The following is a 57671-nucleotide window of genomic DNA, read 5'->3' as shown; positions in this document are numbered from 1 at the left end:
CCCGTTCCAGATGCCGGGCCAGCTGCTGCAGGCCGGCACGGCGGTTGGGCAGCCCGGTCAGGCCATCGGTTTCGGCCAGCTGGCGCAGTTCATCGCGCTGCTGGCGCAGGCGGCCCAGCCGCTGGTTCAGCGCATAGGCGGCCATCATCAGCAGCCAGGTCACCGACAGCTGCAGTGCTTCCACGCGGTATTCCAGCAACCACGCAGCGCGGCAGGCGTCGGCCAGGATCAACACCAGCATCGGTGCCAGCGCCGCCAATCCCGCCTGCGCCCAGCGGTCACCGCGCAGCCGCGCCCACACCCCGACCATCAAGGCCAGGCCACAGCCCAGCAGGTAGGACACCTGCAGGCCCTGCGCCACCCAGGCCAGGCTGTTCCACTGCAGCCAGGGCACCCATGCGGCCAGCGCCAGCAATCCCCACAGCGCCAGCAGCTGCACCGGGCGCGATCCCGGCAGCAGGCGGTCGCCGCCGTTCAGACGCCACAGTGCCGGCAGCACCAGTGCCTGCGACGCCGCGGTCAACGACAGCAGCCACCAGGCGCCGCGCTCGCCCACCGGCAGCCACGGCTCCGGGTAGCCGCTGAGGCCACCGAGGATGGCCTGCCACAGCACCAGCACGGTGGTACCGGCGATGTAGACCAGGAAGCTGCGGTCGCGGGTGGTGAGGAAGGCCATCAGGGCCGACAAGGCCAGCGCGATCGCCACGGCGATGCAGGCCGCGCGCACCAGCAGGCGGGCGGTATCGTTCTGCTGCACGGGGCTGGGCGCCCCCAGCCGCAGGGTCGGCACCCAGCGCGCCTTCAGCGGCGTCTGCCATGACACCAGGAACGGTTCATTGCTGCCGGCCGGCGGCACCGCGACCAGGCCGATGCCTGCGCGGAACCGGGAATCACGGGTACGGGCATCGTGCATGTTGCCGCAGATTTCGCGATCACCGTGCTGCACGCGGACTTCGCCGGCAAACACATTGAACACGTCCAGTGCCTGCGGCTGGCCCGACCAGCCGCCCGCTGGCGCGGACACCTGCACCTGCTGTCGTGGCCCCGCCAGCATCTCCGGCGTGCAAGCGCGATGCGGGGTGGGTTCATCGGTGGCTGCACCGACCAGCAGGTAATCACGCCCGGCTTCGGCTACTGCAGCCGACAGCGGCCATGGCGTTGCCAACCACACCAGCAGCATGACCAGCACCACCCCTGTTCCGTACTGCCACTGCCTGCCGCCCACGCCACGCCCTGTTCCTGCTTACGCCCGCGCCCACTGCGCGTCGCCCCTGCCGGGCATTATCGCAGCCGCGGCTGCAGCGCACGTGTAGACCAAAGTCGCCGACGCACGTTCAGCCTGCGGCGGGAGGCCCCTTCACCGCCACCAGGCGCACCGGCCTCAGGTCACTCAGGGTCATCCGCTCCAGCGGCTGCGGCCGCTCGACCGCATAGCCCTGCAGGCCCTGCACCCCGAGCCGGGTCAGCGCGGCGGCGACGTCGGCGGTCTCCACCCATTCGGCCACCACCTCCATCTGCAGCTCGCGCCCCAGTTCACTGATCGCGCGCACGGTGGCGTGGCTGACCGGATCGGTATCCATGTCACGCACGAAGGCCCCGTCGATCTTCAGGATGTCGGCCGGCAGCTGGCGCAGGTAGCCGAACGAGGACAGCCCGGAGCCGAAATCGTCCAACGCCATCCGGCAGCCACGCGCCTTCACCGCATCGATGAAGGCGCGCGCCTGGCTGAGGTTGCTGATCGCAGCGGTCTCGGTGATTTCGAAGCACAGCTTGGAGGCCACTGCGCGGTTGCGCTCCAGCAGATCGCAGACGAAGGCGAGGAAGCCCGGCTCGGCGATCGACTGCGCCGAGACGTTGACGTTGCACAGGCCCAGCTGCCGGACGTGTGCCGGGCACACCTGCAGATGCCGGAACAGCAGGCCGAGCACGTGCCGGTCCAGCGCCACGGCCATGCCATAGCGCTCCACCGCCGGCATGAACTGGCCCGGCAGGTGCAGGCTGCCATCGCTGCCACGCATGCGCACCAGCACCTCATAGTGCAGGTACGCGGGATCGCCGACGCGGGCGATGCGCTGCGCATACAGCACCATGCGGTTCTCGGCCATGGCCAGGCTGACGCCCTGCAGGCGTTCGGCTTCCAGGCGCCGTTCCTCCAGCGCCATGCGGTTCTCGTTGAAGCAGTGCACGCGGTTGCGGCCGGCCTGCTTGGCCGCATAGCACGCGCTGTCAGCGGCGCTCATCAGCCAGTTCACATCCGGTGCCTCGGCGCTGACCTCGACCACGCCGATGCTGCAGCTCAGCTGCGGGCTGCCCTCGCTGACCGGGAACGTCGCCTGGCCCAGGTTGCGGATCACCCGCTGCAGCACGCGCTTGGCCTCGTCCTGCCCGGCATGGGCAAGGAACACCGCGAACTCGTCCGCGCCCAGCCGTCCCACCCAGTCGCCATCGCGCACCGCCGCCACCAGATAGTCGGCGAAGCTGCGCAGCATCTGGTCGCCGGCGGCGTGGCCGAAGCTGTCGTTGACCAGCTTGAAATGGTCCAGGTTGATGTAGCACAGCGCGTGCGTGCCGCCCTCGCTGCGCACCTGCAGCAGCGCGCGCTCCAGCAGCCGCTCGATCTCGCGGCGGTTGATCAGGCCGGTCAGCGGATCATGGCTGGCGTGGTGTTCGATCTCGCGCGCCAGTGCATGGTTCTGGCTGACGTCCTCGATGATCGCGAACACCGACAGGCCACCGCCGGTGCTGCGCACGCCGGTGCCGCTCCAGCGGCCCCAGACCAGGCTGCCATCGCGACGGCGGAAGCGCAGTTCGCTCGGCCGCAGCTGGCGGTCCCAATCGATGCGCCCCACCCCATCGATGACCAGTTCACCGTCCATCAGCAGGTCGCCCAGTGACAGCTGCAGCAGCATGTCACGACGGTGATCGAGGATATCGGCCATCGCCTGGTTGGCCTCGACCACCTTGCCTTCGGTATCGAGCTTGAGCATGCCGACGTTGGCCTGGTAGAACGCAGCGCGGAAACGGCTCTCGTGTTCGGTCAGGTCCTTGCCGACGCGACGCGCCAGCGCGACCGCCATCAGGCTGATCGCCAGCACCGACAGGCCCGCAACCATCAACGTGGTCAGCCTCACCAGCGTCGCCATCCGCAGCAGCGCCTGCGAGAACGCCTGGCTCTGCACCTGCATCCGCCGATCAAGGTCACCCAGTTGCTGCAGGTAGCGGTCACGCGCGGCGGTCGGCACCGGGCCACTGTCGTGCCGCAGCTGCAACTCATCGATCAGGCGCTGCACCGCCATCAGGTCGCCGTCGGTCTTCCGCCACAGCGCGGTTGCTTCGCGGAAGGCACCGATATCGCGCGCATAGCGGAACGAGAACACCAGGCGCGGGATATCGGCGCGCGCGTTGCCGCCCTGCAGGAAGCCCTGCCTGGCCTTGGCTTCGTCCGGCTCGGCCTGTTCCAGCGCCAACCGCGCCTGCAGATCGCCCAATGGCACCTGCAGGGCCTGGCGTGCGTCGTCCAGGTCCTGGGCATCCCCCCGCGCCAGATAGCGGCTGAGTGCGGCGGTCGCATCCTGCTGACCACGCGACCAGTAGCCCTGGCCGGCGATCCAGGCGGTGGAGGCCGCCTGCAGTTCCTGGATCAATGCGGACAGTGCGACCAATCCAATCGCCATGCCCGTCAACAACGCAAATCGCAGTCCCAGGCCGCGGGTCATCGGTACCCGCCGGCTCTGTTGGTCCGTGCCACTCCTACCCATCCCGGATCCCCCCGAATGTGCTGCGGTGACAACCTCCCTTGGAACCGGCTCAGCCTAGGACCGGCAATGTGTTGACCATGCGAAAAAGGGGACGGAGGGGATTAAGTCGTTTTCGGCATAAGCACGTGGCCTGCCATATACGACTTAATCCCCTCCGTCCCCTTTTCCGGCCCTGGAACGGACAACGCCAGCCCGAAGGCTGGCGTTGTCATGGCTACGTTGCCGCTCAGTAGCTGCGCGGGCCGCGCGGCTTGAAGCCGTCACGACGCGGCGGGCGGCTGTCGCGGTCTCCGCCGCGGTCGCCACCGTGGCCACCCGGACCGCCCGGGCCACCGCGACGCGGGCCACCCGGGCCGCCCGGACCACGCTTGTCGAAGCGCGGCTTGAACGGACGCGGGGCCGGGTTGGTGTCTTCACCCGGAGCCAGCGCACGCATCTGCAGCTGCTGGCCCGACACCCAGACCTTCTGCAGGTGCGACAGCACGTCCGGCGGCATCTGTGCCGGCAGGTCCAGCAGCGAGAAGTCATCGTGGATGTCGATGCGGCCGATGAAGCGGCTTTCCAGGCCGGCTTCGTTGGCGATGGCGCCGACGATGTTGGCCGGCTTCACGCCGTGCTGGTGGCCGACCGAAATGCGGTAGGTCTCCATGCCCTGCTCCGGCGCACCACGCGGCGGAACCTCGCGGCGCGGACGCTGCTCGAAACCACCTTCAGCGTCATCACGGCGCGGGCCACGCTCGAAGCGCGGACCACGCTCGTTGCGGTCGAAGCGATCGCCACGTTCCGGGCGGTCGCCACGGTCGAAGCGTTCACGCGGCGCACGCTCTTCACGCGGGGCACGCACCGGCGGCTGCAGCAGGAACGGGGTGTCACCCTGCAGCATCTTGGCCAGCGCAGCGGCCACTTCGATGGCCGGCACGTTCTGCTCGTTCTCGAAGCGCTCCAGCAGCTGGCGGTAGAAGTCCAGGCCGCCGGCGCCGAGGGTTTCGCTGATGCGCGAGGTGAACTTGTTGATGCGGGTGTCGTTGACCGCTTCCACGCTCGGCAGCTGCATCTCTTCGATCGGCTGGCGGGTGGCGCGCTCGATCTGGCGCAGCATGCCCTTCTCGCGCGGGGTGGCGAACAGGATCGCCTCGCCGCTGCGGCCGGCACGGCCGGTACGGCCGATGCGGTGCACGTAGCTTTCGGTGTCGTACGGGATGTCGTAGTTCAGCACGTGGCTGATGCGCTCCACGTCCAGGCCGCGGGCAGCCACATCGGTGGCGACCAGGATGTCCAGCTTGCCTTCCTTCAGCATGGCGATGGTGCGCTCACGCTGGGCCTGCTGCATGTCACCGTTGATGGCGGCAGCGGCCAGGCCACGGGCCTGCAGCTTGCTGGCCAGTTCTTCGGTGCCGGCCTTGGTACGCGCGAAGATGATCATCGCGTCGAACGGCTCGACTTCCAGGATGCGGGTCAGCGCGTCCAGCTTGTGCATGCCGCTCACCCACCAGTAGCGCTGGCGGATGTTGGCCGAGGTGGTGGTCTTGGCCGCGATGGTCACTTCCACCGGGTCCTGCAGGTAGGTCTGCGCGATGCGGCGGATCTGCGGCGGCATGGTGGCCGAGAACAGGGCCACCTGGCGCTGCTCCGGCAGCTTCTTCAGCACGGCTTCGACGTCGTCGATGAAGCCCATGCGCAGCATTTCATCGGCTTCGTCCAGCACCAGGGTCTTCAGCTCGGACAGGTCCAGGGTGCTGCGGTCCAGGTGGTCGATCACGCGGCCGGGGGTACCGACCACGATATGCACGCCACGACGCAGCGCCGACAGCTGCTGGCCGTACGGCTGGCCGCCGTACACCGGCAGCACGCGGAAGCCCGGGATCTTCGACGAATAGGACTGGAACGCCTCGGCGACCTGGATGGCCAGTTCGCGGGTCGGCGCCAGGATCAGGGCCTGGGGCTTGATCTGCTGCAGGTCGATGTTGGACAGTACCGGCAGTGCAAAGGCAGCGGTCTTGCCGGTACCGGTCTGGGCCTGGCCCAGCACGTCGCGGCCTTCCAGCATCGCCGGGATGGTGGCGGCCTGGATCGGCGACGGGGTTTCGTAGCCGATGGCGGTGACCGCCTGCATCACGGGCTCGGACAGGCCGAGCTGCGCAAACTGCAGCGGCGCTTGGGAATCTTGGGACATGGGGAACTCCGAAGGCACTGCCGTCTTCCTGGCAGTGCGATAAAAAGGGGATGGTCCGCGCTTTGGGCGCCCTTCTTATCGCGTGCCCTGGCGCTGCTCGGTCGGAGGAGATTTCACTCGCTCAGAGCGGAATGATACCGCATTGATCCTGAACAACGCATACAGCTTTGCGTGCGCGTGCCGTCCTGCCCCGTGCTGGCGCACAATACGCGCCCTCTTTCCGGCCCGGCCGCTGGCCTGCGCCCTCTTCCCAGGAACCCCGCTCCATGCAGATTCTCGAATTCGACCTCGACGGTGACTACGTCGAACTCAAGCAGCTGCTCAAGCTGGCCGACCTGGTCACCAGTGGCGGCGAGGCCAAGATGGTCATCAGCGAGGGCCAGGTACGGGTCGACGGCGAAGTCGAACTGCGCAAGGCCTGCAAGATCCGCGCAGGCCAGGTGGTCGAATTCGCCGACAGCCAGATCCGGGTGCTGGCTGCCGGCTGATCTGAAGCTGTTCAGGCCACGCGCTGGGTCAGGTGCGAGGCGATCAGCTGCCTGAACGGTGCCACGCCCTGCGCCAGGCGCAGGCCCGCCGCACGCAGCAGGCGCGCCGGGCGACGGTCGTCGGTGTACAGGCTGGCGATCGCATTGGTGGCTTCGTACAACGGACGCGATGCCAGCCGATGACCGCGCTGGTAGCTGGCCAGCATGCCAGCGGCGGCAATGTCGGCACCACGGCGCTGCTGCGCGACGATGCCCTGCGCCAGCCGCTGTGCGCTGGCCAGGCCCAGGTTGAAGCCATGCGCGGTGACCGGATGCATGCCCACTGCGGCATCACCGATCAGCGCCGAACGCTCGCCGACAAAACGGTGCGCGTACACACCCACCAGCGGATACGCCTGCGGCGTGGCCACCGGCTGCATCCGGCCCAGGCGGTGTTCGAAGCAGGCACTGATGGCCTCACCGAACGCCACCTCGTCCATCGCCAGCAGCTCTTCGATCTGCCGCGGTGGCAGCGTGATCACCGCCGACGCCTGGCCCTCGTTGAGCGGCAGCAGCGCCATGGTGCGGCCGTAGCCGAACCACTCCCACGCGGTGTGGTGATGGTCGCGCTCGACCTGCATGCGGCACACCAGCATCGACTTGCCGAAATCGCGCATCTGCGCACCGATGCCAAGCATGCGGCGGGTGGCGGAGAAGCGGCTGTCGGCGGCCACCAGCAGCCGCGCGTGCAGTTGGCTGCCGTCATCGAGTTTGACCACGTGGCCCTGCGCATCGGCCTGCACGCCCTGCACCTTGCGCCCGTCGAACAGTTCCAGGCCGTCCTGGCCCTGTACGGCATCCCACGCGGCGCGACGGATCAGATGGTTGGGCACCAGCCAGCCCAGCGGCTGGCCATCGACCTGGCTGCTGGCGAAGGTCAGCGCGAATGGCGAGCCGCCGTTCATCACCTTGGCATCGCGCAGTTCAGCGACTTCGGCGTGCGGCAGGCGCTGCCACAACCCCAGCTGTTCCATGCTCTGTCGTGAGGCATGGGTCAACGCGATCTCGCGGCCGTCGAAGGCGGCCTCGGCCAGGGCCTGGCGCGGCTGCACTTCAACCAGCCCGACCTGCAGACCGCTGCCGGCCAGCGCGCGCGCGAAGCACAGACCTGCCGGTCCGGCGCCGACCACCACCACGTCCATCCTGCGCATGCGCGCCTCCTGCCGTTGATTCAGTCCGGGCCAGCATAGCGCCGCGCACCTGACCGGCCTTGATCTGGATCAGGCCGGGATCACAACAACGCGAACACCAGCGCCAGGATCGACAGCAGCGACACCGCCCACACCAGGCTGCGCACGTAGGGCACGCCCGCGGCATACAGCGGCAGGTAGACCACGCGCGCCCAGAAGTAGGCCTGCGCGGCCAGCGCCGTGGTGTAGTTGCCGCGCCCGGCCAGCACCACCGCGATCGCAGCCGCAGCGAAGAACGGGAAGGTTTCCAGGAAGTTGGCCTGGGCACGCTGCAGGCGACCGGCCAGCGGGCTGACCGGCTTTGCGTCGCCATCCCGTGCCGAGGCATTCCACTTCATCCCGCGCTCGCGGGTGACCACGGTGGAGGTGGCGAAGATGTAGACGAAGCCCAGCAGCACCGACCAGGCCAGCATCGTCAGTTCAGTTGCCATCGTTCATCTCCTCAGGGTGCCGACGCACGCAGGCTGTAACCGGCCAGGCGCCACACCTGGTCCTCGTCGAAACGGAACGAGACCAGCTCGCGCACCGGCTGCGCGCTGTTGGCGAAACGGGTCGGGAAGCTGACGTTGATGTACAGCCCTTCCGGCACCGCGGCACCGGCGCCGTACTTGACCCGGGTGATGGTCGGTTGGCCACGCCCAGCCAGCGCTCCCAGGCGCGTGCGTTCGGTGGTCAGCTGGCTGACGAAGGCGGCCTTCGGTACCGCGCGGCGTGCGACGGCCGAAGCGCCATCCCACAATTCGCCGGCGCGGTTGGCATCGACCAGCTGCGCTGCCTTCACTGCGGCGGCGCCCATTTCCGCGTCCTGTTTCTGCACCTGCGCCTGCTGCGCGGCGGTCAACGCGGGGGTACCGGCGGTAGCGGGCTTCGCGGCCGCTGGCGAGGCAGGGGCCGGGCGTGCCGGAGCCGGTGCAGGCGTGGCCGGCGCAGGCGTCTGCGCCAACACGGTCAGGGGCAGCAGGGACAGCAGCAGGAGCACGCGCTTCATGGACACCGCCGGTTCTCGGGAAAGAACCGCAGTCTACGCCAGCGCGGTGAGCCGTTCGTCAGCGCGCGTGGGCGCTGCCTTCCACCACTGCGGCGTCGGCCTGCGCGGCCGGCGCGGCCTGCGTGCCGGTTGCGGCCGGGGCCTGTTCGGCCACCGGCGGCGGCTCGGACGGCGCCGGTGGCAGCGTCGCCACATCGATTTCCGACAGCGGGCTCTCTTCCGGGCATACCGCATCCGGGAAGCCGAAGCGCTGCTTCAGGGCCTGGCCGCAGCTGTTGATCGATTCCATGTCGGCGCCTTCGCGCTTGCACTGCTGGTCGAAGGCGATCAGGAACGCATCCTTGCGCTGCACGAAGTCATCGCCGCAGGCGCGCATCTGCTTGATCCGTTCCAGATCGTCCTGCACCGCGTTGGTGCCATCCAGGCCGTACTGGCGCAGCTCATCCGGCGTCAGCAGGCGCAGGCTGCGGTTGGGCACGGTCATCATCAGATCGGCCACGCCCACCGCCACGCCATTGCGCTGCAGGTAATCCTTCACGTTGTCGTAGACCTCGTGCAGCTCGCGGTTGAGTTCCGCGCGCGAGGTGGCCTTGGAGCTGATGCGCATCATGCGGTGGATGCCGACCTTGCCCGACAGCAGGCGGTTGTCACCAGCGGCCAGCACGAACACGCAGGCGCTGTGGCAGATCGAGCCTTCGCGCACCCAGATGGTCCAGCCCGATTCACCGATGCTGTCACCGGCAACGATCGCCGACTCCACCTGGCCGCCGCTGGAGTCCAGATCGAGGATGCGCTTGTGGATCTTCTGCTCGTCAGCGACCACCGCCAGCCGCCACATCATTTCGGCGAAGCCCGGATTGATCTTGCCGGCGTAACGCACGCGCATCAGGCCACGCTCGGCACACGGCGCCAGGGCCTGGGTGATCTGCTCGCGCTGCAGGCCTTCCAGCTCGGCACCGTCGCCGGCATCGCCCGCATATTCCGTGCTGCAACTGACCCAGGCACGCCCATTTTCCAGCTGCGCCTGCGGCCACGGCCGATCCGCCTGGCTGCGCGGTGGTGCCGGCGGTGGCGGCGCGTCGGCGGCGTTGATCGAGACCATGTTCTCGCCATCGCTGGCCGGTGCCCTCGCCGCCTTGTCGGCAGCAGTCACATTGCCCGGATTCTCCAGCTGACTGCAGCCCGCCAGGGCCAGGCACAACAGGGGCAACCAGCGGAGTTTGGCGGACATCGGGCAACCGGGATTGATGGGAGCAAGAGCCACAGTCTACCCGTCCAGGCCGCGCATTCAGCGCGTGGCACTGAACCCCTTCTGACCCTGGGCGAAAAGCGTGTCGACCAAGATCGACACCTACCAACAGCAAAGCATGCCGACCAACGGTCGGCACCCACCAACTGCAGCGACCAACTGTCAGAGGTGGGGCGATGTGGGCTGGCAGGACCGTTGGCGCCATGGATGGCGCCATCGAGCCCCCATGGACGGGTTTACGGCGTGTCCTGCCAGCCCACACCGCCCCGCCATCTCACGGACTGCCAGCTTTTGATTGAGACGTTGACGGTGACGTTGACGTTGCGGGTGCAGGGCTGCAAGCCCTGCCAGTACCCTCTCCAGCATCCATGTCCGAATGTGGCGAGTATTGCCCCCCTTACCCGCCTAGACTGGCGCCATGGACACCGCCCTCGCCCTCGACACCGCCGCCTGCGACCGCGCCCGCCTGGCCCGCGACGCACGCTTCGACGGCGTGTTCTTCACCGCCGTGCGCAGCACCGGCATCTATTGCCGCCCGGTCTGCCCGGCACCGCCCCCGAAGCCCCGCAACATCACCTACTACCCGACCGCCGCTGCCGCCGCCGCCGCCGGCTATCGCCCGTGCCTGCGCTGCCGCCCGGAGCTGGCACCACAGGCCCAGCAGGCACTGGCCGGGCAGACCGTGCAGCGCGCCCTGGCCCTGATCCACGGCGGCTTCCTGCAGGAGCAGCCGGTGGCCGATCTTGCAACGAAGCTCGGCCTCAGCGCGCGCCAGCTGCAGCGCCTGTTCGTCGAACACCTGGGCGCGACGCCCGGGCAGATCCATGCCACCCATCGCCTGCTGCTGGCCAAGCAGCTGCTGACCGAAACCACGCTGGCGGTGACCGACGTCGCGCTGGCCGCCGGCTACAACAGCCTGCGCCGTTTCAATACCGCGTTCCTGCAGGGTTGCGGCATGGCGCCCACCGCACTGCGCCGCCAGCATCAACCGCTGGCCGCCGACGATGGCGGCCTGGTGCTGCGCCTGGGCTACCGTCCACCGCTGGACTTCCCGCGCATGCTCGCGTTCCTGCGCAAGCGCAGCCTGCCCGGCATCGAACTGATCGGCGAAGACAGCTACCAGCGCGTGCTGGGCACGCCGGAGCACCCCACCCTGCTGCGCGTCACTGCTGACCCGAAGCGCCCGGAGCTGCGCCTGCAGCTGGGTGCGGTGGATCCGCGCCTGATCCCGGACATCGTGCGCCGCGTGCGTCGCGTGTTCGATCTGGATGCCGACCTGCAGCAGGTGCATGCCGCGCTCGGCGAGGAACCGCTGCTGGCGCGCGGCATCGCCGAGCGCCCCGGGCTGCGCGTGCCCGGCGGCTGGGATGGCTTCGAGGTCGGCGTGCGCGCGGTACTCGGCCAGCAGGTCACGGTTGCCGCAGCCACCACCTTCGCGCGGCGGCTGGTCGATGCCTATGGCGCGCACCTGCCGGGCATGCCGTCCGACTTCGATCGCCAGTTCCCGGCACCCGAGGTATTGGCCGAGGCGCCGCTGGAATCGATCGGCCTGCCGCGCAGCCGCGCCGCCACCGTGCGCGCATTGGCCACCGCCTGCGCCAATGGCCAGCTCGACTTCGGGCCCGGCCAGGCGCTGGAAGAGTTTGTTGCCCGCTGCGTGGCACTGCCCGGCATCGGCCCATGGACCGCGCAGTACATCGCCCTGCGTGGCCTCGGCCAGCCCGATGCCTTCCCGGCCGGCGATCTTGTACTGCAGCAGGTCCTCGGCCACGCGCAGGGCCAGCGCCTGGGCGAACGCGCGACCGAAGCGCGCTCGCAGCCGTGGCGCCCCTGGCGCGCCTATGCCGTGCTGCACCTGTGGCACCTGTCCGGCACTTTCGTTGGAGAACCGACATGACCCTGTTGTTCGATCGTTTCGACAGTCCGATCGGCGTGTTGACCATCGCCGGCGACGAGCGTGGCCTTTCGCATGTGCTGTTCCCGGAGAACCGCCACCCCGCACGCGGGCGCGATGACTGGCACTACGCACCGGATGCATTGCCGGAAGCGCGCGAGCAGCTGCTGCAGTTCCTGCACGGCGAGCGCAACAGCTTTGACCTTGTGCTGGCGCCGCGTGGTACGCCGTTCCAGCTGCGCGTGTGGCAGGCGCTGGCACTGATTCCGTTCGGCCAGACCTGGAGCTACCTGCAGCTGGCGCAGCATCTGGGACAACCCAGCGCGACCCGCGCGGTGGGCGCGGCCAATGGCCGCAACCCGTTGCCGATCATCCTGCCCTGCCACCGCGTGATCGGCAGCAATGGCGCGCTGACCGGCTTCGGTGGCGGCCTGGAAACCAAGGCCGCGCTACTGCGGCTGGAACAGCGCCAGGCCCCGCTGTTCGCCTGAGAGGGCAGGCCGGGCTGCGCCCGGCACCCGCAGAGGCAACGGCAACAGCCGAAGCAACAGCAGCATTCCGTGGGATGGTGCGGTGGGTCCAGTTGCGGGGGACGCCGTAAACCCCGCTCCGCGGTCCGGCCCAGCCGCTGGCGGCTGGGCGTTCGGGCGCTTGCGAAGCAGTGCTTCGCAAGCAAAGCGCCCTCACCCTTGGGGGCTTGGCCGCGGCATCCATGCCGCGGACACCCCCGCAACCGGCCCCCCCCCCGCCTTCGACAGATTCCTGCGATCTGCCGGGACGGCGTACTGCGCGGCCGCTGGTAGGTGTCGACCTTGGTCGACACGGTGGATCCACGCCATGCGTGGATGGAAACATCTGGAATCTGTCTGGTGGAAAGCCCCCTTGTTGTTCAAGGGGGCGCGCCGACGGCGCGGGGATAAGGAAAAATGCGCGGACACGGCGCGCGATAGCGCGGCGTGTCTTTGGCACGTCATTGCACCGGCTTATCATGAGCAGATGACTTCCGTACGCCTGACCTGTTCGCTGGCGCTGCTGCTGCCATTGGCTGCCTGCACCACTGCGCCCGCCCCTACCGCCTCCGTTCCCACGTCCGTCGCTGCAACTGCACCGCCGAAGCTGCTGCTGATCTCCATCGACGGCCTGCGCGCCGATGCGCTGGACCGCGGGCTGACCCCGAACCTGCAGCGGATGATCGACGGCGGCGTGCGCGCCCGCTGGATGACGCCGTCCTATCCTTCCCTGACCTTCCCCAACCACTACACGATCGTCACCGGCCTGCGTCCGGATCACCACGGCATCGTCAACAACAGCATGGACGACGCAGCCCTCGGCCGCTTCGAACTGGGCAACCGTGAAGCGGTGACCGACAGCCGCTGGTGGGGGGGTGAACCGATCTGGGTCGGCGCGGAAAATGCCGGCGTGCGCACCGCCACCACGTCGTGGCCGGGCAGTGAATCGGAAATCCGGGGTGTGCGCCCCAGCCAGTGGCGCGTCTACGACGGCAAGGAACCGCTGGAGCAGCGCGCCGGCATCGTGCTCGACTGGCTGGCACAGACCGATGCCGATGCTCCCCGCCTGACCACGCTGTACATGGAGCACGTGGACAAGGCCGGCCACAACTACGGCCCCGGGTCGAAGCAGTACGCCGACGCGATCGTACGCGCCGATCTGATCGTCGGCCAGGTGCTCGACGGCCTGCAGCAACGCGGCCTGGCCACCACCACCAATGTGATCGTGGTATCCGACCACGGCATGGCATCGGTGCCTGAAAGCCAGGTGATTTCCACCGAATCGATGGTCGATCCGGCCATCGCACGCAATGTCAGCCAGGGCCAGTCGGTGGGCTTCGCGCCAGTGGCCGGTCGTGAGGCGGAGGCCGAACGTGCCCTGCTCGGCCGCCACGCGCACTACGAGTGCTGGAAGAAGGAGAACCTGCCGGCACGCTGGCACTACGGTACCCACCCGCGCATTCCGGCCATCATCTGCAACATGGATGAAGGCTGGGACGCGCTGCACCAGCAGAAGCTCGCCAAGCGCGTCCACCAGGACCGGGGCTCGCACGGTTACGACAATGCTCTGCCGTCGATGCGTGCGGTGTTCGTGGCCAGTGGCCCATCGTTCCGCCAGGGCCTGGTGATCGACGGCTTCGACAATGTCGACGTCTATCCGCTGCTGGCCCACCTGCTGCAGATTCCGGCCGCGCCGAACGACGGCAATGCGGAGACGCTGAAGAAAACGCTGCGCTGATCCGTTTGCAGGGCCGAGCCCACGCTCGGCTCGCCGGACAGGCATAAAAAAACGCGGCGCCAGGCGCCGCGTTTTCCTTGGACCGGTCGGTCGGCCGGATCAGGCCTTGGCGACGGCCTTCTTCGCCACAGCCTTCTTCGCCGGAGCCTTGGCCACGGTCTTCTTGGCAACCGGGGCGGCGGCGCCTACGGCGACCTTGCTCGCGGTGTGCGAACGGGCGTTGCCGTAGCTGGCGTTGTAGCGCTTGCCCTTGGCGGTCTTGCGGTCACCCTTACCCATGTCTTCAACTCCTCAAGTGTGAAATCTGGTTACCCCGTACTGACACGGGTTCGGCGGGGCCGCCTTGCTGGGCGCCCCCGCGCACGATCGGAAATCCTATCACGGCGAGCCTAGTGCGCGCAGCTTGCGTCGTGCACGTGGCCGTGGTTGAGGCGCAGGTTGACCAGGTGGGCAACGCCCACCAGCAGGCCGCCGATGGTCATCACCACCGCATGTGGCACCGCGTTGTGGTGCAGCGGGTCGTACAGCACGCCGGCCCACAGCGCGACCAGGCCGGGGATCAGGAAGCCGAGCGCGCGCAGCGCACCGTGGCGGCGATAGCCCCAGACCAGGCTGAACAGCCCGAGCAGGGTCACGAACACCACCAGCGCCTGTTCCACGCCATCGCTCAGCCAGAACGACAGGCCCAGCGACGGCGCCGCCGCCAGCAGCACGGGGATCACCGCGCAATGCACTGCGCACAGCATCGAACCAGTGGCACCGAAACGGTCGAGCAGGTGGCGCAGGCGTGAGGACAGGGACATGACTTCCAGCAGGGTCGGCGAATCGTTATGGAATAATATAACATCCCTCTCCGACCCGCACGGTTTCCCTCCCCCTGTCCCATCGACGGGATTCGTGCGCCCCGTGATTGATACATTGTAACAAAGGACCTGCCCATGCCCGCCCACACCCCTCGGCTCAAGCCGCATTCCCTGGCCCTGGCCCTCGCCGCCCTGCTGCCGTCCGTCGCCTTTGCAGCCGGCCAGGACACCTCCCATCGTGACCGCCACCTGACCGAGCTGTCGTCGGTGCAGGTCACCGCGTCGCCGCTGCAGGGCGATGCCGAATCCCTGGCGCGCCCGGTGGACGTGCTGGCCGGTGAGCGCCTGGACGAGCAGAAGGCCGGCACCCTGGGCGATACCGTCGCCAAGCTGCCCGGCGTGCAGAGCACCTTCTTCGGCCCCGGTGTCGGTCGCCCGATCATCCGCGGCCAGGAAGGCCCGCGCGTGGCCGTGCTGTCCAACGGCATGGGCAACATGGACGCCTCCACGGTCAGCGCCGACCATGCCACCAGCATCGAGCCGTTCCTGGCCGACCAGATCGAAGTGCTGAAGGGTCCGGCCACGCTGCTGTTCGGCAGCGGCGCCATCGGTGGTGCGGTCAATGTGGTCGATGGCCGCATCGCGCGCGAGCTGCCGGAGCGCCCGCTCAGCGGCCGCGCCGAGCTGCGCGGCAATTCGGTGAACAACGAACGCAGCGGCATGTTCCGCCTCGACGGCGTCAGCGGCAATGTCGTGCTGCACGTGGATGGACTGGTGCGCAATGGCGACGACTACCGCATTCCCGGCTACGCGGTGATCGACAGTCTTGAAGACCACCATGACCACGATCACGACCATGATGCGGCCGAGGGCGAAGAGCCGCGCCGTGGCCGCCTGGACAACAGCTCGATCCGCACCCGCGCCGGCGGTGTCGGCGCGACGTGGCTCGGCGACGGCGGCTACTTCGGCGTATCGGCCAGCACCTACCGCACCAACTACGGCATTCCCAATGGCGCACACGTGCATGCCGATGGTGATGATCATGGCCATGATCACGGCCACGACCATGGCGATGAAGAGGAAGGCGGCGACGAGCATGATGTGCGCATCGACATGGTGCAGAACCGCTTCGAGACCAAGGCCGGCATCTACAACCCGGTCTCGTTCCTGAAGAACATCAACGCACGCGTGGCCTACACCGACTACGAGCACGTGGAGCTGGAGGCCGGCACGCCGTCCACCCGCTTCACCAACCGTGGCATCGAGGCGCGCCTCGAAGCCGTGCAGCAGCAGATCGGCGGCTGGGACGGTGCCTTCGGCCTGCAGTTCGGCAACAGTGATTTCGGCGCCAAGGGTGAAGAGGCGTTCGTACCGGATACCGGCACGAAGAACATCGGCCTGTTCGTGCTGCAGGAAAAGCAGTTCGGCCCGTTCAAGCTGGAACTGGGCGGCCGCCACGACCAGGTCAAGCTGGACCCGACCGGTGACTACCGCCGCCGCACCTTCGGCGCTACCAACCTGTCTGCCGCCGGCATCTGGAAGCTCAACGATGCCGTTGACCTGCGCATCGGCGTGGACAGCTCCGAGCGTGCACCGACCAACGAAGAGCTGTACGCCGCCGGCGCGCACATCGCCACCCGTTCGCTGGAAATCGGCGACGCCAACCTGAAGACCGAGCGCGGCCAGCGCATCGAGCTTGGCATCCATACCCACAGTGATCGCCTGGACTTCTCCGCGTCGGTCTACCAGACCAAATTCAAGGACTTCATCTACCTGGCCGACACCGGCGTCACCGAGAGCCTGCCGGTCCGCGCCTGGACCCAGCAGGACGCGGTGTTCCGCGGCGCCGAGGCCGAAGCGCTGGTGCACCTGTTCGAAGGCGGCGCCGGTGACTGGGACCTGCGCCTGTTCGGCGACTACGTGAAGGCCAAGCTGGATGGCAGCGGCAGCCGCAACCTGGACATCGCCGTGCCGCATGGCGACCACAACCACAACTACTCGGTGGAACTGGCCAATACCGGCTACCTGCCACGTATCGCTCCGGCCCGCGTCGGCGCCGACCTGCGCTGGTCGAAGGACGGCTGGCGCGCATCGGTCGGTGCGGTGCGTTACAGCCGCCAGAAGGACGTCGCCCAGAACGAGGAACCGAGCGACGGCTACACCCTGGTCGATGCGCACCTGGCCTACCGTTGGGACCGCAACGCCAGCAACAGCTACGAGGTGTTCCTGGATGGCAGCAACCTGACCAACCGCGAAGTGCGCCCGCATACCTCGCTGCTGCGCGACTACTCGCCGCTGCCGGGCCGCGGCGTCGCATTCGGCATCCGCGCGTTCTTCTGACTCTCCTCCATCCACGCATGGCGTGGATCTACTGCACCACGCCGGGGGTCGGATCCCATTCCGCAGGAATGGGCTCTGCCCCCCGCCTTGAGACCACGCATGGCGTGGATCTCCTTGCCACTCCTTCCACATGTACGCAGCGGGGGCCTTCGGGCCCCCGTTTTCATTTCGCCCCACGCCATCACACATCCGTCACAAAGATGTGCGTACGACAACAACCGGACAATCCCGTCACTCAAAGTCTCGCCAAACGGACACTTTTGTCCGAAAATAATTCCATGACCGCTCAACGTGCCGATGCTGCTGCCCGCCGTGCCCTCATCCTCGACGCCGCCGATCATGTCTTCGGCCAACATGGCGTCACCGCCCCGCTGGACCTGGTGGTCGAACGCGCCCAGGTGGGCCGCGCCACCCTGTACCGCAACTTCCCCGACCGCACCGCGCTGATCCAGGCGCTGCTGCAGCGTACGGTCGACCGTATCCGGCGCCAGGTCGAACAGTTGGGCGACCGCGACGACGCCCTGTTCGAGGTGTTCGAGGGCATGGCCCAGCGCATCATCGATTCGCCGGCACTGGCCGATTACTGGCGCGCGGTCGACTCCGATGTTCCTGCCATGCGCACCGCGCGCGAAACCGTGCGCGACCTGCTCGAAGCGCCGATCGCCCGCGCCAAGGCCGCCGGCCTGTGCCGTGCCGACCTGGAGAAGACGGATATTTCACTGATTTCGGGCATGCTGGGCGCGGCCCTGCGCGGCAAGACCCGCGACGAGCGCGCCCACCTGGCCGGGCGCGCCCTGCAGCTGCTGCGCGGGGGTCTCCAGGGAGCAACCAGCGAGGCCCGCTGATGGTCCAGCCGTATCTGAAGCCGGTTCCGGATTGGGAGGAGCACGAAAAGCCGACCATGCCCGGTTCGGCATCGATGCCCTGGCATCCGCCCTATCGACGCGTGGCCTATGCCCTGGTGTCGCTGCTGGTGGCGATCACCGGCGGCCTCGGCAATGCGCTGGTCACCGCCAACCTGCCGTTCCTGCAGGGCCAGCTGGCACTCACTCCGACCCAGGGCAGCTGGCTGGTAGCGGCTTATGCAATGGTCAACGTCACTGCCAACCTGCTGGCCTTCAAGTTCCGCCAGCAGTACGGCATCCGCCTGTTCGCCGAGATCGGCCTGGGCCTGTACGCGGCGCTGGCGGTGCTGCACCTGTTCGTCGGCAGCTTCGAGACCACGATGCTGACCCGTGCCGCCAGCGGCTTCGCTGGCGCGGCCTGTTCGACGCTGGGCACGCTGTACATGCTGCAGGCGCTGCCACGGCGGTTCACCGGCAACCTGCTGGTGATCGGTGTCGGCCTCTCGCAGCTGGCGGTGCCGATTGCCTGGATCGTGTCGCCGGGCCTGGTCGATACCGGCCAGTGGCACCAGCTGTACTCGTTCGAAGCCGGCCTGGCCCTGTGCGCGTTCGCGGCGGTGGTGCTGCTGAAGCTGCCGCCGGGCATCCAGGTGAAGGCCTTCGAGCCATTGGACTTCCTCACCTTCGCCCTGCTTGCGCCGGCGGTCGCGCTGCTGGTGATCGTACTGGCGCAGGGCTATACGCGCTGGTGGCTCAATACACCGTGGCTGGGCTGGGCGCTGATCGCCTCCATCGCGCTGACCACCGTCGCACTGATCATCGAACACTACCGGCGCAATCCGCTGCTGCAGATCCGCTGGCTGTCGACACTGCCGGTGCTGCATTTCATCGTCGGCGCCTTCCTGATCCGCTTCCTCACCACCGAACAGTCCTACGGCGTGGTCAACCTGATGCGCACGCTGGGCATGGGGCCGGACCAGATGCGGCCGCTGTTCGTGGTGATCCTGGCCGGGGTGATCGTCGGCATCGCCGGCGCCTCGCTGACCTTCGGCCCGAAACGGCTGATCGCGCAGCTGTTGATGGCGATCCTGCTGCTGGGCGCCGCCGCGTTCTTCGACCAGCACCGCACCAGCCTGGACCGGCCGCACGACTTCTACGCCAGCCAGTTCCTGGCCTCGGTCGGTGCCGGCATGTTCATGGGCCCGCTGATCATGCTCGGCATCTCCGCCGCGTTGAAACAGGGCGTGGACCACATGATCACCTTCCTGGTGACACTGTCGATCACGCAGACCCTGGGCGGCCTTGCCGGTTCGGCGGTGCTGGGCACCTTCCAGCTGCATCGCGAGCAGCTGTATTCCAGCGCGCTGACCAGCCAGCTCGACCCGGCCGATCCGGTGGTGGCACAACGCCTGCGCCTCCAGCAGCAGCTGTACAGCGCGCAGATCACCGACCCGGTGCTGCGCAGCGCGCAGGGTAGCGCGCAGCTGGCGCAGACCGCGCGCCGCGAAGCCAACGTGCGCGGCTTCAATGATGTGTTCACGCTGAGCGGCTGGCTGGCGATCGGCTTCCTGTGCTGGTTGCTGCTGCTGACGCTGCGCACCGCCGTGCTCAAGCAATGGCGCAAGCGCCACCCCGCCCTTCCCACTGTGGCCACGCCGGCCGCGCCCCGTTGAGTCCCCCCATGCCTCCCGTCCCGCCCCGCCCCGACGACACCGACAACGTGACCCCACCGCCGCCGACCGACGCGGCGCCCGCGCCCACCCCGGCAGAACCCGCGGTCGCGCCGAAGTACCTCAAGCCCAGCGCGCGCAGCGTGGTGGTGATGGTGGTGGTGGCCTTGCTGGGCATCGCGCTGATCCTGCGCGCCTGGCACCTGTGGCCCTTCACCAGCAGCGTGATGGTGACCGACAACGCCTATGTGCGCGGCCAGATCACGGTGATGGCGCCGCAGGTGAACGGCTACGTGACCGAGGTGCTGGTGAAGGACTTCCAGCATGTGAAGCAGGGCGAGCCGCTGCTGCGCATCGATGACCGCATCTATGCGCAGCGTGTCGCCCAGGCGCAGGCGACGCTGGACAGTGCGCACGCGGCATTGGCCAACTCGGACCAGTCGCAGGCGCAGAACCGCGCGCAGATTGCCTCCGCGCAGGCCACGCTGTCGGCCGGGCAAGCCGAACTGCAGCGCTCGCGCAACGAGACCAAGCGCTACGAGGAGCTGGCCGCGCAGCAGCTGGTGTCGGTCAACGACCGCGACAAGTTCCGCACCACCCAGGCCTCGGCGCAGGCCAGCGTGCAGCAGTCGCAGGCGCAGATCCGCATCGCCGAGGAAACGCTGGTGTCGACCCGGGTGGCGCGCAAGAGCCTGGAAGCGCAGGTGGAAAGCGCACAGGCGCAGCTGGAACTGGCGCGCATCGACCTGGCCAACACGGTGATCCACGCGCCACGCGACGGCCAGATCAGCGAAGCCAGCGTGCGCGTGGGCCAGTACGTCGCCGCCGGTTCGCAGCTGCTGTTCCTGGTGCCTGACACGCTGTGGGTGGTGGCCAACTACAAGGAAGGCCAAACCTGGGGGATGGCCGTCGGCCAGCCGGCCACGTTCTCGGTGGACGCGTTCCACGGCCAGGTGCTGCGCGGCCGCGTGCAGGAAATCGCCCCCGCCACGGGATCGGAGTTCAGCGTGCTGCGCCCGGACAATGCCAGCGGCAACTTCACCAAGGTGGTGCAGCGGCTACCGGTGCGGATATCGATCAATGAAGGTCAGAAGCTGGCAGAGCAGCTGCGGCCCGGCATGTCGGTGATCGTGCGGGTGGATACTGCGGTGGAGGATAAATATGAACAAAAACTCCCGAGGGAATAAATCTTTGCAAATACCTACGAAATGCTAATCACCGAAGAATCGCTATTAATGTAATCAATAGCAGCGATACTGCCACCAGATATTCTATGAAGCAGGGTGAATATAGACTGAGGGATGTATCGAACTGCAGTGTCCGACACAACAAAACCCTCCATGTTCTTCAGAGAGTAGTGATCGACCGACATCTCAAGAGTAGCCAAAAAACTATTCCCACCCTTGCCCTCTCGCATCCTTTTTATCAACGCATACTTAATCGACATTGAAAAGAAATCATCCCTAGAGATGAGCTCGCGACTCATCGCATACTGATAAACAGTCAGCACACCTTCATGGATCTTCTGACGAACATCCGCTTTATTACACGCCCCCTCTTTGAACTCCACAAAATACAACGTATTCTCAAGGCAAAAAAGAGCATCGGGAGACTGTTCCGTACCAGAACTCGTGGTTTTTACATTTTTTATGTTGTCGAAATTGAAAACAGCGACAGGGCTTTTTACAAAATCCCTGGCATCACTGGTATTCCTACTTACGTCAGTCAAACTCTGAAGCGCGCCGGGAAATTCATTCACCAGCGCCTCATATATGATCGAAGCAGAGTTCACGTTAGAAATTACTCTCATCCATAAGATTCAACATTTTTGCCAAAGGCGCAGAAAGCATCTCAATGATCGGGGCGATATCACCGGACATATCCAGATAACTCACCTCGCCATCGATTCTTCTAGACATGTAAAACTTGGCGTTCGAGTTTTGACCAGAATATTCCCTAAGCGCCTCAAGCATGTAAGGACTATGAGTCGTAACTAGCACCTTTACCCCAGCGTCAACCAAAGCACAAATTGCTTTGGCGTATGCGATCTGCCAACTCGGATGAAGGTTTGTCTCGGGCTCGTCCAATACTAGAAGGGCATCCTCCGCAACATAATCCCCCTTATACAGAATCTCTATGATGGAAAGAGCTTTGATGCCGGATGCCACATTCACAGGGGGAATCTTCATGGTGCCACGACGAAGATAAAAGCCATCTTTATCATCATCATAAGTCATCTCCCCATCAAACACGTCACACAAACCAGCTAGGTCGTCAGCATCTATACGAATACCACCACGCCCCCGCCTAAGCTTGTTAGCCAAATCCACCACATGGTACGGAATCGCGCCTCTAGAATTAGAAGACAATCCATCATAGCCACTCACTAACGGGTAGTACTGGATTATTGATGGACCTTCGACAAGAGTAACGTCTCTGAATCCAATAGGCTCCCCTCCCCGGAAAGACAAAACCTTCTCGTCCACCAGATCCATCGAGAGAATCTCAGTAGCTCCATCTTCAATAGAGATACGAGCAGGCTCGACACCTGACGACTGAATCCTTCCGGAAAATTCCGCGGAAAGCGCCTTATGAATCATCCTACCAATTGCACCACTATCCGTTGTGTCGCGCTCAAATTCCCGCTGAATTTTCTCGATTCGAGACCAAGACACAGCTATCCGGTGAAGACTAGCCTCCACCTCTTCAGTCGCGACTCCGTCACCAACATCGGGACGTAAGAGTCGCTCCATGTCTGCGGCAGAAATGCTCAGAGCTTCGGTAGGCCTCGCTCGCAACTTGCTGAACAACGAACGTATAGCAGGCATTTCTGATACATCGAGACGTCGGCGCAAATCAAAGTACACCAAATCGATTTCGCGACGTAGCCGGGTCGAATTACTCTTTGCCAAAGCAATAGGAAACGTCGAAAGCGCTTGCACCAAGGCAAATACGGCCTTTCCAATAGTGCTCTTCCCCGTATCATTTTCACCAGCCAACACTGTAAGTCCACGCAACTCAATCGACGCGCGCTTGATGACTCCAACTCGCTCAAGGGTGAGCTTCATATCCGCCCTATGTTATTGAATAAACTATCGACTTCGTCACAATTCAGCACGCGGCGACAGCTTCTTGGGGCAACGGTAGCGTTTTCCAAAGAAATTTGCATCAGCACGCCCCCCTTACCCCGCGCAGCGGGCGCAGAGGCCGTGCACTTCCAGGGTCTGCGCCTGCGGCTGGAAGCCCAGCTCCTTGGCGCGCTTCTCCAGCTGGGTGACGATCTCGCGGTCTTCCAGTTCCACCGCGCTGTGGCAGCTGTTGCAGATCAGGAACGGCACCGAGTGCGCGGCACTGCTGGGATGGTGGCAGGCCACGAAGGCATTCACCGACTCCAGCTTGTGCACGAAGCCATTGGCCATCAGGAAGTCCAGCGCGCGGTATACGGTGGGCGGGGCATCAGCACCCACGCCCTTGCCGTTGCGCACCCATTCCAGCAGCTCGTAGGCCTTGACCGGCTTGCCGGCCTCGGCGATCAGCTTCAGCACGTTGGCGCGGATCGGGGTCAGGCGCAGCCCGCGTTCGCGCGAGACACGCTCGACCACCGCCACGAAATCCGACGCGTCGTGGACGTGGTGGTGCGGGGCGGTACAGGCAGTGGCGGTCTTGGCGGGCATGCGTGTTCTCCGGTTCGGGCCTGGCAAGGATGCCTCAGGCCGTTGCTACCTTGGTGATGGCCACATCAATGCGTTTCAAGGCCTGCTCGCGGCCGGCCAGATACACGGTATGGGAAATGTCAGGACTGACCTGGGTGCCGGTGATGGCCACGCGCAGCGGCTGGGCGACCTTGCCCATGCCGATCTCCAGCGCTGCGGCCGCATCGTGCAGGGCGACGCCCACCGACTCGGCGGTCCACTCCGGCAACGCTGCCAGCAGCTCGCGGGCCTTGCCCAGCGCCACCTCGGCACCGGCCTTGAAGTGCTTGGCCACCGCCGCTTCGTCGTACTCGGTCAGCGGCTGGTACCAGACCACGGCCTTCTCGGCCATTTCCTTCAGGGTCTGCACGCGTTCACGCAGGGCGATCACCACGTCCTCCGGGGTGGGGCCGGCGGCCACGTCCAGGCCCAGCTTCTGCAGCTGGTAGACCAGGTGCGGGACGATGGCGGCCACGTCCTCCGTCTTCAGGAAGTGCTGGTTGACCCAGCCCAGCTTGGCCATGTCCAGGCGCGAGGCCTTGGAGTTGCAGTCCTTCACGTCGAACAGATCGATCAGTTCCTGGCGGCTGAACAGCTCCTGGTCACCGTGCGACCAGCCCAGGCGGGCCAGGTAGCTCAGCAGCGCATCGGGCAGGTAGCCGGCGTCCTTGTACTGCATCACGTCGGCCGCGCCGGTGCGCTTGGACAGCTTGGCACCCTGCTCGTCGAGGATCATCGGCATGTGGCCGAACTTCGGCACCGGCGCACCGATGCCTTCGTACAGGTTGATCTGCCGCGGGGTGTTGTTGATGTGGTCGTCGCCGCGGATGACCTCGGTGATGCCCATGTCCCAGTCGTCCACCACCACCGCGAAGTTGTAGGTGGGGTAGCCGTCCGGGCGGAAGATGACCATGTCATCCAGCTCGCTGTTGGCGATCTCGATGCGGCCCTTGATCAGGTCGTCGAACACCACCGTGCCTTCCAGCGGGTTCTTGAAGCGGATGACCCGGTTCGGGTCGTCCTTGTACGGCAGGCCCAGTTCGCGTGCAGCGCCGTTGTAGCGTGGCTTTTCCTGCCTGTCCATGGCGGCCTCGCGCATCGCGTCCAGCTCTTCGCGGGTTTCGTAGGCGTAGTAGGCCTTGCCGTCGGCGATCAGCTGCTCGGCCACTTCCTGGTAACGGGCGACGCGGTCGGTCTGGTAGATCGGGCCTTCGTCGTAGTCCAGGCCCAGCCACTCCATCGCTTCCAGGATGGCGTCGATCGCGCCCTGGGTGCTGCGTTCACGGTCGGTGTCCTCGATGCGCAGCACGAACTCGCCGCCACGGTGGCGGGCCTCCAGCCAGCAGTACAGCGCGGTGCGGGCACCACCGATGTGCAGGTAGCCGGTGGGACTGGGGGCGAAGCGGGTGCGGCAGGTCATGGACGGCTCGATGAACGGGAATCCCCCGATTTTACCAGCCCGCCGCCCCCGACGGAAAAAGGGGACGGAGGGGATTAAGTCGCGATTGCCCAGCCGCTGGGCCTGCAACCGGGAAACGGAGGGGAGATACGACTTAATCCCCTCCGTCCCCTTTTTACGGTTCTACCTTGCGCGGGAAGGACTGCTCGCGCATCGCGGCGTTGTAGGCGAACGAGGCGACGATGGCCGCGGCCTGCTTCAGGTCTTCCGGTTCGGCGTGGTCCCAGGTGTCCAGGTGGCTGTGGTGGACATTGGTGAAGTAGTCCAGCCGGTCCTGGATGAACTGGAAGCCCGGCAGGCCGATGCGGTCGAAGCTGATGTGGTCGGTGCTGCCGGTGTTGCGGGTGGCCACGGTGGTGGCGCCGACGTCATGGAACGGGGCCAGCCAGGCTTCGAAGATCGGCATCGCCGCCAGGTTTTCCTGCGCGTAGATGCCACGGAAGCGGCCCGAGCCGTTGTCCATGTTGAAGTAGACCTGGAACTTGCTGTAATCGCGGGTCTTCTGCAGCGCGCCGGTCGGTTCGCGCAGCGAGGCCGGCAGCGCCTTCTGCGCCGGGTCGGTGGGCTCCGGGAACCGGCCGAAATGCTTGGCCACATAGGCCTGCGAGCCGATCAGGCCCTGCTCCTCGCCGCTCCACAGCGCCACGCGGATGGTGCGCTTGGGCCTGGCGCCGGTGGCCTTGAGGATGCGCATGGCCTCCATCATTACCGCCACGCCGGCGGCGTTGTCGGCCGCGCCGGTGCCGCTGTGCCAGGAATCCAGGTGCGCACCGATCATCACCACTTCATCGGGCTTGCTGCTGCCGCGGATCTCGGCCAGCGTGTTGTAGCCCGGCTGGTCGGCTTCATCGGTGAAGCGCGCGGCCACATCCACGCGCAGGCGCACGCTCTGCTTGGCCTTCAGCGCGCGCACCAGCGGATTGAAGTGCTCGCTGATCATCGCCAGCTCGGGGATGCCCACCGGCTCGCCGGCCTTGCGCGAGCCGCCGCCGGCAACGCGGATGATGCCATTGTCCCAGCTGCTGATGCTGATCGAGGCCAGCGCGCCCTCTTCGACGAAGAACGCATTGACCTTGGCCGCCAGCTGCTGGCGTTCCTGGTACTCCTTGACCCGCTTGGCGCGCTCGGCGGTGGCGTCCTGGTCCTTCGGCAGGGTGAACTCCTGCAGGCCTTCCAGCGAGGTCGCGTCATGCCGATGGGAATCCGGCTCGGTGCCGCGCTTGTATTCGCGCGCTTCGCCCAGCAACAGGATCTTGCCACGCAGCTTGCCGCGGTACTTCTCGATGTCTTCGGGCTTCTTGATCTCGACCTGCACCAGCTCGCCTTCAACCGGGCCCTGGGTGCCCGGCGTCCACGCCTTCGGCAGCGCGTGCAGCGGCTGGATGCGGTCACCCAGCATTTCCACGCTGGCCGAGGTGAACTCCCAGCCACGGCCGAAGTCATCGAAGGCTTCGTCGTGGACGTTGTCCAGCTTCCATTCGTTGAACTTGCCGCGGGTCCACGCGTTGGCCCGGCCCATCGCCGGCGAGTTGGTCAGCCGTGGGCCGATGCGTTCGGTGAGATAGCTGAAGGTGTCCATCACCTGCGAACGATGGAAGGCCTCCTGGCGGATGCGGCTGACCATGTCCAGGTCCACCGTTTCGCGCTGCTGCGCCGCTGCATTGCCACCCATCGCCAGCGCTACGGCCAGCACGCCCCACTTCAACACATCACACCCCTGCCTTCCGGCCTGCTCATCAACCCATCGAGTCTAGCCAGCAGGGGCGCGCCGATACCGTCCCATCGGTCATGGACAGCGACAGTAGATCCACGCCATGCGTGGATGAACTGCCGAATCACCCACTCCAGCCCAGCCACAACTGCGCCCGCTCCGGCAGCAGCAGCAACCAGTGCCGCCGGTCGATGCTGCTGCAGCCGTATACCGCCGCATGCGCCGGCCAGTCATCGGGCAGGCCACCGATGCCGATTTCGGTCAGTGCGTCCGCCCCGGCCTTCCATGGCCGGTAGCGCGGCACCTTCCCCGCCAGCGCACCGCGTCCCTGCCGCGCGCCCTGCAACCAGGCCAGGCCCTTGCCCTGCAATCCCTCGCAGGTCACCGCGGCCAGCTGGAAGCGGACCAGGCCGGGGGCGATCCGTGCCCCCGGCAGGGCCGCCAGCACGCCATGTGCCTGCAGCAGTGCATCCACTTCCAGCAGGGCCGGAATGCCCTGCCGTGCCCGTTGCCGCAATCCCTGGCGCCAGCTCATGGCGTGCTCCTTACTTCAGGTCCGCGCCAAGCGCGTACCAATCGACCCGGCGGGTCACCCACATCGCCAGCGCCAGGATCACGAACAGCAGCAGCGACCCCATCAGCAGCGCGTTGTTCTCCGACACCAGCAGGCCATACAGCGCGCCGTACAGCACGGTCAGCAGCGCAGCGAAGCCGAGGCCGCGCTTCCAGTGGCCCAGCACATTGGCCAGGTACACCGCCTGCAGGCCGATACAGGCCACGGCCGAGACCAGGTAGGCCTTCCAGAACGCGATGTGCTCGGACAGGCTGATCAGCAGCAGGAAGAAGATCGCCAGCGCCAGGCCGACCATCAGGTACTGCAGCGGGTGGATGCGCAGCGACTTGATCAGCTCGAACAAAATGAAGCCGACGAAGGTCAGCAGCACGAACAGCACGCCATACTTCGAGGCGCGGTCGGCCTGGGTATAGGTATCGACCGGATCGACCAGCGACACCGTCACCGCCTGCGAATCGATCGGCCCCTCGCTGCGCAGCTGGCGCTGTGCGTCGGAGGCCAGCGAGGACACGGCCCAGCGTGCATCGAAGCCCTGTGCATCGACGCGCCGCTCGTTGGGCAGGAAGGCGCCGCTGAACGACGGGTGCGGCCAGCTCGAACGCAGCGCGATGCGGGTGTCATCGCCCACTGGCACCACCGACAGCATGCGGCTGCCGTCCAGGCGCAGCTCCAGTTCGATGGTGCTGGCAGCCAGGGAGAGGCCCTGATCCGAGGCAAGACCGCTCACCGGCGCATGCAGGCCACGGCCGATTTCGCTGGCCGCACCAACGCCAGGCAGCAACCGCAGCTGCTTGCCGTCCACGCGCAGGTTCGGCGTGCCGACCAGGCCACGCACATCGGAAACACCCAGCGCTACATAGGGCTCGCCGTAGCTGCGGCCGCTCTTCGATGGATAGTCGTCTGCTGCGAAGGTGGCCTTCAGCTGGCCGTTCCAGCTGTACACCGGCACCTTGAACAGGCCGACTTCGCGCTGGCTCGGCAGCATCTCGCCGCCCACCTCCAGCGACGCTGGCATCTGCAGCCAGTGGCCCTCGGTGACCTGCTCCTCGATCTTCTTGCTGCCCTGGGCGTCAACCACCTCGACCTGCTTGCGTTCCACCCACGGCACCACCCGCACCGGGCCCACCAGCTGCTGCGTGCCGGCACGGCTGTCGGCCACTCGCGCAAAGGCCTCGTCGCGGTACTGGCTGCGCTCGGTGATGACCCCGCGGATCATCATCAGCGGCACCAGCAACAACAGGATCAGCCCGCCGACAATGGCGAACCTCAGCAGCATCTTCAGGGATTTCATGGTCCATCCTCGTTGGAGAGGGCTGCAGGATGGACCGCTGCGGTGAGCAGGGTTTGTGGCGAATTTGAAGCGAGTGTGAAGTCAGCGGCGCGGACGCTGGCCCGGCAGTGCCAACGGCAGCCACAGGCTGGCCACGGTACCACCGCCATCGCGGGCGTCGAGGCTGGCGCGGCCGTCATGCAGGCGCGCGACCTCCTGCACGAACGGCAGGCCCAGACCGGAACTGCGCCGGCCGCTGCCGGGGCGGGCCAGCGAATAGAAGCGTTCGAACACCCGTTCGCGCGCGTAGTCGGGAATGCCGGCACCGCGATCCGCTACCTGCAGGCGCACGCCCTGCCCGTCCACCTCGGCCTGCAGCGCGATCTCCGCGCCGGGCGGCGAGAAGGCAATGGCGTTGTCGATCAGGTTGTGCAACGCCTGCCGCAACAGATAGGCGTCGCCCTGCACCCGAAGGTCGGGCACGCTGCCAATGCGGACCTGCACGCCGGCCGCCTGCGCACGCACCTGCGCCGCCGCTGCCGCATCGGCCAGCAAGGTTGGCAGCGCGATCGGATCGCGGGTCTGCAGCCAGCCGTGCTGTTCCACTTCCGCCAGCGCCAGCAGCTTGTCGATGGTCTCGGTCAGCCGCTCCTGTTGATCAACGATGCTGCGCGCGAAATGCACGCGATCCGCCTCGGGCAGCGGCTCCTGCAGCAGCTCGGCGGCACCGCGGATCGCCGCCAGCGGGCTCTTCATTTCGTGCGTCAGTGACTGCACGTACTGTTCAACGTAGGCCTTGCCTTCCAGCTTGCGGCGCATGGTTTCCAGCGCCTGGCCGAGATCGCCGATCTCGTCGCGTCGCCGCCGTGGCGGTGGCACCGGTTCGCCGGCGGTGACCGCGCGTGCATAGCGGCTGAGCTGGCCGAGGCCGGTGGTGAGCCACATCGTCACCAGCACGCCGACCAGCGCCGACAGCCCGATCAACCAGGCGCCGCGCTCGATGATGGCGCGCTGGCTTGCAGCAATGAACGGATCGATGCTGCGGTTGGGCTGGGCCAGGCTGAGCACGCCGATCAGGGTGCGCCCGTCGGCCGGGTCGTATACCGGGGCCGCCACATGCATCACCGTGTCGCCCTCTTCGCCGCCAGTCTCGGGGCTGGAGCGGGCGCCGTACTCGCCACGCAGGGTGCGGTAGACATCGTTCCAGCGCGAATTGTCACGCCCAAGGTCGCGGCCCAGCGAATCGTAGATGACGATGCCCCTGGCATCGGTGATGGTCACCCGGTAATCCAGCGAGCGCTTGGGAAAACGCCAGACCATCGCCTTCAGGTCGCGCTGCCGCGCCTTGGCCAGGTTGCGGGTGAAGCTGCCGCTGCGGATGGTGCCGTCCTTGACGTCGGCGGCGGCCATCTCGGCCAGCACGTTGGCCGCATCGACCAGGGTCGATTCCATCGCCTGGCGCACACCCGGCTTCACCTCGTTGACGAACACGCGCATTACGAAGAAGGCCGCGATGCCGGTGATCAGGAAGAAGCCCAGGAACAGCTTCAGTACCAGGCGCATCGGCTAGACCTCCAGCGCGTAGCCGAGGCCACGGTGGGTGCGGATCGGGTCGTCGCTGGCACCGGCCGCACGCAGCTTGGCGCGCAGCGTCTTTACATGGGTGTCGACGGTGCGGTCGGCGCTGTCGGCACTGCTGTCCCAGCCCCGGTCCATCAGCTGCGTGCGGCTGAGGATGGCCCCCGGGCGCTGCAGCAGCGCTTCCAGCAACGCGTATTCGTAGCGGGTCAGGTCCAGCGCATGGCCGCGGAAGCGGATGCGCCGGCCTTCGCGGTCGATGGCGAACGCCCCGTGTTCCTGCCAGCCGGCGTCCGCGCGGGGCGCTGCGACGGCCGGTGCCGCACGGCGCAGGCGCGCACGCACCCGCGCCACCAGCTCGCGCGGCGAGAACGGCTTGGTCATGTAATCGTCGGCGCCCAGTTCCAGGCCGAGCACGCGGTCCACTTCATCGTTGCGGGCGGTCAGGAAGATCACCGGCAGCTGTGCCGCCGGCCCGGGCTGCGCGCGCAGCCGCCGGCAGACCTCGAAACCGCCCAGGTCGGGCAGGCCCACGTCCAGCACCACCACGTCGATATCGCCGGCCTGCAGCCGTTGCAGGGCCTCGCCGCCCAGCAGGCAGTGGCTGGCGGCATAGCCTTCGCTGCGCAGCGCATAGAGCACGGTTTCGGCGATGGCGGCTTCGTCCTCGACCACCAGGACATGGGCAACAGGAGCTGTCATGGCGCGCAGCATAGCCGCTGCGGCCGCCGCCCCGTACACTGCCGCCCATGAACTATCGCCACGCCTTCCATGCCGGCAACCACGCCGATGTGCTCAAGCACATCGTGCAGCTGGCCCTGATCGACAGCTTCAAGCGCAAGGACAGCCCGTTCTTCGTGCTCGACACCCACGGCGGTGCCGGCCGTTACCTGCTGGCCAGCGAAGAGAGCCGCAAGACCCTGGAGGCCGAATCCGGGATCATGCGCTTGATGGCCCAGCCCAAGCTGCCCGAGGTGGTCGAGCGCTACCTGAAGGCGGTGCAGGCCGACAATCCGGTCGGCGCGCTGACCAACTACCCGGGCTCACCGCTGCTGAGCGCACAGGCGATGCGCGCGCAGGACCGCATGGCGGTCTGCGAGCTGCAGGAAGCCGAAACGGCCACGCTGAAGGCCCTGTTCGCCCATGACAGCCGCGTCGACGTGCGCCCCGGCGATGGCTACGCGCTGCTGCGTTCGCTGCTGCCGCCGAAGTTCAACGGCAGCAAGATCGGCCGTGGCCTGGTGCTGATCGACCCGCCCTACGAGGCCCAGGACGCCGAATACCAGGCCGTCCTGGCCGCGCTGGCCGAGACCCTGGCACGCTGGCCGCAGGCCACCTGCGCGGTGTGGTTCCCGATCAAGCAGCGTCGCACCATCCTGCACTTCCTGCGCAAGGCCACCGCCCTGCCGGTGAAATCGGCGATGACGATCGAGTTCCTGGTGCGCCCGGACGACTCGCCGCTGCGCCTCAACGGCAGCGGCATGCTGCTGCTCAACCCGCCGTGGCAGTTCGACCGGGTGGTCGGCCCGGCCCTGCCGGCGCTGCGCCAGCACCTGGGCGAACCCGGGGCCAGCACCCGCCTGGATTGGCTCAAAGCCCCCGAATAACGGCCTTCACGAGGCTGTACCGCCGTGAGCCTTTCGTTCACGGAATGCAGCCCCGGTGATGCCACAATCGATGGACCACCAAGGAATCACCCGGTATGGCCACTCGCAACCGCATGCCGCCCTGGCATGAGATCTTCAAGGCTCCCAGCGGCCACGAGCTGCTGATCCGCCCCATCCGGCCGGAAGATGGCGCGCCGCTGCAAGCAGCGTTCAGCCTGTTCGGGCCGGAAGAAATCCGTGATCGTTTCCTGCAGGCGGTGACCGAGCTTTCGCCGGAAACCACCCAGCGCCTGACCCACCCGAATCCCAAGACCGAGATCACCCTGGTCGCAGCCGAATCCCTGCCCGCTGGTGAAGCGGTGGTCGGCGCGGTCGCCCGGGCCTCGATCATCCCCGGCACCCGTGAAGCCGAGTACGCGATCCTGATCAGCCGCTTCCTCATTGGCCAGGGCCTGGGCCGGCAGCTGATGCGCAAGCTGGTGAAGTGGGGCCGCGGCAAGTACCTGGATCGCCTGTACGGCGACGTTGCCGCCGAGAACGAGCCGATGAAGCAGCTGGCCGCCTCGCTGGGCTTCAAGCCGGTGCCGCACCCGACCGGTGCCGAAGGCCTGGTGCGGATGGTGCTGGAGCTGGACAACTGAAGGCTGCGCCGGGCATGGCCCGGCGATGCATCCCGGTCGTGCCGGCCGCTGGCCGGCATTCCGCTACCCCAACGGCGCATGAGGCCGCCGGCCAGCGGCCGTCACGATCCGCCGGGCTTCGATCGGGCTTCTGCTAAAATCCGGGGTCCATGTCGCGTACCTCATACCCCGCCCCGCCGCTGCCGCGCGCCGGCCAGCTCCGCGCCTGGTGGCGCGCCCCCGCATCGCCGACCGCCCTGGCCTGGTACCTGGCCCAGGCCGCGCGTGCGCACGACGCGCCCCTGCTGGTGATCGCCCGTGACAACCACGGTGCCAACCAGCTCGAAGCCGACCTGCACACCCTGCTCGGCGGTGACCCGGCCCTGCCGGTGGTCGCCTTCCCGGACTGGGAAACCCTGCCCTACGACCGCTTCAGCCCGCATCCGGACATCATTTCGCAGCGACTGTCCGCCCTGCACCGCCTGCCCGCGCTGAAGCGCGGCCTGGTGATCGTGCCGGTGCAGACCCTGCTGCAGCAGCTGGCCCCGCGCAGCTACGTGATCGGCGGCAGCTTCGACCTGAAGGTCGGCCAGCGCCTGGACCTGGAGGCCGAGAAGCGCCGCCTGGAAAGCGCCGGCTACCGCAACGTGCCGCAGGTGATGGACCCGGGTGACTTCGCTGTGCGCGGCGGCCTGCTCGACGTGTACCCGATGGGTGCCGACGAGCCGCTGCGGGTGGAGCTGCTGGACGAGGACATCGATTCGATCCGTGCCTTCGATCCGGAAAGCCAGCGTTCGCTGGACAAGGTCGAGGCGGTGCACATGCTGCCGGGCCGCGAAGTGCCGATGGACGAGGCCAGCATTGCCCGCGTGCTGGCCACGCTGCGCGAGCGTTTCGATGTCGATACCCGGCGCAGTTCTCTGTACCAGGACCTGAAGTCCGGGCTGGCCCCGGCCGGCGTCGAGTACTACCTGCCGCTGTTCTTCGAACGCACCGCGACCCTGTTCGACTACCTGCCCGACGGCAGCCTGCCGGTGGTCTGCGCCGGGGCCGGCGAAGCCGCCGAGGCGTTCTGGGCGCAGACCGGCGAGCGTTATGAGCAGCGCCGCCACGATGTGGAACGGCCGCTGCTGCCGCCGTCGGCGCTGTACCTGTCGCCGGAGCTGCTGCGCGAGCGCCTGAACGATGCCCCGCGCATCGAGGTGTGGTCGGCTGACCACGCACGCATTGCCGACGCGCACGCGCTGGGCGACCAGCCGCTGCCGCCGCTGCCGGTGGCCGCGCGCGAGGCCCCCGCTGGCGACGCGCTGAAATCCTTCCTCGGCCATTATCCGGGCCGGGTGCTGATCGCCGCCGATTCGCCCGGCCGCCGCGAGGCGCTGCTGGAAGTGCTGCAGGCCGCCGAGTTGAAGCCGCCGGTGGCGGCCGACCTGCCCAGCTTCCTCGCCGACGATGCGCGCTTCGCGATCGCGGTGGCGCCGCTGGAAGATGGCTTCGCACTGGACGATCCGCGCATCGCGGTGCTGACCGAGCGCCAGCTGTTCCCCGAGCGCGCCGGCAGCACCCGCCGCACGCGCCGTGCCGGCCGCGAACCGGAAGCGATCATCCGTGACCTCGGCGAGCTGACCGAAGGCGCGCCGATCGTGCACGAGGACCATGGCGTCGGCCGCTATCGTGGCCTGATCGCGATGGATGTCGGGGGCATGCCCGGCGAGTTCCTCGAAATCGAATATGCCAAGGGCGACCGCCTGTATGTGCCGGTCGCCCAGCTGCACCTGATCAGCCGCTACTCCGGTGCGTCGGCGGAAACCGCGCCGCTGCATTCGCTGGGCGGCGAACAGTGGAGCAAGGCCAAGCGCAAGGCCGCCGAGAAGGTGCGCGACGTCGCCGCCGAGCTGCTGGAGATCCAGGCCCGCCGCCAGGCGCGTGCCGGCCTGGCACTGCAGGTGGACCGCGCGATGTACGAGCCGTTCGCCGCCGGTTTCCCGTTCGAGGAAACGCCGGACCAGCTGGCCGCGATCGACGCCACCCTGCGCGACCTGGCCAGCAGCCAGCCGATGGACCGCGTGGTCTGCGGCGACGTCGGCTTCGGCAAGACCGAGGTGGCGGTGCGTGCGGCATTCGCCGCCGCCAGTGCCGGCAAGCAGGTGGCCGTACTGGTGCCGACCACGCTGCTGGCCGAACAGCATTACCGCAACTTCCGCGACCGTTTCGCCGATTACCCGCTGAAGGTCGAGGTGCTGTCGCGCTTCAAGACCACGAAGGAAATCAAGGCCGAGCTGGAGAAGGTCGCCGCCGGCACCATCGACGTCATCGTCGGTACCCATCGCCTGCTGCAGCCGGACGTGAAGTTCAAGGACCTGGGCATGGTCATCGTCGACGAGGAGCAGCGTTTCGGCGTGCGCCAGAAGGAGGCACTGAAGGCGCTGCGCGCCAACGTGCACCTGCTGACCCTGACCGCCACGCCGATCCCGCGCACGCTCAACATGGCGATGGCCGGCCTGCGCGACCTGTCGATCATCGCCACGCCGCCGCCGAACCGGCTGGCGGTGCAGACCTTCATCACCCAGTGGGACAACGCGCTGCTGCGCGAAGCCTTCCAGCGCGAGCTGGCGCGTGGTGGCCAGCTGTACTTCCTGCACAACGACGTGGAAAGCATCGGCCGCATGCAGCGCGAGCTGTCCGAGCTGGTGCCCGAGGCACGCATCGGCATCGCCCACGGCCAGATGCCCGAGCGCGAGCTGGAAAAGGTGATGCTGGATTTCCAGAAGCAGCGCTTCAACGTGCTGCTGTCGACCACGATCATCGAGTCGGGCATCGACATCCCCAACGCCAACACCATCATCATCAACCGCGCCGACCGCTTCGGCCTGGCCCAGCTGCACCAGCTGCGTGGCCGCGTCGGTCGTTCGCACCACCGCGCCTACGCCTACCTGGTGGCGCCCGACCGCCGTTCGATCACCCCGGATGCGGAGAAGCGCCTGGAAGCGATCGCCTCGATGGACGAACTCGGCGCCGGCTTCACCCTGGCCACGCACGATCTGGAGATCCGCGGCGCCGGTGAACTGCTCGGCGAGGACCAGAGCGGGCAGATGGCCGAGGTCGGCTTCAGCCTGTACACCGAACTGCTGGAGCGCGCGGTGCGCAGCATCAAGCAGGGCAAGCTGCCCGACCTGGATGCCGGCGAGGAAGTACGCGGTGCCGAGGTCGAACTGCATGTGCCGGCGCTGATTCCGGAAGACTACCTGCCGGACGTGCACACCCGCCTGACACTGTACAAGCGCATTTCCAGCGCGCGCGACAGCGATGCGCTGCGCGAGCTGCAGGTGGAGATGATCGACCGCTTCGGCCTGCTGCCGGATGCGGCCAAGCACCTGTTCGCCATCGCCGAGCTGAAGCTGAAAGCCAACACGCTGGGCATCCGCAAGCTCGACCTGGGCGAGAACGGTGGCCGCATCGTGTTCGAGTCCAAGCCGAACATCGACCCGATGGCGGTGATCCAGCTGATCCAGAAACAACCGAACCTGTACGCCATGGAAGGGCCCGACAAGCTGCGCATCAAGCACCCGCTGCCGTTGCCGGAAGACCGCTTCAACGCGGCCCGCGCCCTTCTGACCACCCTCGCCCCGGGTTGATCGCCCCCGAATACCCCGCACCGGTCCCCACCCGGTGCGGGCGGATGACCATGTTTCCTGACGCCGTACCCGCCCCCGACCTGCTGCACGCGCAGGCCTGCCTGATCGATGCCCTTTCGATGTCGCTGCAGATGCGCGACGCCTATACCCGCCACCACTGCGACCGCGTCGGCCTGTTCGCGCAGCGCCTTGCCGCGCACTGCGATCTCGATGACGAGGCCTGTGCGCAGATCGGCCTGGCCGCGCGCTTCCACGACATCGGCAAGATCGGCATTCCCGACGATGTGCTGCTGGCACCGCGCCGGCACACCGATGAGGAGCGCGCGATCATGCGCGAGCACCCGGTGCGCGGCGAGCATATCTTCCTGGCCACCGGCCGCAGCGACGCCGCGCCCGTGGCGCGACTGATCCGCGCCCATCACGAAGCCTTCGATGGCAGCGGCTATCCCGATGGGCTGCGCGGCGAATCCATCCCGCTGGGCGCGCGCATCGTCACCATCGCCGATGCCTACGATGCGATGACCAGCGTGCGCCCGTACCGCGACGCGATGGAGCACGAAACCGCATTGCGGATCATCGAAGCGCAATCCGGCGGGCTGGTGGACCCCTACGTGCTGCAGCGCTTCCATCGCATGCTGGCACGGGAGCCGGAGCTGGCCTGAGATCCACCGGGCACCGCCCGGCGCCACCAACCGCGCAAACAAAAGGCCCGGCATTCGCCGGGCCTTCTGCATCACGCATCACGCATGATCGATTACCAGATCACCACGCGCTTGTCGTCGGCACGCACCATCGCGTCGCCGGCCTTGCACTGGAACGCAGCGGCATAGGACGGCATGTTCGACGGCGCGCCGTTGGCACGGAAGTTGGCCGGGGCGTGCGGGTCGGTGTTCAGGCGGACGCGCAGCTCACCATCGGTGAAGTTGCGGCGCCACACGGTGGCCCAGTTCATGAAGAAGCGCTGGTCCTGGCTGTGGCCATCCACTTCGACATTCGCCTTCGGGTCTTCCTTCAGCGCCATCTGCAGCGCGTCGTAGGCCACGGTCAGGCCGCCCAGGTCGCCGATGTTCTCGCCCAGGGTCAGCTTGCCCTTCACGAACACGCCCGGCACCGATTCATAGCCGTCGAACTGCGCGACCAGCTGGTCGGTACGCTGGGTGAAGGCCTTGCGGTCGGCGTCGGTCCACCAGTTGTCGAAGTTGCCGTTGGCGGCGAACTGGCTGCCCGAGTCATCGTAGCCGTGCATCATTTCGTGGCCGATGACCGCACCGATGCCGCCGTAGTTCAGCGCCGGATCGGCCTTGGCGTCGAAGAACGGTGCCTGCAGGATCGCGGCCGGGAACACGATCTCGTTCTTGGTGGCGTTGTAGTACGCGTTGACGGTCTGCGGGGTCATGCCCCACTCGGTCTTGTCCACCGGCTTGCCGATCTTGTCCAGCATGTAGCGGTAGTTGAACGCACGCGCCGCCTGCATGTTGCCCAGGTAGCTGTCGCCGTTGGTCTGCAGGCCCGCCCAGTCACGCCACTTGTCCGGGTAACCGATCTTCGGGGTGAAGCTGGCCCACTTCTCCAGGGCCTTCTTCTTGGTCTCTTCGCCCATCCACGGCAGCTGCTCCAGGCGCGCCTTCAGCGCCTGCGACAGGTTTTCCACCAGGTGCTGCATGGCCACCTTGGATTCGGCCGGGAACACGGCGTCGACGTACAGCTGGCCCAGGGCTTCGCCCATGCCACCGTTGACCGACTCCAGCACACGCTTCCAGCGCGGCTGCATTTCCTTCTGGCCACGCAGGGTGGTGCCGTAGAAATCGAAGTTGGCCTTCTCGAACTGGCTGCTCAGGTACGGCGAGGCGTCGTCGATGGTGTGGAAGCGCAGGTAGGCCTGCCAGGTGCTGGGCATGGTATCGGCCAGCATCTTGTCCATTTCACTGAAGAAGCCCGGCTGGGCCAGCGAGAACTTCTGCGCGGCCGGCACCTTCAGGGTGTCGAACAGCGCGGTCCAGCTGAAGTTCGGGGTCAGCTTGTCGGCGTCGGCGGCGCTGAGCGGGTTGTAGCGCTTGGCCGGGTCACGCATTTCGATGCGCGACATCGAGGCCTTGGCCAGGCGGGTTTCGAAGGCCATCACGGCCTTGGCCTGCTCGGCGGCCTGCGCCGCGTCCACGCCGGACAGGGTCAGCACCTGTGCGATGTAGGCCACGTAGGCATCGCGGATCTTGGCCTGAGCGTCATCGAAGTAATAGCCCTTCTCCGGCAGGCCGAGGCCGCCCTGGCCGACATAGGCGATGACGTTGGCCGAATCCTTGTAGTCGGCATTGGCGAACAGCGAGAACAGCACGCCCTTGCCCTCGGCCTGGCTGTCGCGCAGGTACTGGGTGATGGCGGCGGTGTCGTTCAGCGCGGTGATCTTGTCCAGCTGCGGCTGCAGCGGCGCCAGGCCGGCGGCTTCGATCTTGGCTTCATCGTTGCCGGTCTTCCAGATGTCACCGATCTTGGCTTCCACCGAGCCGGCCTTGGCCTGGCTGGCCGCGGCCTGCTGCACCAGTGCGTGCTGCACTTCCAGCGAGCGCTCGCGCAGGATCTCGAAGCTGCCCCAGGTGGTCTGGTCGCCCGGCACCGGGTTGGCCTTCAGCCACTTGCTGTTGACGAAGCCATTGAGGTCGGTACAGGCCGAAATGGCCGGATCCAGATCGGCGCTGTTGAGCGAGATCAGCGGCGTCTTGATCTGCGACAGGTCGAAGGCCGGCTTGGCGTCGGCGCTGGCCGCCGGCGCGGTTTCATTCTTGCCACAGGCCGCCAGCGAGGCAGCGATGGCGATGGTCAGGCCCAGCGGGACCAGGTTGCGGACGTTCATGGAGTCTCTCTCCGACGGCGAATCGTCTAGCGTAGCGGACGCGGCGGTGCGGGGGACCGGCCAAAGGTCACAGGGGCTGAAAAGCACCCTAGATTTTGCAACTTCCTTACGGAAGGAATTCCGGATAGTCTCAGTTCCTGCCGAACATACCAACCGAGAGCGCAAGGAATGCACAAGTGAAAGAACTTTCAATCACTATCGAAAATGTAAAAAACATAAAATACGCGAAACTCGAACTCCCTCTTGAGAAAAGCCTTAACCTGATCGTTGGAAGCAACGGATCAGGAAAAAGCACAATCCTCCTTGCGCTATCACAATCCATCAAACGATCGCTCGAATCACTCGGAGATGAGGATTATGATCAATCGTCCAGAGTTCAAATTTCACTAGATAACGAGACTGATAATTGGCTAGGATCGGCGAAATGGCAAGTCCCCAAGAAAAATGTATCCGTAAATGGAATGTACGAGGGGAGCCTCTTCTACGGCACCAGATTCAACGACTCTCGAACCGTTGACTCGCACCTTCGTGACGGCAACATCAAGGATGAGGAAATAGTTGACGCAGACGACTACATCAAAGAAAAGCTTAGCTTCATTTTAAGTGGATCAAAAGACAAGTACCCGAACTTAAAGAGAATAAAGAACAAAAACATTTCGGCGAAGCTCGGATTCGCAAGCACACCGTATTTCAATTCCGTAAACGGAAAATTGATTAGTCAATATAGAATGAGCTCAGGCGAGTGCCTGCTAATTTCGCTCCTCCACTTCGTATACAACGCGATCGTAAGACGATCACTTACACCAGACAAACCAATCCTTGTGCTCATCGACGAAATTGAGGTTGCTCTACATCCAATCGCAGTAAGCCGCTTTATTGACCTAATGGAGGAGCTGGTCCACACGTCGGCCAATCTTACTGTCATTCTGACGTCCCACTCGCCCGAAGTGATAAGAAAAATAAAGCCAAAGAACATCTACAAGATCGAAAACAATCTCGGCATAGTTGACGTAGTGAATCCAGGTTTTCCGAGCTACGTGATTCGCGACGTCTACAGGCATGATGGATTTGACTTCCTCCTATTGGTTGAAGACATTCTCGCAAAGACTCTGGTCGAAAAAGTAATTGAGAATCGCGGCCTTTCTGCCAGCAAGCTGATTCACGTAGTCCCTGCTGGCGGATGGAAAAATGTTCTAACCTTGCAGCAAGACCTACTGCGGGGGAATGTACTAGGAGTCGGCAGACAGGTATTCAGCATATTGGATGGCGATGTAGAGAATGAAGCATCCAAAAATCATCCTGACCTACGAAAGCTCTTCCTCCCAATCAAAAGTATTGAAAAGCTCTTGTATAGCGCCATATACGAAGGAAAGGATCCAATTCTCAAGAGGACGGTAAACGACAAATACTTCCAACTCGAATCATTGGATTCGCTAATTGCGGAGCACAACACGCACTATAGCGGAAAAAAAGTAGAACAGCCTGACAAAAAATTCTATTTCAGACTAAGAAAGAATCTCGAACAAAGAGGCATTGAAGAACTCATGTTCGTGCAAAAATTATCGGACGACTTGATGCAATCAGTATCATTCGACAAGTTCGGCGATAATATTGAAAAAATTGTAAATCAATAACTCGAATTGCAGGCCGATATTACAACCAACCATAGGCACGCAAGCAAAAGAACATAACCTATAGAAAGGCCGGCCTGCGCCGGCCTTCTGCTTCTTTACTTCGCCTTGCCCTGGTTGGCCACGGCTTCAGCGGCCTTGCGCGCCGCTTCCGGGTCGCCCAGGTAGCGGAACGACTGCACGGTCAGATCATCGTTCAGTTCGAACAGCAGCGGGATGCCGGTCGGGATGTTCAGCTCGAGGATTTCCTCGCGCGAGACGTTGTTGAGGTACTTGTACAACGCGCGCAGCGAATTGCCGTGGGCGGTGACCAGCACGGTCTTGCCGTCCTTCAGCTGCGGCGCGATCGCGTCGTGCCAGTACGGCAGCACGCGATCCAGCGTGGTGGCCAGCGATTCGGTGCCCGGCAGCGCGTTGCGGTCCAGGCCGGCGTAGCGACGGTCATGGATCGGGTGGCCCGGATCTTCCAGGTCCATCGGCGGCGGCGGGATGTCGTAGGAACGACGCCACACCTTGACCTGCTCCTCGCCGTGCTTGGCAGCGGTCTCGGCCTTGTCCAGGCCCTGCAGGCCGCCGTAGTGGCGCTCGTTGAGGCGCCAGGACTTGTTCACCGGCAGCCAGTCCTGCTCCAGCTCGGCCAGTGCGCCCTGCAGGGTGTGGATGGCGCGCTTGAGCACGGACGTGTGGGCGACGTCGAACTGCAGGCCTTCCTCGCGCATCAGGCGACCCGCGGCGGCCGCTTCCCGGCGCCCCTGCTCGGTCAGATCGACATCGACCCAGCCGGTGAAGCGGTTGTCCAGGTTCCACTGGCTCTGGCCATGGCGCAACAGTACGAGTTTACGGGTCACTGCAGGGTCTCCAACGCGAGGAAAGGCAGGCTGCCATTGTAGCCCCGGGCGCCGCTCACCGGGCCGTGGCACCGCGCATGCGATGCTGTGACCAATGAATACGGTGATCGACCCCGGGCGCTGGGAAGGCAGCGTCGCCGCGGCACGCGCGCAGCAGCTCCAGCTGGCAGGCCGCGTGGAGCGCCAGGACCGGCTGCCACGCACGGTGCGCTGGCTGGCCGGGCTGGATGTCGGCTTTGAAGAGGGCGGCGCCATCACCCGCGCCGCGGCGGTGTTGTTGGATGCGGAGACGCTGCAGCCCGTGGCGCAGGAGGTCGCGCGCATCCCCACGGTGATGCCCTACATCCCCGGCCTGCTCAGCTTCCGCGAGTTGCCGGCACTGCTGGCCGCACTGGCGCTGCTGCCGCGCGCACCGGACCTGGTGTTCGTCGATGGCCATGGCATCAGCCACCCGCGCCGGCTGGGGGTGGCCGCTCACCTCGGTGTGGTCACCGACCTGCCAAGCATCGGCGTGGCCAAGTCGAAACTGGTGGGCCGCTTCGTCGAACCGGGCGCCGAGGCCGGCGCACATACGCCGCTGATGGATGGCGATGAGCAACTGGGCTGGGTGCTGCGCAGCAAGCTGCGCTGCAAGCCGCTGTTCGTGGCCGGCGGCCATCGGGTCAGTGCCGATACCGCGCTGGACTGGGTGCAGCGCACCCTGCGCGGCTACCGGCTGCCGGAGCCGACCCGGCTGGCGGACCGGCTGGCCTCGCGGCGCGACGAATGACCGCACCGGGCACCGCCCGGCGCGGTCGTCATCCTCGATCAACGATGCAAGTGGCCGCGATGGCCCTGCGCGTCCTCGCCGTGGTCATGCCCTTCATGGCCCTCGTGCTCGCCGCCCTTGGCCGGCGCCGGCTCACCACAGGCTTCGCCGCAGTGGTCCGCTTCGATCTGCAGTGTCACGTGCTCGATACCGAAGTCATCATGCAGGCGCCCGCCCAGCTCACGGCGCAGCGCATCGGCATCGGTGCCGTCGCGCATCACGATGTGCGCGGTCAGCGCCGGGGTGCTGGAGGCCAGCGCCCACACGTGCAGGTCATGCACGTCCAGCACGGCGGCATGGCTGGACAGGCTGTCGCGCACCTTGGCCACGTCCATGCCCTTGGGCACGCCTTCCAGCAGCACGTTGATCGCCTCACGCATCAGCACATAGGTGCGCGGCAGTACCCACAAACCGATCAGTACCGCCAGGATCGGGTCGATCGGCTTCCAGCCGGTCCACTTGATCAGCAACGCGCCGGCGATCACCGCCACCGAACCGAGCATGTCCGCCCACACTTCCAGGTAGGCGCCCTTTACGTTGAGGCTCTCGCCACTGCCCGCCTGCAGCAGGCGCATCGAGATCAGGTTGATGACCAGGCCCGCGGCGGCGATCACCAGCATGCCGGAGGAGGCAATCTCCTGCGGCTCGCGGAAACGACCAACCGCCTCCCACAGGATGTAGGCGGCAACCACGAACAGCATGGCGCCGTTGATCATCGCGCCCAGCGCTTCCAGGCGTGCATAGCCGTAGGTGCGGCGCGCGTCCGGCGGGCGCCGGCTCAGCCGCACCGCGACCAGCGCGATCATCAGCGCCAACGCATCGGTGGCCATGTGCGCGGCGTCTGACAGCAGCGCCAGGCTGTTGGTCCAGAACGCGCCCACCACCTCGACGACGAGGAAGGTGGAGGTCAGGCCGAGTGCCCACCACAAGGGTTTCTCGTGACGGATCTCGGATGGCAGGTGATCGTGGTCGTGGCCCATGGCAACAGCTCCTTTGCGATGCGGTGCAGGCTACGCCGTGCTGGCGGGGGAGACTATTACGGTGTTTATAACATTGCAGGCCACGCGGTCCCTCACCGGGCATGGCCCGGCGCTACCGGAGCGTGGCCGGCAGCGCCAGGCCGCGCCTGGCGAACGCAGCGGACCGACGTCCGCGTGCGGTCAGAACCCGAAGCGCAGGCTGGCCCAGTACGCGCGGCCCGGCTCGTTGTAGGTCGCCGCGCCGGCATCGCTGCTGTTGGCCTCGCGGAACAGGCGCTTGTCGGCCAGGTTGTTCACGCCGAAGCCGAAGCTGACCGTCTCGGTCACCTTGTAGCGCGCGCTCACGCCCCAGATGTTGTAGGCGCCGCGGTCCTGCAGTGCGATCGACGCATCGCAGCTGCCGGTGCAGCGCGGATCGTTGTTGATGTTGGTGGTGGCCGGCTTCTGCTTGCCGTAGAAGGTGCCGGTCAGCAGCACCGACAGCTTGTCGGTGGCCTGCCAGTCCAGCATCGTGTTGATCGTGTACTTCGGGATCACTGACAGCGGCTGGCCGGTGCTCTTGTTCTCGTTCTCCACCATGTACGTGAAGTTGTTGCTCCACTTCAGGCGGCTGCCCTGCTCGCCCAGCAGCGGAATCACCAGGTTGCCTTCAAGCCCCTGCACGATCGCCTTCGGCGCGTTCTCCCAGCGGAAGATGCGGCCGCGGCCATCGGCGGTCAGGCCGATCTGGTCGTAGCCGGCCTGGATCTTGTCCTTGTAGTCGTTGTGGAAGTAGGTCAGCGACGCCTGCCAGCCGCTCTGCGGCGCCCACTCGATGCCCAGTTCCTTGTTGATGCTGGTTTCGGCCTTCAGGTCCGCATTGCCGCGCATGTAGCAGCCGGCCCCCAGGCTCGGCAGTGCATTCGGGCAGCCATTGCCACGGGTGTAGTACAAGTAGTCCGGGTTCGACTGGTACAGGTTCGGCGCCTTGAACGCACGCGCGATGCCGCCCTTCACCACCCAGTCGCTGTTGATGCGGAACTGCGCATTGAGGCTGGGGCTGGTGTTGTTGCCGAACTGGCTGTGGTGGTCGAAGCGCAGCCCCGGGGTAACGATCCAGCGCTCACCCAGGTAGATGTTGTCTTCCACGAATACGGCGGTGGTCTGCGCATCGGCCTTGCCGCGCGCACGGTCGGCCGACAGCCCCGGGAAGCCGCCGCCGCTGCTGCTGGACTGGCTCATCGAATACGGGTCGGTCAGGCGGCTGTCCAGGTATTCAAAGCCCAACGTCCAGATGTTCTCGGCGCCACCCAGCGTGGTCGGGAAGCTCACTTCGCCATCCAGCTGGTAGTTGCGCAGGCGCGAGGTCGACCAGTCGGTGCCGTTGAAGCTGCCTTCCGGGCCACCGGCCAGGCCTTCATTGATGCGCGAGTTGTTCACCGCTTCCACTGCGGCCGTCACCCGCGATGTCACATCGCCCCAGCGTCCGCGATGGGTGATCGCGCCGGTATTGCGGTACATGCGGTTGGTTTCCGCCTTGCCCTCGGCCAGGGCGGCCAGGTCGATGCCGGTCGAGGTGCCGGTGGTGCTGACGGCGCGGTCACCGGCGTAGATGTTGCCCTGGCGGCTGGTGCCGGCTTCGAACTCCACCACCTGGTCGGCGGTGATGTCCCAGCGCAGCAACGCGTTGACGTCGCGGTTCTTGACGCCCTCGCGGCCAGCCGGCGGCACCGCGTTCGGGTTGGTCGCGTACTGGCGGTTGAGGTCCAGCGAGTCCGCGTCGGTCTTGTTGAGGTTGCCGTACAGGCGGAACGACAGGGTGTCGGTCATCGGCCCACTGAGCTGCAGGCCGACGCGCTCGCTGCCGCCTTCGGCGCTGTGTTCGGGCACCAGTCCGTACAGATCGACCGCGCCGGTCAGGTCGCCGGTCGGGCGCTTGGTGATGATGTTGACCACGCCGCCGGATGCACCGGAGCCATAGCGCGCCGCCGCCGGGCCGCGCAGCACCTCGATGCGTTCGATCATTTCCGCCGGCACCCAGTTGGTATCGCCGCGCGTATTGCGCTCACCGCTGCGGCCCATGCGCACGGCGTCACGCGCACCGATGCGCTTGCCATCGACCAGGATCAGCGTGTTCTCCGGGCCCATGCCGCGCAGGTCGATCTGGCGGTTGTTGCCGTACTGGCCCGAGGCGCTGTTGCCGGTGAGGTTGACGCCCGGCATGGTGCGCAGCAGTTCGGCGATGTCGTTGGCCGGCGGGCGCTTGGCGATGTCCTCGGCGGTGATGGTCGAAGTGCCCAACGCCTGGCGGGCGATCTGCGAGGCGGTGACATGCACCGTGTCGATATCGGTGGCGTCGGTTTCAGCCTGGGCGGTCAGGGCGCTACCCGCCAGCAGGGCGGCAACAGCGAGCGCCAGCGGGCGCGGCGAAAGGACAACGGCAGGAGACATGATCTGGACCTTCTGGCAGGGCAACGGGGCCTCTGGCAAAGGGCTTGAGGCAACGACGAGGGGGAGGCGGAACAGTCCTGCAGTCGCCTGCGGTCCGATCCGTGCGCGCATTCTCCCATCAATGCGAGTGATTCTCAAATGCGTTCACTCATTGCCGCAGCGACGCCGATGTGCTTTGCGCACTGTGCAACCCTGCACCGCGCGTAAACTGACCGGCTAACCCGCCATCAACCGTATGCCGCCGCGGCCGATACCCGTGGTTTGCCGTACGCAGTCAGAGATCGACGTGGAACCACCCCAATTGGACGATGCCAGCCAGCCGCTGGCCGAGGCCTGGCAACACTGCCTGCAACAGGCCGGCCCTGCCGCCACCGCGCTGCTGCACGCCGCCGCCGCCGATGCCCCGCCGGCGCTGGCCCAACGCTTCTACGAAGTACTGCTGCAGGACGGACGTGCACGCCGCTTCCTGTCCCACGATCAGGTCAAGCAGCGCCTGCAGCCAGCCATGCAGCGCTGGCTGGTGCAGCTGCTGACCACCGATGCCGACGGCATTGCCGCCACCGTCGCCTCGCAGCGGGTGATCGGCGATGTGCATGCCCGGGTCGGCATTCCGGTCGATCTGGTGACCCGTGGCGCACGCGTGCTCAAGCACGAGCTGTTCGTGCGCCTGCGCGATGATGCGCCCGACAGCGCCACCGCGTTCGCCGCCATCGACTGCCTCAGCGCGATCATGGACATCGCCATGGAAGGCATGACCCTGGCCTACACCCACGCCCGCGAGCGCTCGACCCGTGCCGATGCTGCGTACCGGCTGTTCTCGCTGGTGCAGAACGTCGGCACCGAACGCGAGCGCCAGCGCGCACTGCTGCTGGACTGGGAGAACGCCCTGCTCTACGCGTTGGCCGGTCATGTGCAGGCCAGCGACAGCGCCAGCCTGGCCACATCGGAGTTCGGCCTGTGGTTCACCCACAAGGGCATCCCCAGCTTCGGCGAGAGCAGCGAGACCCAGCAGGTCGGCCAGCTGATGGCCCGCATCGACAGCAACCTGCAGCGGGCAAGCCACGATGCTCCACCACAGCGACTGGCGGTGCTGCCGGCCATCCGCGAGGACCTGGCCGCCATCCGCACGCTGATGACGCTGCTGTTCGAGCGCATCGGTGAACTGGATGCCGGCAGCGATGCCCTGACCAACCTGCTCAACCGCCGCTTCCTGCCTACCGTGCTGCGCCGGGAGATCGAACTGGCCACGCGCAACCGCACGCCGTTCTCGCTGCTGCTGCTCGACCTGGATCACTTCAAGGCGATCAACGACGGCCACGGCCACGATGCCGGCGACCGCGCGTTGCAGCACGTCGCCGGCCTGCTCGGCCAGCTCACGCGCGGCAGCGACTACCTGTTCCGCTATGGCGGCGAGGAATTCGTGGTGGTGCTGGTCGCGGCCAGCGAGTCGCAGGCCTCGGTGATCGCTGAGAGCCTGCGCCGGCAGATCGCACACTCGCCGGTGGCACTGGCCAATGGCCAGGTACTGTCACTGACCGCCAGCATCGGTGTGGCCGGCCATGACGGCCACCCGGACTACGAACGGCTGATGGCACGTGCCGACGCAGCGATGTACGAGGCCAAGCGCAGTGGCCGCAACCGCGTGGTGGTGGCCAGTGCGGACCTGCAGGAAGCCCCGGGACGGCGCGCGCTGCAACGGTAATCCAGCGCGGACGGTAACCGAGGGGTAGAGTCGACTGCCAGTCGACTATCGCGCGCAGCGCGGGCTTTTCGCGATCCGCGGGAAGTGCAGTCGACCAACAGTCGCCTCTACCGACAGCCGGCACTACCGATACGGGAGCCAGCCGCTGCTTTCATCGCCACCACCCGCCACGCGGCCCACCACAGCAATGCCAGCAACGCGATGCCTGCACCCAGCAGGCACACGGCAGGCCAGCCATGCCGGGCCTGCATCCAGGGCCCGGCAGCCGCACCGGCACCACTGCCCACCGCATAGAACAGCATGTACAGCGCCACCAGGCGCCCATGCTGTTCTGCCGGTGCACGCAGCAGCAGCGCCTGGTTCGATACGTGCAGTGCCTGCCCACCGAGGTCGAGCGCGATCACGCCCAACAGCAGCAACGACAGCGACTGCGGCAGGCCCAGCAGCGGCCACCACGCGGCCAGCATCAGCAGCAACGCGCCAAGACTGACCCGATCGGCGAAACCGCGGTCCATCCAGTGCCCAACCCGCGCCGCCATCAATGCGCCCACTACGCCGGCCAGGCCGAGCGCACCGATGGCCGCGGTGGACCACTGCAGCGGAGGCGCCGACAAGGGCATCGGCACCGCCGCCCAGAACACGTTGAGGCCAGCAAACAGCAGCAACGCCAGCGGCCCACGCTCGCGCAGACTGCGGTCCCGGCGCAGCATGCCCAGCATCGAACCCAGCAGTGCGGACCAGCGCGGCGGTACCGCCGGTACCGGCACCGCCGGCAGGCGCCGCCACAACAGCACGGCCAAGGCCGCCATCATCGCTGCCGACAGCAGATAGACCGCCCGCCAGCCGATGGTGGCCGCGACCGCGCCCGATACCACGCGCGCCAGCAACAGGCCGATGAACACACCGCCCTGCACCACGCCCACCACGCGGCCGCGCTGCTCCGGCGGCGCCAGCGAGGCGGTATAGGCGATCAGCCCCTGGGTCAGCGCGGTGCCCAGCAGGCCGGCCAGCAGCATGCCCGACAACAGCCATGCCGCAGTCCGGGCAGCCGCCAGCCACAGCAGGCCCAGCACCAGCGCCATCAACTGCAGCCGCAGCAGACGTCGCCGGTCACCGCGATCAGCCAACGGCAGCAGGCCGAGCAATGCCAGCACGCTGCCGGCCTGGGTTGCCGCCAGCACTGCGCCCGCCACGGCACGGTCCAGTGCGAAGGCCTGCGCCAGCCGCTCCAGCAGCGGTTGCGCGTAGTAGACGTTGGCAACGCTGGCGCCGGCAGCGACCGCGAGCAGGACCAGCAATGGGCGGGAAATCAATGGGGCATTCATGATGTGGTTGCAATTTGAAACTTGATGCAGGCTATCGCCATTGGTTTTAAACTGCAACCACATCCGGAGGCCCCAGCATGCACGCCAACAGTCCCTGCCCCGTCGCCCGCAGCGCCGACCTGCTCGGCGACCGCTGGGCGTTGCTGGTCATCCGCGATGCCTTCGATGGCATCACCCGCTTTGGCGACTTCCAGCGCAGCGTCGGCGCGGCGCGCAACATCCTCAGTGATCGCCTGCGCAGGCTGGTCGAGGCCGGCATCCTGCAACTGCAACCGGCCTCCGATGGCTCGGCCTACCAGGAATACGTGCTCACCCACGCCGGCCAGGAACTGTTCCCGCTGCTGGTCGCGCTGCGCCAGTGGGGAGAACGCCATCGCTTCGGCGCCGGTGAAGCCCATTCGCAGTTGATCGAATCCAGCACGCGGCGACCGCTGCCCTACATGCAGCCGCACGGGCGCGACGGTCAGCCCCTGCAGGCCGCCGCGACCCGCGTGCGCAAGCTCAAGGACGACGGGCGCGGCGCCTGATCCGCCCATTCGCGCACACCACGATCCGGCCGTGCCGGTTAGCATCGGATGTTTCCGCCGCCGGACGCCGCCGATGCCGCGCTATCGCCCTTCCCTGATGACCGCCCTGCTGCTGCCGCTGCTGGCCTGCGGCGCCGGAGCCACGCAGGCCCGCGAGGTTGCCGCGCCCGCCGACCACGTGCAGGCCGATGGCCCCTATGTGTTCCGCCAGGGCGACCAGCTGCAGGCCAAGTGGATCTGCGACGACAAGGTCGAGTCGCGCACGCTGGCCACGCAGGCCGCCGGCACCGACATCGCCCCACGCTGCGGCTACCAGCACGCCGTGCATGTGGCCGCGCCGAATGTACCTTCGATTTCCGTACTGCCGGCCGCGCCGCGCATCGTCGCGCTGTCCGACATCCATGGCCAGTACGGGCTGCTGGTGCGCCTGCTGCGCGCCCACCAGGTCATCGACGCCCAGGACCGCTGGGCACTGGGCAAGGACACCCTGGTCATCGCCGGCGATGTATTCGACCGTGGCCCGCAGGTGACCGAGGCGTTCTGGCTGCTGTATGGCCTGCAGCAGCAGGCCGCCGCCGCCGGTGGCGCAGTGCACTTCGTGCTCGGCAACCACGAAACCATGGTGCTGTACGACGACCTGCGCTACGTCAACCCGAAGTACCTGCGCAGCGCCCAGCTGCTCGGCCGCAGCTATCCGCAGCTGTATGGCGCCGACTCGGTGATCGGGCAGTGGCTGCGCACACGCCCGGTGCTGCTGAAGATCGGCGATACCCTGTTCCTGCATGGCGGCATCTCGCCCGAGGCGGTGCAGCTGGCGCTGGACCCGGCACGCACCAACGCGGCCTATCAAGCCTCGCTGGGCCTGCCAAAGGCCGAAGTGAAGGCCGACCCGGCCACCGCACCGCTGTATGACGGCAAGACCAGCCCGATCTGGTACCGCGGCTACTTCGATGGCCGCCTCGACACCGCGGGTGTGCAGACCGTGCTCGACCGCCTGCAGCTCAAGCGCATCGTGGTCGGCCACACCTCGATGCCGCACGTCAGCAGCTTCCATGGCGACCGCGTGATCGCCATCGACAGCAGCATCAAGAACGGCGAGAACGGCGAACTGCTGTTCATCGAGGATGGCAGGCTCAGCCGCGGCCTGCTGGACGGCTCACGGGTGCCGCTGGCACAAGGCGAGCCGGGCCTGCAGGACTGAATGGCGGGACAGCGCGACAGCCCCGGGCGGCGGCGCCGCGCTCCACCTTCACCCGGTTTGCGGCTACCCTCGGCAGCCGAGAGAGGCCCACCCCGTCCATCCGGTGGGCCTGACCGTTACAGGAGCCCCCGCGCATGCGCGTTCTGATTGCTGAAGACGACCCGGATATCGCCTCCGGCCTGTGCGCCTCGCTGCGCCGGCAGGGGCACGTGGTCGACCACGTCGACAACGGCGCGCACGCCGACGCCGCGCTGGGTTCGACCCAGTACGCGCTGCTGGTGCTGGACCTGGGCCTGCCGCAACTGGATGGGCGCGACGTGCTGCAGCGCCTGCGCCAGCGCGGCGATGGCCTGGCGGTACTGGTGGTGACTGCCCGCGACGGCCTGGCCGAACGCGTGCGCGTGCTCGACCTCGGTGCCGACGACTATCTGGTCAAGCCGTTCGCACTGGACGAATTCGAAGCGCGCGTGCGCGCACAGCTGCGCCGGGTCACCAGCAATGGCAACCCGGACCTGCGCATCGGTCGCCTGCGCCTGGACTTGGCCGGGCACCGCGTGTGGATCGACGACCAGTCGCTGGAACTGACCGCGCGCGAGTTCGGCCTGCTGTCGGCGCTGGCGGTACGCGCCGAGCGCATCGTCTCGCGCGCGCAGCTGGTGGAGGCGCTGTGCGACTGGGGCCAGGACCTGACCGACAACGGCCTGGACATCGCCCTGCACCGCCTGCGCCGCAAGCTGCAACCCGGCGGCATGGGCATCCGCACCGTGCGCGGGCTGGGCTACATGCTGGAAGACGCGCAGGACGACAGCGCCCCGTGATCAGTGGACCGCCCAGCCTGCGCCGGCGCCTGCTCGCCTTCCTGGCGTTGCCGATGCTGGGCCTGCTCACTTTCAATACGATCCTGGCCTACTACGTTGCGCTGGACTATTCCAACCGCATCCACGACCGCAACCTGATCGACGACACGCACTCGTTCGCGCAGATGCTGAGCACCATGCCGGTGACCAGCGACCTGTCTCCGCAGGCGCGCTTCCTGATCGAGTACGACCCCGACGGCCATCGCTACTTCAACGTCGACAGCAGCCGCATGGGTACGCTCAGCGGCAATGCAGACTTCAGCCCGTACGCCCCTTCGCAGGACTGCACCGGTGTGCACCCGGCGCTGTACGACGGCAACCTCAATGGCCAGCAGGTGCGCATGGCCACCGTCTGCACGCAGGCGATGAACGATCCGCAGGACCAGCTGGCGGTGACCGTGGCCGAGAGCATGGCCGACCGCCGACAGCGTGCGCGCGAGATCCTGATGATCATCATCCCCCTGATGACCATGCTGGCGCTGGGTACCGCCGCGCTGGTCTGGTTCGGCGTGACCTATGGCCTGCGCATCCTGACCCCGCTCAGGACCCGCCTGGCGCAGCGCCGCGGCGAACTGGCACCGATCTCCGATGCCGACGTGCCAGAGGAGATCCAGCCACTGATCAGCACCATCGACGATCTGTTTGCCCGCCAGGCGGAAATGATCACGTTGCAGAACCGCTTCATCGCCGATGCCGCGCACCAGCTGCGCTCGCCGTTGGCCGGCATGGCTCTGCATGTGGACCAGGCGCTGGCGCATGGCGACCCGGACACGGTGCGCGAGGCACTGCAGCACATCCGTCGGCTCAACCAGCGCACCGCGCGGGTCAGCACCCAGCTGCTGGCGCTGAGCCGTGCGCAGACCGTGCCCGATACCGTGGAGGCACTGGACCTGTGCGAGCTGGTGCCGCAATGGGTCGGCATGCGCGTGCCCGAAGCGATCCGCGATGGCATCGATCTGGGCTACCGCGGCAGCCCCCACCCGCTGCGCGTGCTCGGCAACGGTGCCCAGCTGCAGGAAGCACTGGACAACCTGATCGACAACGCCCTGCGCTATGCCGGCCGCGATGCGACCGTCACGGTCGGCGTGCATGCGCTGGATGACAATGACGTCGAACTGTACGTGGAGGACAACGGCCCCGGCGTGCCCGAGGACGTGATGCCACGGCTGGGCGAGCGCTTCTTCCGTGCGCCTGGCACCGCGGCCAGCGGCACCGGCCTGGGCCTGGCCATCGCCCACGAAGCGGTGGAGCACTTCGGCGGCCGCCTGACCTTTCTCAACCGCGCCGGTGGGGGCCTGAAGGTCGCCATCACGTTGCCGCTGCTGAAGGCCCCCTGACCCGGACCGGGGCGCTGAAAGGCTGGTGAAAATCGCGCTTGCGATCCTGACCATCCCCACTGCCGTCCCGGAGCCGCCAGGTGACCGAATCGCACGACTTCTTCCTCCCCGGTGGCCCGCAGGGCGTGCTGCTGGTCCACGGCCTGACCGGCACCCCGGCGGAAATGCGCATGCTGGGCAAGGGCCTGAACAACGCCGGTTTCACCGTGCACGGCGTGCAGCTGCCCGGCCATTGCGGCACCGTGGATGACCTGCTGGCGACCACCTGGGAACAGTGGTACCAGGGCGTGGAAGATGCGGCGGCGAGCCTGCGTGGCAAGGTCGACCAGCTGTTCGTCGGCGGCCTGTCGATGGGCGCGGTACTGTCGCTGGCACTGGCTGCACGCCGCCCCGAGTGGGTGTCCGGCGTCGGCGTGTATGGCGCCACCTTCCGCTACGACGGCTGGAACATCCCCGCCGTGGCCCGTTTCTCGTTCCTGCTACCGTGGTTCAAGCGCTTCAACATCGGCCGCGACCGCATGTTCATGGAAGAACCACCCTACGGCCTGCGCGACGAGCGCCTGCGCGCGCAGGTCAGCGCCGCCATGCTGTCCGGCGACAGCGCCGCTGCCGGCCTGCCGGGCAACCCCTGGCACGCGCTGGCCGAGATGCGTGCACTGAGCAACTGGACCCGCCGCCACCTGCACCAGGTCACTGCGCCGTGCCTGGTGATGCACGCCCGCGAAGACGACGTGGCCAGCATGGGCAATGCCGAGCTGGTGATGTCGCGGGTCAGCGGCCCGAAGGAACTGGTGGTGCTGGAAGACAGCTACCACATGATCACCATCGACCGCGAACGCCGCGACGTGATCCGCCGCAGCGCGCGCTTCTTCACCGAAATCGGTGAACGCAGCGGCGTCCTCAAGGCGGTGGCCTGAGATGGGGGCACTCGCCACGCTGCTGTGGCTGGCCAATGTCGTGCTCGATACCGGTGGCCAGCTCGCCTTCAAGGCCGCCGCCAGCGACCCGCAGGACGGCGAAGGACTGCAACGCTGGAAACACATGCTCAGCCGCCCCTGGCTGTGGATCGGCATCGCCTGCTACGTGCTTGAATTCGTTGCCTGGATCGCGTTCCTGTCACTGGTGCCGCTGTCCAAGGGCGTGCTGCTGGGCTCGATCAACATCGTTGCGCTGATGATCGCCGGCCGCTTCCTGTTCCGCGAGAAACTCACGCCGCTGCGGGTGACCGGCATGCTGCTGGTCACTGCTGGCGTGGCGGTGGTGGGGGCCGGCTCATGAGGCGCCTGTATGTGATCGGTTTTCCGCTGCTGATGGCCTTCGACACGCTGGCCCAGCTGTGCTTCAAGTACGCCGGTGACGCCGCCCTGCCGGTCGAGGCCAACACCGCTTGGCTGCTGCGCGTGCTGTCGCAGCCGTGGGTATACGGTGCCATCCTCGGTTACGTCGGCGCGTTCTTCACCTGGATGAGCCTGCTGCGCCACGCTCCGATCGGCCCTGCCTTCGCGGCCTCGCACCTGGAAGTGATCAGTGTGCTGCTGCTGTCGGCGTGGCTGTTGAACGAACCGCTGACCCTGCACCACCTGGTGGGCGCGGTGCTGATCGTGGCCGGCATCGTCTGCCTCGGCCGCGCCGAAGCGGATGACCCGCACAGCCCCGCCGAAAGCACCTCGTGAGCGGGCTGCGATGAGCCTGTTCGCGCGCGAACTGCCTCCGACCGCCGGCCTGCCGATGCAGGCCAGCGACTTCCTTCCCGGTGGCGGCGACCTGCGTGACATCCTGGCCAACCAACTCGGCACACCGCCGCTGCAGCTGACCTGTTCCGGCACCCACGCGCTGCTGATCGCGCTGCGCACCCTGCGCAAGCGTGCGCCCAAGCGCGATACCGTGATCCTGCCGGCCTACACCTGCCCGCTGGTGCCGATCGCGGTGCACAGCCTCGGCCTGCGCGTGCAGCTGTGTGATACCCGCCGCGGCCACTTCGACTTTGATCCGGCACAGCTCTCGCGCCTGGCCGACGCACGCACGTTGGCGATCCTGCCCACGCACCTCGGCGGACGCATCGCCGATGTTGAACTGGCCGCCGACATCGCGCATGGCGCCGGTACCTGGGTCATCGAAGATGCCGCTCAGGCGCTGGGCGCCCGGGTCGGCAACAGCAGTGTCGGCCTGCGTGGCGATATCGGATTCTTCAGCCTGGCCGCCGGCAAGGGGCTGAGCCTGCACGAAGGCGGCCTGCTGGTCAGCCGCGATGACGAACTGCGTGCCGCGCTGGCCGAACATGCGGCCGAGCAGGTCCGTTTCAGCCTGCGCTGGGAGCTGCTTCGCAGCGTGCAGCTGCTGGGCCTTGCCGCCTGCTACCGCCCCTCGCTGCTGTCGCTGGTGTACGGCAATCCACTGCGCAGCGCACTGCAACGCGGTGATCTGGAAGAAGCGGTCGGCGATGTTTTTCCGCTGGACATCCCGCAGCACCGGGTCAGCCACTGGCGGCAGAACATCGGTGCCCATGCTGCACGGCGGCTGCCGGCGTTCCTGCAGGCCGGGCGCCTGCGCGCATTGCAGCTGCGCGTGCAGCTGGCACAGCTGCCGGCGGTGGAGGTGGTCGATGGCCTGGCCGGTACCGGCGGCACCTGGCCGATGCTGATGCTGCTGCTGCCCAGCCAGCGCGCGCGCGATGCCGCACTGGACGACCTGTGGCCGCGTGGCCTCGGTGCCAGCCGCATGTTCATCCATGCCCTGCCCGACTACGCCTACCTGCGTGGCATCGTGCCGCAGGACGACATGCCGAACGCGCGCGACTTCGCCGCACGCATGCTGACCCTCGGCAACAGCGCCTGGCAGACCTGTGAAGAGACCGCGCAGATCCTGCAGGCGCTGGCCGCCGCGCAGCCCTGAAACGGCTATTTTCCGGGCATTGCGCCCATTCAGGATGTTCGATTCCTGAACACTTTCCCCACCCCGCAGTGCAGCCTTTCAACAGGAAAGGAACGAGAAAGGCTGCCTGCCTACATTGAGCCTGCCCCGGCACCGTGCCGGACGCCTTTCTCATCGACGGACCTGCCCATGCACTGGAGCATCCTGTGTGACTTCGACGGCACCATCAGCCTCGAAGATGTCATCGACTCGCTGCTGGAGAAGTACGGCCAGCCGGGCTGGCAGGAACTGGAAGACCAGTGGAAGTCGGGAAAGATCGGCTCGCGTGAATGCATGCAGGGCCAGGTGCGGCTGCTGAAGCTGGACCCGGCCACGCTCGACACACACCTGGACCAGGTACAGATCGATCCGGGCTTCGCCGCCTTCGTCACCCGCGCCGAGCAGCTGGGCCTGCCGCTGCGCATCGTCAGCGACGGCCTGGACTATGCGATCCACCGCATCCTCGCCAACCATGGCCTGCCGCCGCTGCCGGTGGTGGCCAACCACCTGCGCTGGTGCGAAGACCACTGGGAACTGGAGTCGCCCTACCAGGCCGAGGGGTGCCGCAGCGGTACCTGCAAGTGCACCTGCGCCGCGCAGGCGCGTGCCAACGAAGCACCGCGCGTGCTGATGATCGGCGACGGCAGTTCGGACTTCTGCGTGTCCGAGGATGCCGACTTCGTATTCGCCAAGCGCCGCCTGATCACCCATTGCACCCATGCCGGCATCGAGCATGCCGCCATCGATACCTTCCACGATGCAATCGCACTGTTGCCGCGCTTGCTCGATGGCAGCCTGCTGCAGCCACGTCGCCTCGACGCCAGCCCGCAGCCCGCCGCACTGCCCCTGCTGCTGGCCACCGCCTGAGTACTCCCTTCCAGGCACGCTCCCCCGTTACCCCTTTCGAACGTCCTTCACGGAACCGAACTGCATGAACATTTTTGACAAGAACGCCGATTCGGCTGCCTCCGACGCGCAGCTGCTGGCCGACGAAGCCCGCTACAGCTCCTTCGGCGACACCGTCCACTACGTCGACCCGCCGAAGATCTTCCAGCGCGGCGAAGGCAGCTACATGTTCGACGGTGCGGGCGTGCCCTACCTCGACCTGCAGATGTGGTACTCGGCCTGCAACTTCGGCTACAGCAACAAGCGCCTGAACGACGCGCTGAAGGACCAGATCGACACCCTGCCGCAGGTCGCCAGCCAGTACCTGCACCCGACCCGCGTGCAGCTGGCCAAGACCATTGCCGTGGACATGCACGAGAAGTTCGGCCTCGACGGCCGCGTGCACTTCAACGTCGGCGGCGCGCAGGCCATTGAAGACTCGCTGAAGATCGTGCGCAACGCGCGCGGCGGCAAGAGCCTGATGTTCGCCTTCGAAGGCGGCTACCACGGCCGTACCCTGGGTGCGTCGTCGATCACCTCCAGCTACCGCTACCGCCGCCGCTACGGCCACTTCGGCGAGCGCGCGATGTTCATCCCGTTCCCGTACCCCTTCCGTCGCCCGAAGGGCATGACCCCGGACGAGTACTCCGACCACTGCGTGTGGCAGTTCGAGCGCCTGTTCGAAAGCGAGTACAACGGCGTGTGGGATCCCAAGGTCGGCCAGGCCGAGTACGCCGCGTTCTACGTCGAGCCGATCCAGGGCACCGGCGGCTACGTCATCCCGCCGCGCAACTTCTTCACCGGCCTCAAGCGCGTGCTGGACAAGTACGGCATCCTGATGGTGGTCGATGAAATCCAGATGGGCTTCTGGCGCACCGGCAAGCTGTGGTCGATCGAGCACTTCGGCGTGACCCCGGACGTGCTGGTGTTCGGCAAGGCGCTGACCAACGGCCTGAACCCGCTGTCGGGCCTGTGGGCGCGCGAAGAACTGATCAACCCGACCGTGTTCCCGCCGGGTTCCACCCACTCCACCTTCAACTCCAACCCGCTGGGCACCCGCCTCGGCCTGGAAGTGCTGAAGCTGGGCAAGGAAATGGATTACGAGCGCACCGTGCCGGAAAAGGGCGCGTACTTCCTCGACGGCCTGCGCGGCCTGCAGAAGCGCCACCCGGAAATCGGCGACGTCGACGGCCTGGGCCTGGCCCTGCGTGCGGAAATCTGCCAGACCGACGGCTATACCCCGAACAAGGAACTGCTGGACCGCATGGTCGACATCGGCCTGGCCGGTGACCTGCTGCACGACGGCAAGCGCATGGGCCTCGTGCTCGACGTGGGTGGCTGGTACAAGAACGTGATCACCTTCGCGCCGTCGCTGGACATCAGCTGCGAAGAAATCGACCTGGCGATCACCCTGCTCGACCAGGCGCTGACCAAGGCCAAGGGCTGAGGTCGATGCGCTGCCGGTTCCCGTGCCGATGGAGATGACGTCACGCGCGTCCAGCACCGCGCTGGAACCGGCCGCGCTGCTGGAGGGCTTCCTGGCCCACCCGCC

Annotated in this window: 49 protein-coding genes (2 of these 49 cut by a window edge); 26 read left to right on the top strand and 23 right to left on the bottom strand. The window is 66.6% G+C overall.

The annotated features are described in order from the left end of the window. From ACUZUJ_RS06465 to ACUZUJ_RS06455, 3 genes are all read right to left on the bottom strand, one after another. Nucleotides 1-1225 carry the 5' portion of a sensor domain-containing diguanylate cyclase gene (locus ACUZUJ_RS06465; RefSeq protein WP_458220087.1) on the bottom strand. It extends 440 nt beyond the left edge of the window, so 1225 of the gene's 1665 nt are visible here — the first part of the coding sequence; its start codon is at nucleotides 1223-1225; its stop codon lies beyond the left edge, outside the window. 109 nt (nucleotides 1226-1334) lie between these two features. After that, on the bottom strand, nucleotides 1335-3758 hold the full coding sequence (locus tag ACUZUJ_RS06460; RefSeq protein WP_458220088.1) for a putative bifunctional diguanylate cyclase/phosphodiesterase: 2424 nt from the start codon (nucleotides 3756-3758) through the stop codon (nucleotides 1335-1337). A gap of 226 nt (nucleotides 3759-3984) precedes the next feature. Continuing rightward, entirely contained in the window at nucleotides 3985-5931 is a 1947-nt protein-coding gene (locus ACUZUJ_RS06455; RefSeq protein ID WP_075674956.1) for a DEAD/DEAH box helicase, read from the bottom strand. Between the two features lie 266 nt (nucleotides 5932-6197). Here ACUZUJ_RS06455 and ACUZUJ_RS06450 point away from each other — a divergent pair, with 266 nt between their 5' ends. Beyond that, nucleotides 6198-6419 carry an RNA-binding S4 domain-containing protein gene (locus ACUZUJ_RS06450; RefSeq protein ID WP_014036469.1) on the top strand — a complete coding sequence of 74 codons (222 nt, stop codon included), beginning with the start codon at nucleotides 6198-6200 and terminating at the stop codon, nucleotides 6417-6419. 11 nt (nucleotides 6420-6430) lie between these two features. Here ACUZUJ_RS06450 and ubiM read toward each other — a convergent pair whose 3' ends face one another. The 4 genes from ubiM to ACUZUJ_RS06430 all read right to left on the bottom strand — a co-directional run bounded on the left by ubiM (nucleotide 6431) and on the right by ACUZUJ_RS06430 (nucleotide 9867). Beyond that, a complete protein-coding gene (gene ubiM, locus ACUZUJ_RS06445; RefSeq protein ID WP_049446474.1) occupies nucleotides 6431-7609 on the bottom strand; it encodes a 5-demethoxyubiquinol-8 5-hydroxylase UbiM in 1179 nt (392 codons plus the stop codon). An 80-nt stretch (nucleotides 7610-7689) separates the two neighbouring features. Next, nucleotides 7690-8079: an MAPEG family protein gene (locus tag ACUZUJ_RS06440; protein WP_101765174.1), complete on the bottom strand. Its 390-nt coding sequence runs from the start codon at nucleotides 8077-8079 to the stop codon at nucleotides 7690-7692. Between the two features lie 11 nt (nucleotides 8080-8090). Beyond that, nucleotides 8091-8636 carry a DUF4019 domain-containing protein gene (locus ACUZUJ_RS06435; protein WP_101765173.1) on the bottom strand — a complete coding sequence of 182 codons (546 nt, stop codon included), beginning with the start codon at nucleotides 8634-8636 and terminating at the stop codon, nucleotides 8091-8093. A gap of 58 nt (nucleotides 8637-8694) precedes the next feature. After that, nucleotides 8695-9867, bottom strand: coding sequence for a COG3904 family protein (locus ACUZUJ_RS06430; RefSeq protein WP_458220089.1), 1173 nt, complete (start codon nucleotides 9865-9867; stop codon nucleotides 8695-8697). A gap of 436 nt (nucleotides 9868-10303) precedes the next feature. On the opposite strand from ACUZUJ_RS06430, the gene ACUZUJ_RS06425 reads away from it, so the two are divergent. The 3 genes from ACUZUJ_RS06425 to ACUZUJ_RS06415 all read left to right on the top strand — a co-directional run bounded on the left by ACUZUJ_RS06425 (nucleotide 10304) and on the right by ACUZUJ_RS06415 (nucleotide 14026). Continuing rightward, nucleotides 10304-11782, top strand: coding sequence for a DNA-3-methyladenine glycosylase 2 family protein (locus ACUZUJ_RS06425; protein WP_458220090.1), 1479 nt, complete (start codon nucleotides 10304-10306; stop codon nucleotides 11780-11782). Further along, entirely contained in the window at nucleotides 11779-12270 is a 492-nt protein-coding gene (locus ACUZUJ_RS06420; RefSeq protein WP_005408696.1) for a methylated-DNA--[protein]-cysteine S-methyltransferase, read from the top strand. The genes ACUZUJ_RS06425 and ACUZUJ_RS06420 overlap by 4 nt, the downstream gene beginning before the upstream one ends. A gap of 505 nt (nucleotides 12271-12775) precedes the next feature. After that, a complete protein-coding gene (locus tag ACUZUJ_RS06415) occupies nucleotides 12776-14026 on the top strand; it encodes an alkaline phosphatase family protein (RefSeq protein WP_458220091.1) in 1251 nt (416 codons plus the stop codon). 99 nt (nucleotides 14027-14125) lie between these two features. Here ACUZUJ_RS06415 and ACUZUJ_RS06410 read toward each other — a convergent pair whose 3' ends face one another. After that, nucleotides 14126-14305, bottom strand: coding sequence for a 30S ribosomal protein THX (locus ACUZUJ_RS06410; RefSeq protein WP_004150462.1), 180 nt, complete (start codon nucleotides 14303-14305; stop codon nucleotides 14126-14128). A gap of 110 nt (nucleotides 14306-14415) precedes the next feature. Then, entirely contained in the window at nucleotides 14416-14829 is a 414-nt protein-coding gene (locus ACUZUJ_RS06405) for a MerC domain-containing protein (protein WP_008264835.1), read from the bottom strand. 135 nt (nucleotides 14830-14964) lie between these two features. Between ACUZUJ_RS06405 and ACUZUJ_RS06400 the strand changes: the two genes are divergently transcribed. The 4 genes from ACUZUJ_RS06400 to ACUZUJ_RS06385 all read left to right on the top strand — a co-directional run bounded on the left by ACUZUJ_RS06400 (nucleotide 14965) and on the right by ACUZUJ_RS06385 (nucleotide 20871). Next, nucleotides 14965-17169: a TonB-dependent receptor gene (locus ACUZUJ_RS06400; RefSeq protein WP_101765168.1), complete on the top strand. Its 2205-nt coding sequence runs from the start codon at nucleotides 14965-14967 to the stop codon at nucleotides 17167-17169. Nucleotides 17170-17447: 278 nt separating this feature from the next. Beyond that, nucleotides 17448-18014 (top strand): TetR/AcrR family transcriptional regulator, encoded by a 567-nt coding sequence (locus ACUZUJ_RS06395; RefSeq protein WP_010483118.1) that lies wholly within the window; start codon nucleotides 17448-17450, stop codon nucleotides 18012-18014. Then, nucleotides 18014-19687, top strand: a complete 1674-nt coding sequence (locus ACUZUJ_RS06390) for an MFS transporter (RefSeq protein ID WP_101765167.1) — start codon at nucleotides 18014-18016, stop codon at nucleotides 19685-19687. Before ACUZUJ_RS06395 ends, ACUZUJ_RS06390 begins: the two co-directional genes overlap by 1 nt. Before the next feature lie 8 nt (nucleotides 19688-19695). Then, nucleotides 19696-20871, top strand: coding sequence for an HlyD family secretion protein (locus ACUZUJ_RS06385; RefSeq protein ID WP_458220092.1), 1176 nt, complete (start codon nucleotides 19696-19698; stop codon nucleotides 20869-20871). 14 nt (nucleotides 20872-20885) lie between these two features. Here ACUZUJ_RS06385 and ACUZUJ_RS06380 read toward each other — a convergent pair whose 3' ends face one another. The 9 genes from ACUZUJ_RS06380 to creB all read right to left on the bottom strand — a co-directional run bounded on the left by ACUZUJ_RS06380 (nucleotide 20886) and on the right by creB (nucleotide 30682). After that, complete coding sequence (locus ACUZUJ_RS06380; protein WP_458220093.1) at nucleotides 20886-21476, bottom strand: hypothetical protein; 591 nt, start codon at nucleotides 21474-21476, stop codon at nucleotides 20886-20888. 1 nt (nucleotide 21477) lies between these two features. Continuing rightward, the gene (locus ACUZUJ_RS06375; RefSeq protein WP_458220094.1) at nucleotides 21478-22752 is read right to left on the bottom strand and encodes an AAA family ATPase; all 1275 of its coding nucleotides are present in this window, start codon (nucleotides 22750-22752) and stop codon (nucleotides 21478-21480) included. Nucleotides 22753-22866: 114 nt separating this feature from the next. After that, on the bottom strand, nucleotides 22867-23358 hold the full coding sequence (locus ACUZUJ_RS06370; protein WP_004150412.1) for a Fur family transcriptional regulator: 492 nt from the start codon (nucleotides 23356-23358) through the stop codon (nucleotides 22867-22869). Between the two features lie 34 nt (nucleotides 23359-23392). Next, a complete protein-coding gene (gltX, locus tag ACUZUJ_RS06365) occupies nucleotides 23393-24796 on the bottom strand; it encodes a glutamate--tRNA ligase (RefSeq protein WP_458220095.1) in 1404 nt (467 codons plus the stop codon). Between the two features lie 154 nt (nucleotides 24797-24950). Further along, nucleotides 24951-26543: a M20/M25/M40 family metallo-hydrolase gene (locus ACUZUJ_RS06360; protein ID WP_119007065.1), complete on the bottom strand. Its 1593-nt coding sequence runs from the start codon at nucleotides 26541-26543 to the stop codon at nucleotides 24951-24953. 127 nt (nucleotides 26544-26670) lie between these two features. Next, complete coding sequence (locus tag ACUZUJ_RS06355; RefSeq protein ID WP_049446331.1) at nucleotides 26671-27081, bottom strand: hypothetical protein; 411 nt, start codon at nucleotides 27079-27081, stop codon at nucleotides 26671-26673. A 10-nt stretch (nucleotides 27082-27091) separates the two neighbouring features. Next, nucleotides 27092-28411 (bottom strand): cell envelope integrity protein CreD, encoded by a 1320-nt coding sequence (gene creD / locus ACUZUJ_RS06350; protein ID WP_101765162.1) that lies wholly within the window; start codon nucleotides 28409-28411, stop codon nucleotides 27092-27094. An 81-nt stretch (nucleotides 28412-28492) separates the two neighbouring features. Then, nucleotides 28493-29953 carry a two-component system sensor histidine kinase CreC gene (creC, locus tag ACUZUJ_RS06345; protein WP_458220096.1) on the bottom strand — a complete coding sequence of 487 codons (1461 nt, stop codon included), beginning with the start codon at nucleotides 29951-29953 and terminating at the stop codon, nucleotides 28493-28495. Between the two features lie 3 nt (nucleotides 29954-29956). Further along, nucleotides 29957-30682 (bottom strand): two-component system response regulator CreB, encoded by a 726-nt coding sequence (creB, locus tag ACUZUJ_RS06340; protein WP_458220097.1) that lies wholly within the window; start codon nucleotides 30680-30682, stop codon nucleotides 29957-29959. Nucleotides 30683-30717: 35 nt separating this feature from the next. Here creB and ACUZUJ_RS06335 point away from each other — a divergent pair, with 35 nt between their 5' ends. The 4 genes from ACUZUJ_RS06335 (at nucleotide 30718) to ACUZUJ_RS06320 (ending at nucleotide 36492) form a co-directional block, all read left to right on the top strand. Continuing rightward, nucleotides 30718-31575, top strand: a complete 858-nt coding sequence (locus tag ACUZUJ_RS06335) for a 23S rRNA (adenine(2030)-N(6))-methyltransferase RlmJ (protein WP_049446337.1) — start codon at nucleotides 30718-30720, stop codon at nucleotides 31573-31575. A 95-nt stretch (nucleotides 31576-31670) separates the two neighbouring features. Continuing rightward, a complete protein-coding gene (locus ACUZUJ_RS06330; protein ID WP_004150340.1) occupies nucleotides 31671-32216 on the top strand; it encodes a GNAT family N-acetyltransferase in 546 nt (181 codons plus the stop codon). 149 nt (nucleotides 32217-32365) lie between these two features. After that, on the top strand, nucleotides 32366-35830 hold the full coding sequence (mfd, locus tag ACUZUJ_RS06325) for a transcription-repair coupling factor (RefSeq protein ID WP_119007071.1): 3465 nt from the start codon (nucleotides 32366-32368) through the stop codon (nucleotides 35828-35830). 44 nt (nucleotides 35831-35874) lie between these two features. Further along, nucleotides 35875-36492, top strand: coding sequence for an HD-GYP domain-containing protein (locus ACUZUJ_RS06320; RefSeq protein WP_049446339.1), 618 nt, complete (start codon nucleotides 35875-35877; stop codon nucleotides 36490-36492). A 92-nt stretch (nucleotides 36493-36584) separates the two neighbouring features. On the opposite strand, the gene ACUZUJ_RS06315 is transcribed toward ACUZUJ_RS06320, so the two are convergent. Beyond that, nucleotides 36585-38678 (bottom strand): M13 family metallopeptidase, encoded by a 2094-nt coding sequence (locus ACUZUJ_RS06315; RefSeq protein WP_049446341.1) that lies wholly within the window; start codon nucleotides 38676-38678, stop codon nucleotides 36585-36587. Nucleotides 38679-38854: 176 nt separating this feature from the next. Here ACUZUJ_RS06315 and ACUZUJ_RS06310 point away from each other — a divergent pair, with 176 nt between their 5' ends. Further along, complete coding sequence (locus tag ACUZUJ_RS06310; protein WP_188488494.1) at nucleotides 38855-40312, top strand: ATP-dependent nuclease; 1458 nt, start codon at nucleotides 38855-38857, stop codon at nucleotides 40310-40312. A 95-nt stretch (nucleotides 40313-40407) separates the two neighbouring features. Here ACUZUJ_RS06310 and gpmA read toward each other — a convergent pair whose 3' ends face one another. Continuing rightward, nucleotides 40408-41157: a 2,3-diphosphoglycerate-dependent phosphoglycerate mutase gene (gene gpmA / locus ACUZUJ_RS06305; protein ID WP_014036448.1), complete on the bottom strand. Its 750-nt coding sequence runs from the start codon at nucleotides 41155-41157 to the stop codon at nucleotides 40408-40410. 94 nt (nucleotides 41158-41251) lie between these two features. Here gpmA and nfi point away from each other — a divergent pair, with 94 nt between their 5' ends. After that, nucleotides 41252-41926, top strand: a complete 675-nt coding sequence (gene nfi, locus ACUZUJ_RS06300) for a deoxyribonuclease V (protein WP_458220098.1) — start codon at nucleotides 41252-41254, stop codon at nucleotides 41924-41926. 38 nt (nucleotides 41927-41964) lie between these two features. Here nfi and ACUZUJ_RS06295 read toward each other — a convergent pair whose 3' ends face one another. Both ACUZUJ_RS06295 and ACUZUJ_RS06290 read right to left on the bottom strand, forming a co-directional pair. After that, nucleotides 41965-42945, bottom strand: a complete 981-nt coding sequence (locus ACUZUJ_RS06295; RefSeq protein ID WP_458220099.1) for a cation diffusion facilitator family transporter — start codon at nucleotides 42943-42945, stop codon at nucleotides 41965-41967. A 180-nt stretch (nucleotides 42946-43125) separates the two neighbouring features. Continuing rightward, on the bottom strand, nucleotides 43126-45375 hold the full coding sequence (locus ACUZUJ_RS06290; RefSeq protein ID WP_430345179.1) for a TonB-dependent siderophore receptor: 2250 nt from the start codon (nucleotides 45373-45375) through the stop codon (nucleotides 43126-43128). Between the two features lie 286 nt (nucleotides 45376-45661). Here ACUZUJ_RS06290 and ACUZUJ_RS06285 point away from each other — a divergent pair, with 286 nt between their 5' ends. Next, nucleotides 45662-47077 (top strand): GGDEF domain-containing protein, encoded by a 1416-nt coding sequence (locus ACUZUJ_RS06285; protein ID WP_458220100.1) that lies wholly within the window; start codon nucleotides 45662-45664, stop codon nucleotides 47075-47077. 107 nt (nucleotides 47078-47184) lie between these two features. Here the strand turns inward: ACUZUJ_RS06285 and ACUZUJ_RS06280 are convergent, their stop codons facing one another. Then, nucleotides 47185-48402, bottom strand: a complete 1218-nt coding sequence (locus ACUZUJ_RS06280) for an MFS transporter (RefSeq protein ID WP_458220101.1) — start codon at nucleotides 48400-48402, stop codon at nucleotides 47185-47187. Between the two features lie 77 nt (nucleotides 48403-48479). Between ACUZUJ_RS06280 and ACUZUJ_RS06275 the strand changes: the two genes are divergently transcribed. The 11 genes from ACUZUJ_RS06275 to ACUZUJ_RS06225 all read left to right on the top strand — a co-directional run. Beyond that, nucleotides 48480-48929, top strand: coding sequence for a winged helix-turn-helix transcriptional regulator (locus tag ACUZUJ_RS06275; RefSeq protein ID WP_458220102.1), 450 nt, complete (start codon nucleotides 48480-48482; stop codon nucleotides 48927-48929). Nucleotides 48930-49002: 73 nt separating this feature from the next. Then, nucleotides 49003-50130, top strand: coding sequence for a metallophosphoesterase (locus ACUZUJ_RS06270; protein ID WP_458220103.1), 1128 nt, complete (start codon nucleotides 49003-49005; stop codon nucleotides 50128-50130). 134 nt (nucleotides 50131-50264) lie between these two features. Beyond that, nucleotides 50265-50948: a response regulator gene (locus tag ACUZUJ_RS06265; protein ID WP_008265770.1), complete on the top strand. Its 684-nt coding sequence runs from the start codon at nucleotides 50265-50267 to the stop codon at nucleotides 50946-50948. Then, complete coding sequence (locus ACUZUJ_RS06260) at nucleotides 50945-52324, top strand: sensor histidine kinase (protein ID WP_458220104.1); 1380 nt, start codon at nucleotides 50945-50947, stop codon at nucleotides 52322-52324. Before ACUZUJ_RS06265 ends, ACUZUJ_RS06260 begins: the two co-directional genes overlap by 4 nt. A gap of 80 nt (nucleotides 52325-52404) precedes the next feature. Beyond that, nucleotides 52405-53241, top strand: a complete 837-nt coding sequence (locus ACUZUJ_RS06255) for an alpha/beta hydrolase (protein WP_100471695.1) — start codon at nucleotides 52405-52407, stop codon at nucleotides 53239-53241. A gap of 1 nt (nucleotide 53242) precedes the next feature. Then, nucleotides 53243-53602, top strand: coding sequence for an EamA family transporter (locus ACUZUJ_RS06250; RefSeq protein ID WP_006425769.1), 360 nt, complete (start codon nucleotides 53243-53245; stop codon nucleotides 53600-53602). Continuing rightward, nucleotides 53599-53997, top strand: a complete 399-nt coding sequence (locus ACUZUJ_RS06245; protein ID WP_075674983.1) for a DMT family transporter — start codon at nucleotides 53599-53601, stop codon at nucleotides 53995-53997. Before ACUZUJ_RS06250 ends, ACUZUJ_RS06245 begins: the two co-directional genes overlap by 4 nt. A gap of 10 nt (nucleotides 53998-54007) precedes the next feature. After that, complete coding sequence (locus ACUZUJ_RS06240; protein ID WP_458220105.1) at nucleotides 54008-55216, top strand: DegT/DnrJ/EryC1/StrS family aminotransferase; 1209 nt, start codon at nucleotides 54008-54010, stop codon at nucleotides 55214-55216. 168 nt (nucleotides 55217-55384) lie between these two features. Then, a complete protein-coding gene (locus ACUZUJ_RS06235) occupies nucleotides 55385-56101 on the top strand; it encodes an MtnX-like HAD-IB family phosphatase (RefSeq protein WP_458220106.1) in 717 nt (238 codons plus the stop codon). A gap of 64 nt (nucleotides 56102-56165) precedes the next feature. Next, the gene (locus tag ACUZUJ_RS06230) at nucleotides 56166-57566 is read left to right on the top strand and encodes an aspartate aminotransferase family protein (protein ID WP_458220107.1); all 1401 of its coding nucleotides are present in this window, start codon (nucleotides 56166-56168) and stop codon (nucleotides 57564-57566) included. A gap of 28 nt (nucleotides 57567-57594) precedes the next feature. Then, nucleotides 57595-57671: the 5' end (the start) of a GNAT family N-acetyltransferase gene (locus ACUZUJ_RS06225; protein ID WP_458220108.1), read on the top strand. It continues 988 nt past the right edge of the window; 77 of the gene's 1065 nt are visible here — the first part of the coding sequence; its start codon is at nucleotides 57595-57597; the stop codon falls past the right edge of the window.

This window comes from Stenotrophomonas sp. S4 (assembly GCF_054187805.2).
The sequence above is the reverse complement of the archived record's forward strand: the minus strand, read 5'-3'. Positions and strand labels throughout refer to the sequence as shown.

Bases quoted from the DNA above. Each gene is read 5' to 3' on its own strand.
- ACUZUJ_RS06460 (WP_458220088.1), bottom strand. From the start codon at position 3,758: ATGGGTAGGAGTGGCACGGACCAACAGAGCCGGCGGGTACCGATGACC.
- ACUZUJ_RS06455 (WP_075674956.1), bottom strand. From the start codon at position 5,931: ATGTCCCAAGATTCCCAAGCGCCGCTGCAGTTTGCGCAGCTCGGCCTG.
- ACUZUJ_RS06450 (WP_014036469.1), top strand. From the start codon at position 6,198: ATGCAGATTCTCGAATTCGACCTCGACGGTGACTACGTCGAACTCAAG.
- ubiM (WP_049446474.1), bottom strand. From the start codon at position 7,609: ATGCGCAGGATGGACGTGGTGGTGGTCGGCGCCGGACCGGCAGGTCTG.
- ACUZUJ_RS06440 (WP_101765174.1), bottom strand. From the start codon at position 8,079: ATGGCAACTGAACTGACGATGCTGGCCTGGTCGGTGCTGCTGGGCTTC.
- ACUZUJ_RS06435 (WP_101765173.1), bottom strand. From the start codon at position 8,636: ATGAAGCGCGTGCTCCTGCTGCTGTCCCTGCTGCCCCTGACCGTGTTG.
- ACUZUJ_RS06430 (WP_458220089.1), bottom strand. From the start codon at position 9,867: ATGTCCGCCAAACTCCGCTGGTTGCCCCTGTTGTGCCTGGCCCTGGCG.
- ACUZUJ_RS06425 (WP_458220090.1), top strand. From the start codon at position 10,304: ATGGACACCGCCCTCGCCCTCGACACCGCCGCCTGCGACCGCGCCCGC.
- ACUZUJ_RS06420 (WP_005408696.1), top strand. From the start codon at position 11,779: ATGACCCTGTTGTTCGATCGTTTCGACAGTCCGATCGGCGTGTTGACC.
- ACUZUJ_RS06415 (WP_458220091.1), top strand. From the start codon at position 12,776: ATGACTTCCGTACGCCTGACCTGTTCGCTGGCGCTGCTGCTGCCATTG.
- ACUZUJ_RS06410 (WP_004150462.1), bottom strand. From the start codon at position 14,305: ATGGGTAAGGGTGACCGCAAGACCGCCAAGGGCAAGCGCTACAACGCC.
- ACUZUJ_RS06405 (WP_008264835.1), bottom strand. From the start codon at position 14,829: ATGTCCCTGTCCTCACGCCTGCGCCACCTGCTCGACCGTTTCGGTGCC.
- ACUZUJ_RS06400 (WP_101765168.1), top strand. From the start codon at position 14,965: ATGCCCGCCCACACCCCTCGGCTCAAGCCGCATTCCCTGGCCCTGGCC.
- ACUZUJ_RS06395 (WP_010483118.1), top strand. From the start codon at position 17,448: ATGACCGCTCAACGTGCCGATGCTGCTGCCCGCCGTGCCCTCATCCTC.
- ACUZUJ_RS06390 (WP_101765167.1), top strand. From the start codon at position 18,014: ATGGTCCAGCCGTATCTGAAGCCGGTTCCGGATTGGGAGGAGCACGAA.
- ACUZUJ_RS06385 (WP_458220092.1), top strand. From the start codon at position 19,696: ATGCCTCCCGTCCCGCCCCGCCCCGACGACACCGACAACGTGACCCCA.
- ACUZUJ_RS06375 (WP_458220094.1), bottom strand. From the start codon at position 22,752: ATGAAGCTCACCCTTGAGCGAGTTGGAGTCATCAAGCGCGCGTCGATT.
- ACUZUJ_RS06370 (WP_004150412.1), bottom strand. From the start codon at position 23,358: ATGCCCGCCAAGACCGCCACTGCCTGTACCGCCCCGCACCACCACGTC.
- gltX (WP_458220095.1), bottom strand. From the start codon at position 24,796: ATGACCTGCCGCACCCGCTTCGCCCCCAGTCCCACCGGCTACCTGCAC.
- ACUZUJ_RS06355 (WP_049446331.1), bottom strand. From the start codon at position 27,081: ATGAGCTGGCGCCAGGGATTGCGGCAACGGGCACGGCAGGGCATTCCG.
- creD (WP_101765162.1), bottom strand. From the start codon at position 28,411: ATGAAATCCCTGAAGATGCTGCTGAGGTTCGCCATTGTCGGCGGGCTG.
- creC (WP_458220096.1), bottom strand. From the start codon at position 29,953: ATGCGCCTGGTACTGAAGCTGTTCCTGGGCTTCTTCCTGATCACCGGC.
- creB (WP_458220097.1), bottom strand. From the start codon at position 30,682: ATGCTGCGCGCCATGACAGCTCCTGTTGCCCATGTCCTGGTGGTCGAG.
- ACUZUJ_RS06335 (WP_049446337.1), top strand. From the start codon at position 30,718: ATGAACTATCGCCACGCCTTCCATGCCGGCAACCACGCCGATGTGCTC.
- ACUZUJ_RS06330 (WP_004150340.1), top strand. From the start codon at position 31,671: ATGGCCACTCGCAACCGCATGCCGCCCTGGCATGAGATCTTCAAGGCT.
- mfd (WP_119007071.1), top strand. From the start codon at position 32,366: ATGTCGCGTACCTCATACCCCGCCCCGCCGCTGCCGCGCGCCGGCCAG.
- ACUZUJ_RS06320 (WP_049446339.1), top strand. From the start codon at position 35,875: ATGACCATGTTTCCTGACGCCGTACCCGCCCCCGACCTGCTGCACGCG.
- ACUZUJ_RS06315 (WP_049446341.1), bottom strand. From the start codon at position 38,678: ATGAACGTCCGCAACCTGGTCCCGCTGGGCCTGACCATCGCCATCGCT.
- nfi (WP_458220098.1), top strand. From the start codon at position 41,252: ATGAATACGGTGATCGACCCCGGGCGCTGGGAAGGCAGCGTCGCCGCG.
- ACUZUJ_RS06295 (WP_458220099.1), bottom strand. From the start codon at position 42,945: ATGGGCCACGACCACGATCACCTGCCATCCGAGATCCGTCACGAGAAA.
- ACUZUJ_RS06290 (WP_430345179.1), bottom strand. From the start codon at position 45,375: ATGTCTCCTGCCGTTGTCCTTTCGCCGCGCCCGCTGGCGCTCGCTGTT.
- ACUZUJ_RS06280 (WP_458220101.1), bottom strand. From the start codon at position 48,402: ATGAATGCCCCATTGATTTCCCGCCCATTGCTGGTCCTGCTCGCGGTC.
- ACUZUJ_RS06275 (WP_458220102.1), top strand. From the start codon at position 48,480: ATGCACGCCAACAGTCCCTGCCCCGTCGCCCGCAGCGCCGACCTGCTC.
- ACUZUJ_RS06270 (WP_458220103.1), top strand. From the start codon at position 49,003: ATGCCGCGCTATCGCCCTTCCCTGATGACCGCCCTGCTGCTGCCGCTG.
- ACUZUJ_RS06265 (WP_008265770.1), top strand. From the start codon at position 50,265: ATGCGCGTTCTGATTGCTGAAGACGACCCGGATATCGCCTCCGGCCTG.
- ACUZUJ_RS06250 (WP_006425769.1), top strand. From the start codon at position 53,243: ATGGGGGCACTCGCCACGCTGCTGTGGCTGGCCAATGTCGTGCTCGAT.
- ACUZUJ_RS06245 (WP_075674983.1), top strand. From the start codon at position 53,599: ATGAGGCGCCTGTATGTGATCGGTTTTCCGCTGCTGATGGCCTTCGAC.
- ACUZUJ_RS06240 (WP_458220105.1), top strand. From the start codon at position 54,008: ATGAGCCTGTTCGCGCGCGAACTGCCTCCGACCGCCGGCCTGCCGATG.
- ACUZUJ_RS06235 (WP_458220106.1), top strand. From the start codon at position 55,385: ATGCACTGGAGCATCCTGTGTGACTTCGACGGCACCATCAGCCTCGAA.
- ACUZUJ_RS06230 (WP_458220107.1), top strand. From the start codon at position 56,166: ATGAACATTTTTGACAAGAACGCCGATTCGGCTGCCTCCGACGCGCAG.